Origin of the sequence: Pseudomonas sp. Sample_24 (assembly GCF_004307605.1) — a bacterium.
Taxonomy (GTDB): Bacteria; Pseudomonadota; Gammaproteobacteria; order Pseudomonadales; family Pseudomonadaceae; genus Aquipseudomonas.
This window is the reverse complement of record NZ_RCNW01000100.1, coordinates 1-55,868: the sequence shown is the minus strand read 5'-3', so window position 1 is coordinate 55,868 and position 55,868 is coordinate 1. Positions and strand designations below refer to the sequence as shown.

The 55,868-nt window shown below is 50.9% G+C and carries 44 protein-coding genes and 2 pseudogenes; 35 read left to right on the top strand and 11 right to left on the bottom strand.

Annotation, left to right across the window (positions count from 1 at the left end):
• The first annotated feature begins 398 nt into the window (after window positions 1–398).
• The 18 genes and pseudogenes from D8V06_RS04875 (at window position 399) to D8V06_RS04790 (ending at window position 18,344) form a co-directional block, all read left to right on the top strand.
• On the top strand, window positions 399–677 hold the full coding sequence (locus tag D8V06_RS04875) for a hypothetical protein (protein WP_056856453.1): 279 nt from the start codon (window positions 399–401) through the stop codon (window positions 675–677).
• A gap of 150 nt (window positions 678–827) precedes the next feature.
• Window positions 828–1,124, top strand: coding sequence for an integration host factor subunit beta (gene ihfB / locus D8V06_RS04870; RefSeq protein WP_007899751.1), 297 nt, complete (start codon window positions 828–830; stop codon window positions 1,122–1,124).
• 27 nt (window positions 1,125–1,151) lie between these two features.
• Window positions 1,152–1,391, top strand: a complete 240-nt coding sequence (locus D8V06_RS04865; RefSeq protein ID WP_130908549.1) for a LapA family protein — start codon at window positions 1,152–1,154, stop codon at window positions 1,389–1,391.
• 225 nt (window positions 1,392–1,616) lie between these two features.
• Window positions 1,617–2,693, top strand: a complete 1,077-nt coding sequence (gene rfbB, locus D8V06_RS04860) for a dTDP-glucose 4,6-dehydratase (RefSeq protein ID WP_177434370.1) — start codon at window positions 1,617–1,619, stop codon at window positions 2,691–2,693.
• Window positions 2,690–2,800, top strand: a pseudogene (locus tag D8V06_RS04855) (sugar nucleotide-binding protein); the annotation flags it as partial. The gene rfbB (D8V06_RS04860) and the pseudogene D8V06_RS04855, both read left to right, overlap by 4 nt.
• A 30-nt stretch (window positions 2,801–2,830) precedes the next feature.
• Window positions 2,831–3,050, top strand: a pseudogene (locus D8V06_RS30740) (sugar nucleotide-binding protein); the annotation flags it as partial.
• On the top strand, window positions 3,047–3,934 hold the full coding sequence (gene rfbA / locus D8V06_RS04845) for a glucose-1-phosphate thymidylyltransferase RfbA (protein ID WP_130904140.1): 888 nt from the start codon (window positions 3,047–3,049) through the stop codon (window positions 3,932–3,934). The pseudogene D8V06_RS30740 and the gene rfbA (D8V06_RS04845), both read left to right, overlap by 4 nt.
• Window positions 3,935–4,335: 401 nt before the next feature.
• Window positions 4,336–5,778 (top strand): mannose-1-phosphate guanylyltransferase/mannose-6-phosphate isomerase, encoded by a 1,443-nt coding sequence (locus D8V06_RS04840; RefSeq protein ID WP_130904139.1) that lies wholly within the window; start codon window positions 4,336–4,338, stop codon window positions 5,776–5,778.
• A gap of 140 nt (window positions 5,779–5,918) precedes the next feature.
• Window positions 5,919–7,292, top strand: a complete 1,374-nt coding sequence (locus D8V06_RS04835) for a phosphomannomutase (protein ID WP_130904138.1) — start codon at window positions 5,919–5,921, stop codon at window positions 7,290–7,292.
• Between the two features lie 103 nt (window positions 7,293–7,395).
• A complete protein-coding gene (gmd, locus tag D8V06_RS04830) occupies window positions 7,396–8,490 on the top strand; it encodes a GDP-mannose 4,6-dehydratase (protein WP_130904137.1) in 1,095 nt (364 codons plus the stop codon).
• 11 nt (window positions 8,491–8,501) lie between these two features.
• The gene (locus tag D8V06_RS04825) at window positions 8,502–9,587 is read left to right on the top strand and encodes a DegT/DnrJ/EryC1/StrS aminotransferase family protein (RefSeq protein ID WP_130908551.1); all 1,086 of its coding nucleotides are present in this window, start codon (window positions 8,502–8,504) and stop codon (window positions 9,585–9,587) included.
• A 102-nt stretch (window positions 9,588–9,689) separates the two neighbouring features.
• A complete protein-coding gene (locus D8V06_RS04820; protein WP_130904135.1) occupies window positions 9,690–10,472 on the top strand; it encodes an ABC transporter permease in 783 nt (260 codons plus the stop codon).
• The gene (locus D8V06_RS04815) at window positions 10,469–11,239 is read left to right on the top strand and encodes an ABC transporter ATP-binding protein (RefSeq protein WP_130904134.1); all 771 of its coding nucleotides are present in this window, start codon (window positions 10,469–10,471) and stop codon (window positions 11,237–11,239) included. The genes D8V06_RS04820 and D8V06_RS04815 overlap by 4 nt, the downstream gene beginning before the upstream one ends.
• Window positions 11,217–13,514 (top strand): glycosyltransferase, encoded by a 2,298-nt coding sequence (locus tag D8V06_RS04810; RefSeq protein ID WP_241667775.1) that lies wholly within the window; start codon window positions 11,217–11,219, stop codon window positions 13,512–13,514. Before D8V06_RS04815 ends, D8V06_RS04810 begins: the two co-directional genes overlap by 23 nt.
• Window positions 13,505–15,157: a glycosyltransferase gene (locus D8V06_RS04805; RefSeq protein WP_241667774.1), complete on the top strand. Its 1,653-nt coding sequence runs from the start codon at window positions 13,505–13,507 to the stop codon at window positions 15,155–15,157. Before D8V06_RS04810 ends, D8V06_RS04805 begins: the two co-directional genes overlap by 10 nt.
• Window positions 15,154–15,783, top strand: coding sequence for an acetyltransferase (locus D8V06_RS04800; RefSeq protein ID WP_130904133.1), 630 nt, complete (start codon window positions 15,154–15,156; stop codon window positions 15,781–15,783). Before D8V06_RS04805 ends, D8V06_RS04800 begins: the two co-directional genes overlap by 4 nt.
• The gene (locus D8V06_RS04795) at window positions 15,777–16,889 is read left to right on the top strand and encodes a glycosyltransferase family 4 protein (protein ID WP_277751288.1); all 1,113 of its coding nucleotides are present in this window, start codon (window positions 15,777–15,779) and stop codon (window positions 16,887–16,889) included. The genes D8V06_RS04800 and D8V06_RS04795 overlap by 7 nt, the downstream gene beginning before the upstream one ends.
• Before the next feature lie 102 nt (window positions 16,890–16,991).
• On the top strand, window positions 16,992–18,344 hold the full coding sequence (locus D8V06_RS04790) for a hypothetical protein (protein WP_130930533.1): 1,353 nt from the start codon (window positions 16,992–16,994) through the stop codon (window positions 18,342–18,344).
• Window positions 18,345–18,448: 104 nt separating this feature from the next.
• Here the strand turns inward: D8V06_RS04790 and D8V06_RS04785 are convergent, their stop codons facing one another.
• Window positions 18,449–20,458 (bottom strand): acyltransferase family protein, encoded by a 2,010-nt coding sequence (locus D8V06_RS04785; RefSeq protein ID WP_130930532.1) that lies wholly within the window; start codon window positions 20,456–20,458, stop codon window positions 18,449–18,451.
• A gap of 227 nt (window positions 20,459–20,685) precedes the next feature.
• Here D8V06_RS04785 and D8V06_RS04780 point away from each other — a divergent pair, with 227 nt between their 5' ends.
• The gene (locus D8V06_RS04780; protein WP_177434361.1) at window positions 20,686–21,879 is read left to right on the top strand and encodes an acyltransferase; all 1,194 of its coding nucleotides are present in this window, start codon (window positions 20,686–20,688) and stop codon (window positions 21,877–21,879) included.
• Window positions 21,880–22,093: 214 nt separating this feature from the next.
• Window positions 22,094–22,366 carry a hypothetical protein gene (locus D8V06_RS04775; RefSeq protein ID WP_130930531.1) on the top strand — a complete coding sequence of 91 codons (273 nt, stop codon included), beginning with the start codon at window positions 22,094–22,096 and terminating at the stop codon, window positions 22,364–22,366.
• Window positions 22,367–22,874: 508 nt separating this feature from the next.
• Here D8V06_RS04775 and D8V06_RS04770 read toward each other — a convergent pair.
• Genes D8V06_RS04770 through D8V06_RS04750 form a run of 5 tightly spaced genes read right to left on the bottom strand, consistent with a single transcriptional unit; the run spans window position 22,875 to window position 28,474 of the window.
• Window positions 22,875–25,067: a hypothetical protein gene (locus tag D8V06_RS04770; RefSeq protein ID WP_130930530.1), complete on the bottom strand. Its 2,193-nt coding sequence runs from the start codon at window positions 25,065–25,067 to the stop codon at window positions 22,875–22,877.
• 6 nt (window positions 25,068–25,073) lie between these two features.
• A complete protein-coding gene (locus tag D8V06_RS04765) occupies window positions 25,074–25,487 on the bottom strand; it encodes a GtrA family protein (RefSeq protein WP_241668703.1) in 414 nt (137 codons plus the stop codon).
• Complete coding sequence (locus D8V06_RS31000) at window positions 25,487–26,440, bottom strand: WxcM-like domain-containing protein (RefSeq protein WP_130930529.1); 954 nt, start codon at window positions 26,438–26,440, stop codon at window positions 25,487–25,489. Before D8V06_RS31000 ends, D8V06_RS04765 begins: the two co-directional genes overlap by 1 nt.
• Entirely contained in the window at window positions 26,433–27,380 is a 948-nt protein-coding gene (locus D8V06_RS04755) for a glycosyltransferase family 2 protein (RefSeq protein WP_130908558.1), read from the bottom strand. Before D8V06_RS04755 ends, D8V06_RS31000 begins: the two co-directional genes overlap by 8 nt.
• Window positions 27,377–28,474 (bottom strand): DegT/DnrJ/EryC1/StrS family aminotransferase, encoded by a 1,098-nt coding sequence (locus tag D8V06_RS04750; RefSeq protein ID WP_130930528.1) that lies wholly within the window; start codon window positions 28,472–28,474, stop codon window positions 27,377–27,379. The genes D8V06_RS04755 and D8V06_RS04750 overlap by 4 nt, the downstream gene beginning before the upstream one ends.
• A 326-nt stretch (window positions 28,475–28,800) precedes the next feature.
• Here D8V06_RS04750 and D8V06_RS04745 point away from each other — a divergent pair, with 326 nt between their 5' ends.
• The 14 genes from D8V06_RS04745 to fabF all read left to right on the top strand — a co-directional run bounded on the left by D8V06_RS04745 (window position 28,801) and on the right by fabF (window position 50,788).
• Window positions 28,801–29,766, top strand: a complete 966-nt coding sequence (locus tag D8V06_RS04745; RefSeq protein WP_177434366.1) for an SDR family oxidoreductase — start codon at window positions 28,801–28,803, stop codon at window positions 29,764–29,766.
• Window positions 29,766–30,794, top strand: a complete 1,029-nt coding sequence (locus D8V06_RS04740) for a glycosyltransferase family 4 protein (RefSeq protein WP_130904122.1) — start codon at window positions 29,766–29,768, stop codon at window positions 30,792–30,794. The genes D8V06_RS04745 and D8V06_RS04740 overlap by 1 nt, the downstream gene beginning before the upstream one ends.
• A gap of 107 nt (window positions 30,795–30,901) precedes the next feature.
• Window positions 30,902–32,896, top strand: a complete 1,995-nt coding sequence (locus tag D8V06_RS04735) for a nucleoside-diphosphate sugar epimerase/dehydratase (RefSeq protein WP_130930535.1) — start codon at window positions 30,902–30,904, stop codon at window positions 32,894–32,896.
• Window positions 32,897–33,619: 723 nt separating this feature from the next.
• Window positions 33,620–34,774: a UDP-N-acetylglucosamine 2-epimerase (non-hydrolyzing) gene (gene wecB / locus D8V06_RS04730; protein WP_130904121.1), complete on the top strand. Its 1,155-nt coding sequence runs from the start codon at window positions 33,620–33,622 to the stop codon at window positions 34,772–34,774.
• Complete coding sequence (gene wecC, locus D8V06_RS04725) at window positions 34,771–36,033, top strand: UDP-N-acetyl-D-mannosamine dehydrogenase (RefSeq protein WP_130904120.1); 1,263 nt, start codon at window positions 34,771–34,773, stop codon at window positions 36,031–36,033. The genes wecB and wecC overlap by 4 nt, the downstream gene beginning before the upstream one ends.
• Before the next feature lie 14 nt (window positions 36,034–36,047).
• Entirely contained in the window at window positions 36,048–41,207 is a 5,160-nt protein-coding gene (locus D8V06_RS04720) for a methyltransferase domain-containing protein (protein ID WP_130930526.1), read from the top strand.
• Window positions 41,204–43,318 carry a DUF6270 domain-containing protein gene (locus tag D8V06_RS04715; protein WP_130930525.1) on the top strand — a complete coding sequence of 705 codons (2,115 nt, stop codon included), beginning with the start codon at window positions 41,204–41,206 and terminating at the stop codon, window positions 43,316–43,318. Before D8V06_RS04720 ends, D8V06_RS04715 begins: the two co-directional genes overlap by 4 nt.
• Before the next feature lie 82 nt (window positions 43,319–43,400).
• On the top strand, window positions 43,401–43,784 hold the full coding sequence (locus D8V06_RS04710) for a hypothetical protein (RefSeq protein ID WP_130904117.1): 384 nt from the start codon (window positions 43,401–43,403) through the stop codon (window positions 43,782–43,784).
• A 76-nt stretch (window positions 43,785–43,860) separates the two neighbouring features.
• Window positions 43,861–45,591: a hypothetical protein gene (locus tag D8V06_RS04705; RefSeq protein WP_130930524.1), complete on the top strand. Its 1,731-nt coding sequence runs from the start codon at window positions 43,861–43,863 to the stop codon at window positions 45,589–45,591.
• A 13-nt stretch (window positions 45,592–45,604) separates the two neighbouring features.
• Window positions 45,605–46,837 carry a glycosyltransferase family 4 protein gene (locus D8V06_RS04700; RefSeq protein WP_130930523.1) on the top strand — a complete coding sequence of 411 codons (1,233 nt, stop codon included), beginning with the start codon at window positions 45,605–45,607 and terminating at the stop codon, window positions 46,835–46,837.
• Window positions 46,837–48,021, top strand: a complete 1,185-nt coding sequence (locus tag D8V06_RS04695; protein WP_130904114.1) for a glycosyltransferase family 4 protein — start codon at window positions 46,837–46,839, stop codon at window positions 48,019–48,021. The genes D8V06_RS04700 and D8V06_RS04695 overlap by 1 nt, the downstream gene beginning before the upstream one ends.
• Before the next feature lie 121 nt (window positions 48,022–48,142).
• Window positions 48,143–48,478, top strand: coding sequence for a helix-hairpin-helix domain-containing protein (locus tag D8V06_RS04690; protein WP_056856433.1), 336 nt, complete (start codon window positions 48,143–48,145; stop codon window positions 48,476–48,478).
• 208 nt (window positions 48,479–48,686) lie between these two features.
• Window positions 48,687–49,481, top strand: coding sequence for an SDR family oxidoreductase (locus D8V06_RS04685; RefSeq protein WP_056856432.1), 795 nt, complete (start codon window positions 48,687–48,689; stop codon window positions 49,479–49,481).
• A 32-nt stretch (window positions 49,482–49,513) separates the two neighbouring features.
• Window positions 49,514–50,788: a beta-ketoacyl-ACP synthase II gene (gene fabF / locus D8V06_RS04680; protein WP_056856431.1), complete on the top strand. Its 1,275-nt coding sequence runs from the start codon at window positions 49,514–49,516 to the stop codon at window positions 50,786–50,788.
• Here fabF and D8V06_RS04675 read toward each other — a convergent pair.
• Window positions 50,785–51,342, bottom strand: coding sequence for a TetR/AcrR family transcriptional regulator (locus D8V06_RS04675; protein WP_056856430.1), 558 nt, complete (start codon window positions 51,340–51,342; stop codon window positions 50,785–50,787). The two genes, fabF and D8V06_RS04675, sit on opposite strands and share 4 nt — an antisense overlap.
• A gap of 174 nt (window positions 51,343–51,516) precedes the next feature.
• Here D8V06_RS04675 and D8V06_RS04670 point away from each other — a divergent pair, with 174 nt between their 5' ends.
• A complete protein-coding gene (locus D8V06_RS04670; protein ID WP_130904109.1) occupies window positions 51,517–52,368 on the top strand; it encodes a DUF1989 domain-containing protein in 852 nt (283 codons plus the stop codon).
• A 126-nt stretch (window positions 52,369–52,494) separates the two neighbouring features.
• Here the strand turns inward: D8V06_RS04670 and D8V06_RS04665 are convergent, their stop codons facing one another.
• The 4 genes from D8V06_RS04665 to rfbB (D8V06_RS04650) form a co-directional block, all read right to left on the bottom strand.
• Window positions 52,495–52,662 (bottom strand): DUF2897 family protein, encoded by a 168-nt coding sequence (locus tag D8V06_RS04665; RefSeq protein WP_007931351.1) that lies wholly within the window; start codon window positions 52,660–52,662, stop codon window positions 52,495–52,497.
• Window positions 52,663–52,881: 219 nt separating this feature from the next.
• Complete coding sequence (rfbD, locus tag D8V06_RS04660) at window positions 52,882–53,751, bottom strand: dTDP-4-dehydrorhamnose reductase (protein ID WP_130904108.1); 870 nt, start codon at window positions 53,749–53,751, stop codon at window positions 52,882–52,884.
• A gap of 58 nt (window positions 53,752–53,809) precedes the next feature.
• A complete protein-coding gene (rfbA, locus tag D8V06_RS04655) occupies window positions 53,810–54,685 on the bottom strand; it encodes a glucose-1-phosphate thymidylyltransferase RfbA (protein WP_130930522.1) in 876 nt (291 codons plus the stop codon).
• Entirely contained in the window at window positions 54,682–55,764 is a 1,083-nt protein-coding gene (gene rfbB, locus D8V06_RS04650; protein WP_130930521.1) for a dTDP-glucose 4,6-dehydratase, read from the bottom strand. The genes rfbA (D8V06_RS04655) and rfbB (D8V06_RS04650) overlap by 4 nt, the downstream gene beginning before the upstream one ends.
• Between the last annotated feature and the right edge of the window lie 104 nt (window positions 55,765–55,868).

Below are 55,868 nucleotides of genomic sequence, written 5' to 3'. Positions count from 1 at the left end.
GCCGCGTAATCCAGCTCTCGATCAAGTCGAAAGACGATGCTGAAGAGAAAGAAGCAATCCAGAGCTTGAAAGACAAGCCTGCTGCTGACATCGCTGCTGGTCCTACCACTCTGGGCGACCTGTTGCGTGCACAAATGGAAAAACAGAACTAAGTTCTGACTTTCTGTAAAAAGGGCGACTTCGGTCGCCCTTTTTTTTCGCCTGCAATTTGTAGCTTCCCCCCGTAGGTGCTGCCGAAGGCTGCGAACTGTCCGGGTCGTCCACACGATCAGCAAACCCACGAAACCAACACCTCCGTTCAGCTGTCTCTTTCTTTAACAGGATCAACCGCTTATTTGCAGCTAGTCTTACGCTCAAGCGAACCAAGCCAGGGCAGCATGCCTGGCATAAGGAAGTGAATGAACAAGCTCATCGTCGCAATAGCTTTACTGACACTGGCGGGCTGTACCACTAATGCCAAGACCCATGCGGTACGAGGTGTCAGCGGCATTGAGGTTGATTGTTCGGGATTGGGCTCAGGCTGGGAGAAGTGCCAAAAGCGCGCAGCCAAGGAGTGCAAGGGCGCCGGCTATAAAGTCGTCACCCGGTCAGACGATGCAAAGGAAGAGGATGAATTCCCATTCGGCTTCAATCCGGCAGGCTACCTGACACGAACCATGCTGGTCATCTGCAGGTAACGTCGCCAATCAGGATCGGCGTAGTGACACTCAGAACCGCCACCTTCTTGTGCTGGAAGATATGTCAAAACTCGGGCTGTTCAAATTGATGCGGGCGTGCTAAAACCTCTGGAGCGATTTTCCTAGCTGCTTGAAAAAGAAGGGAAAAATATGACGAAGTCGGAGTTGATCGAACGAATTGTCACCCATCAAGGGCTGCTCTCATCCAAGGATGTCGAGCTGGCCATCAAGACCATGCTCGAACAAATGTCCCAATGCCTGGCCACCGGTGATCGGATCGAGATCCGCGGGTTCGGCAGCTTCTCCTTGCACTACCGCGCGCCGCGGGTAGGGCGCAATCCGAAGACTGGTCAGTCGGTTAGCCTGGATGGCAAGTTTGTTCCGCATTTCAAGCCGGGGAAGGAGCTGCGAGATCGCGTGAATGAGGAAGAGGAAGAAGGCCTTTGACAGTCTCTGTGATTCAAGGAGCTGCTGATGCGTAACCTCAAGCGTATATTGCTCGCGGTGTTCATTCTGCTGTTGGTGTTGGCGATCCTGGCGTTTGTCCTCGAGAATCAGCAATCGGTTTCCCTGCTATTCCTTGGCTGGGCGGGGCCGCAGTTACCCGTTTCGTTGGTCATAGTGTTGGCGCTGCTGATCGGCATGGTGATTGGGCCGGTCATTAGCTGGATTTTGGGTCGTGTCTCCAGAGCGTCGCGCAGACGGCTCGTTTGATTGCGGCACTGCAAGTGACAATTAAACGTCAATTACTGCTTGTCCATATCCAATAGTAAAACCGTCATTAAGCTGTAAAATGTTGCGCTTCTCCGATAGTGGCATATTCCCATAACAGTTAAGGCTTTTTCGTCAGAGGTCTCGGCTGGTTTGATGGGTATTGCATTCATGGATCAGGCAGTGCGCGACTTGACGGCTGTCTGCAACTCAAGGGTATGGTTTCGCGTGAAAATTCTTGTTACCGGTGGCGCCGGGTTTATTGGCTCGGCGGTCATTCGTCATATCATTTCCAGCACCAATGACTCTGTCGTTAACGTCGATAAGCTGACTTATGCTGGCAACCTTGAGTCACTGTCTCAAGTTGGTCAGAGCCCGCGTTACGCCTTTGAGCATGTCGACATCTGCGATCGGGATCAGATTAATCGAATCCTGCACGAGCATCAGCCGGACGCGATCATGCATCTGGCTGCTGAGTCGCATGTTGATCGCTCGATCTCTGGCCCATCTGAATTCATCCAGACCAATATTATCGGTACTTATACGTTGCTCGAAGCGGCGCGCCGTTATTGGACTGGGTTGGATGATGTACGCAAGGCCAACTTTCGCTTTCACCATATTTCGACAGATGAAGTCTATGGTGACCTTGATGGCCCAGAAGATCTCTTTACCGAAAACACCCCCTATCAGCCGAGTTCGCCATATTCAGCCAGCAAGGCTAGTTCCGACCATCTGGTTCGTGCCTGGAGCCGTACCTACGGCCTACCCGTACTGGTAACGAATTGCTCGAACAACTATGGCCCTTGCCACTTTCCCGAGAAACTGATCCCGTTGATCATTCTCAATGCGCTAGAGGGCAAACCATTGCCGGTCTACGGTAAGGGCAACCAGGTTCGCGACTGGCTCTACGTTGAAGATCACGCCCGCGCCCTTTACAAAGTGGTAACCGACGGCGTAGTGGGCGAGACATACAACATTGGCGGCCATAACGAAAAGCAAAACATAGAAGTGGTGCGTACTCTCTGTGCGCTGCTCGACGAGCTTCGTCCGGACTCGGCACATCGGCCACATGCCAACCTTATCACCTACGTTCAGGATCGCCCTGGGCACGACCAGCGCTACGCGATCGACGCCAGTAAAATCCAGCGTGAGCTTGGCTGGGTGCCGGAGGAAACCTTCGAGACCGGAATTCGCAAAACCGTCGAATGGTATTTAGAAAATGCTGAGTGGGTTGAGCATGTGAAAAGTGGTAGCTACCAACAATGGATCGATCAGAACTACGCAGGTCGCTCAAACAACGCATGAAAATCCTGCTACTTGGAAAGAACGGTCAGTTGGGGTGGGAGCTGCAACGCTCGCTGCCTCCGCTTGGTGAATTGATTGCCGTGGATCGGCGCGTCACCGATGGTCTTCCCTCGCTGTAAGTGGCAAGGTGTCTTTTGCATGGTTACGCCAGCTATGCGATCGGTTTCGCTCAGGCAAGCGGCGGCAGCTCGCCGTAAAAACGATTAGTCCAGTAGAATCGGCTACCTATCCTGCGCCCGCTCGTCGTCCTCTGAATTTGCGTTTGAATACTAGAAGCTGCGCGAGAATTTTTCTCTACACTTGCCGGATTGGCAAAATGGTGTAAATCGAATGCTTAGGGAAGTTCTTAATAAATGAGCACGATCAATCGTAAAGGCATCATCCTCGCTGGTGGTTCGGGCACGCGTTTGCACCCGCTGACTCTTGGTGTGTCTAAGCAAATGTTGCCTATCTACGACAAACCAATGATTTTCTATCCTCTGTCTGTGCTGATGCTCGCCGGCATCCGGGAAATCTTGATTATCTCCACGCCGGAAGACATACCGAATTTCCGCAAGTTGCTGGGCGATGGCAGCCTTTACGGTATCAAGCTCAGCTATGCCGAACAACCAAGCCCAGATGGCTTGGCGCAAGCTTTCATCATCGGTGAAGAATTCATTGGTGATGACCCGTGCTGCTTGATTCTAGGAGATAACATCTTCTACGGCCAAATTACCGAGCACCTTCGCTCGGCTGGTGATCAGGTACATGGGGCGACCATTTTTGGCTATCACGTCTCAGATCCGGAACGCTTTGGTGTCGTGGAGTTTGATGCAACAGGTCAAGTCTTGAGTATTGAAGAGAAGCCGCAGCACCCCAAGTCCAACTATGCAGTGACTGGCTTGTACTTCTATGACAATCAGGTTGTCGAGATCGCGAAGAACATCAAACCTTCGGCGCGAGGCGAGCTGGAAATTACTGATATCAATCGCGTCTACCTCGAGCAAAAGTCGCTCAAGGTCGAGATGCTCCGGCGCGGGTTTGCTTGGTTGGATACAGGAACCCACGATTCTTTGCTTGAGGCGAGCCACTTCGTACACACAATCGAGAAGCGCCAAGGACTGAAAGTCGCGTGTCTTGAAGAAATTGCCTACAACAAAGGATGGATTTCAGCCGCCGAGTTGCTGGCCCAGGCTGAGCGTCTTGGCAAGACTGGTTACGGTCAGTATCTGGAAAAGCTTCTGGAATCCCATCCGCGCTGATATTTCATCGGTGTTGAGGGTTGATGTTATTTTGATGGCAGATAACAACGCCATTTATTTGTTTTCAAATGATTTTTTCGTCTCCGGTCGGCCCGTGAGTTATTAATCGTCAGTACTAGCTGTAGAATGGTCGACAGAATTGTTAGGCCTGTTGGATACACAGCTGATTCTCAATTGAGTTGCTTGAAACGGTGTGAATATCCGAGAGCCGGTGCCAGGGAGGTTCGTGCAGGCGAAGTGCATCAGGAGGCCCGACAGGATTGTATCAACGTTGAGCAGCCCCAACTGCAATCGCTTCAAGCAATAGCTTGCATTGATTACGATGCAGGAATGACTGGAAACATAACTGAGCCCCGCTTGCTGGTCGCATCTGCCAGAGGAGGGGATTAAGGACCTAGAGCATGGAACTGATTCCCGTAATTTTGTCTGGTGGAGTGGGTAGCCGTTTGTGGCCTGTTTCTCGAGAGGCTCACCCCAAGCCGTTCATGGACTTGCCAGATGGCCAGAATCTCATTCAGAAAACTTTTCTGCGCGCATCGCGCCTGGAAAGCGTGGTAGAGATTCTCACGGTGACCAACCGGGAGCTCTTGTTCAAAACCGAAGACGAATACGGCGCAGTCAATAAAGCCAAGCTTGCGCAAGGTTTCATTCTGGAACCATTCGGCCGCAATACAGCAGCCGCCGTTGCTGCTGCCGCGCTACAACTGGAAGCCTCCCACGGCCCTGATGCCCAGATGCTGGTATTGGCTGCAGATCATCTGATCAAAGATGAAAAAGCTTTTGCTGCTGCCGTGACTAACGCCATGGCGCTCGCCGCCGAAGGATGGCTGGTCACATTCGGCATTCAGCCGACGTATCCCGAAACCGGATTCGGCTACATAGAGGCGCAGAAAGCTGCACCCTTGAAGGGCGGATTGAAGGTAGCCCGCTTCGTCGAAAAGCCTGATCTGGATACAGCCCAAGCCTATGTCAGCGCAGGTAATTATTACTGGAATTCCGGTATGTTCTGTTTTCGGGTCGGCACAGTTCTCGAAGAACTCCGCGAGCATGCACCGGACGTCGTGGCCGCTGTCATCAAGACCATCGAGCAATCGCGTCTTACGTCGTCTTCCAAGTATCGCTGCCTCGCGCTCAACGCTGAAGCATTCGCCGAAGTGCCGGATATTTCCATCGACTACGCGCTGATGGAGCGTTCGTCCAAGGTCGCGACCATTCCATGCGATATCGGTTGGAGTGACATAGGCTCGTGGAATGCCGTCAGTGAGTTGACTGAACCTGATGAGAATGGCAACCGTTTTGAGGGGGAAGTGCTGTCTCACGGGTCGCGCAACAACTATGTGAACAGTGAAGGCCGCCTGACGGCACTGGTGGGTGTTGAAGATCTGCTAGTGATTGATACACCTGACGCAGTGATGATTGCCCACAAAGATCACGCTCAAGACGTAAAACACATAGTCAATCAGCTCAAAGCTTGCAGTCATACGGTTCACCTGCTGCACCGCACCGTGCATCGCCCGTGGGGTACTTACACAACGCTTGAAAACGGCGATCGTTTCAAAATCAAGCGCATTGTGGTGAAGCCGAAGGCGTCGCTGTCCCTGCAAATGCATCATCACCGAAGCGAACACTGGATCGTCGTCAGTGGCATGGCTGTGGTCATCAACGACAAGCAGGAGCTGATGTTGAACACCAATGAGTCGACATTTATCCGTGCGGGCCACCAGCATCGATTGATGAACCCGGGGGTCATAGACCTGGTGCTGATTGAAGTGCAAAGTGGTGATTATCTCGGCGAGGACGATATCGTGCGCTTCGATGATAACTACGGTCGCGCCGACAAGTAACAGGGCCTTGCTCAAGCCAGGTCGGTGAGGTACTCGCCGACCGGGCTTTTTTGCTTTTTATCTAGGCTGATACTTCCGTCTGTCGCAGACGTGTGACTCGCGGTGCGGCATCACTTCATATACCTCAGTAAGAGAGCGGTATGAACACCCCTATCAAAACCCAATGTTTCAAAGCCTATGACATTCGTGGCCAGGTTCCGTCCGATCTCAATGAAGAAGTTGCCTACCGGATTGGTCGAGCCTTGGTTGCCGAATTGCAGGCCAGGAATGTTGTGCTGGGCCGGGATATGCGCCTCGAAAGCCCAATGCTGGCAGAGGCGATGACTCGTGGGTTGCTTGAGGCAGGCGCGAATGTCATCGATATAGGGTTGTGCGGCACCGAGGAAGTCTACTTTGCCACCAGTGCGTTTGGAGCTGACGGCGGCGTGATGATCACTGCAAGCCACAATCCCAAGGGCTACAACGGGATGAAGCTGGTAAAGGCGCAATCTCGGCCGATCAGTGGTGATACCGGTCTCCATGCCATACGCGACCGTGTGGAAGCAGGGGATCTGGGAGCGTTGGCGACAACTCCCGGCAAGATTCAATACGAATTGGATAAGTCTCGCTACATCGAGCATCTGCTTTCTTACGTCAATGTCGACAATCTGAAGCCATTGAAAATACTGGCCGACCCGGGCAATGGCGCAGCTGGGCCGGTATTGCAACAATTGGTTTCGAGGCTGCCTTTCGAATGGGTGATGATCAATGCTGAACCCGATGGCAATTTTCCGAACGGTGTACCTAACCCGTTGCTGCCGGAAAATCGTGACCTGACACGGCTATCCTTGCTGGAAAACGGCTGCGATCTGGGGTTGGCTTGGGATGGCGATTTCGACCGTTGCTTCTTTTTTGACCAGAATGGTCGATTCATCGAAGGTTATTACCTGGTAGGGCTGCTGGCAGAAATGCTGCTGAAAAAGAACCCGGGGTCGAAGATCATTCATGACCCGCGGCTGACATGGAACACCATCGATCAGGTTCGATTGGCGGGCGGTGTTTCAGTACAATGCAAAACTGGTCACGCCTTTATCAAGGAGCGCATGCGCCTGGAAAATGCAATCTATGGTGGTGAAATGAGTGCCCACCATTATTTCCGGGATTTTGCTTATTGTGACAGCGGCATGATTCCCTGGCTGCTGGTGACTGCGTTGATGTCTGCCTCGGGTAAAAATCTGGCCCAGCTTGTTGATGAGCGCATTGCCGCCTATCCATGCAGTGGCGAAATCAACTACCGAGTGAGCAACGTGGCAGCAGCACTGGAAGAGGTCTTGAAGCATTATTTGCCTCAGTCACCTCAACTGGACGAAACGGATGGAATTAGCCTGGATTTCTCTGATTGGCGTTTCAATCTGCGAGGTTCCAATACCGAACCCTTGTTGAGACTGAATGTGGAGAGCAGAAGGGATCCGGCGCTGGTAGCTACAAAAGTCAAAGAAATTGAGGGATTGCTGAACAGTAAATATATGGAATGAAAAAAACGGTTCTCACTTCCGAATGGAAGGTGAGAGGGCGGCAATGAGTTGGCTCTCTGATAGAGACTTACTGTTCGATTGATTAATTTAAATTGGTGAAAAAATGAGCGACAAGAAAGTAGCGTTGATTACGGGTATTACTGGTCAAGATGGGGCTTACCTCGCTGAGTTCCTGCTCAAAAAAGGTTATTCGGTACACGGCATCAAGCGCCGTGCCTCGCTGTTCAATACTCACCGTATTGACCACCTTTACCACGACCCGCATAAGAAAGGCTACGATCTGAATCTGCACTACGGTGACCTGACCGATTCGAGCAGCCTGATCCGCATCGTGCAGGAAGTCCAACCCGATGAAGTTTACAACCTCGGGGCGCAGAGCCACGTTGCTGTATCCTTCGAGTCGCCAGAATACACCGCTGACACGGATGCCATGGGTACACTGCGCATTCTGGAAGCAATCCGTATCGCCGGCCTTGAAAAGAAGACCAAGTTCTATCAGGCATCGACTTCTGAGCTTTACGGTCTGGTGCAGGAAATTCCTCAGAAAGAGACTACTCCTTTCTATCCACGCTCCCCATATGCCGTCGCCAAGATGTACGCCTACTGGATCACCGTGAACTATCGCGAGTCCTACGGTATGTATGCTTGCAACGGTATTCTCTTCAACCACGAATCGCCAATTCGCGGTGAAACATTCGTAACTCGCAAAATCACACGTGCTTTGGCACGAATCAAGGTCGGTCTGCAAGACTGCCTGTACCTCGGTAACATGGACGCCCTGCGTGACTGGGGTCATGCCCGTGATTACGTAGAAATGCAATGGCTCATGTTGCAACAGGAAACGCCAGACGACTTCGTGATCGCGACAGGTGAACAGCATTCTGTTCGCGAGTTTGTCGAGGTTGCTGCGAAAGAAATCGACATCAAGATTCGTTGGGAAGGTACGGGTGTAGACGAGAAAGGTTACGACGTCGCTACCAACCAATGCATCGTTGCCGTCGACCCGCGTTATTTCCGTCCTGCCGAAGTTGAGACGCTGCTGGGTGACCCAAGCAAAGCCAAGGCAAAATTGGGCTGGGAGCCAACTACCTCCTTCAATGAGTTGGTAGAAGAAATGATGCGTGAAGATCTGCGTGAAGCCAAACGCGACAAGCTGGTCGCTGAACACGGCTTTAAATATTTCCAAGGTCAGGAATAAAGGGGGCTGGGATGATTCCTGTATATCAGCCCTTCCTGGGCGGCCGCGAAAAGGAATACGTAAACCAGTGTCTCGATTCGACCTGGATTTCTTCTCGTGGAGAATTTATCTCCCGTTTTGAGAGCGAGTTCGCCCGTTACATTGGTGCAGAACACGCGACCACAGTGAGCAATGGCACCGTAGCTCTTCACCTGGCAATGGCAGCATTGGGGCTTGGGCCTGGCGATGAAGTGATTGTTCCGACACTGACCTATGTCGCGTCGGTCAACACCATCATGCAGACCGGGGCGAAAGTCGTGTACGCCGAATCGTTGGCGGATACCTGGAACGTCGACATTGCTGACATTCGCAGTCGTATCACGCCAAAAACCAAAGCGGTCATGGTCGTGCACTTGTACGGCTTGAGCTGTGACATGGACGAAGTCGTCGCGCTTTGCAAAGAGCACAATCTGCTGCTGATCGAAGACTGCGCAGAAGCTTTTGGCTCTCTGTACAAAGATCAGCATGTTGGCACCTTTGGCGATGTCGCTACCTTCAGTTTCTTCGGCAACAAAACCATTACCACCGGTGAAGGTGGAATGGTGGTTTGCAAGAACAAGGACATTCACGAAAGAGCCTGCCATCTCAAGAGTCAAGGCGTCTCCAAGACCCGGGAATACTGGCACGACGAGTTGGCTTACAACTATCGGATGACCAATATCTGCGCGGCCATTGGCCTCGCTCAATTGGAACGTGCTGACGAGATCATTGCACTCAAGCGGCAGGTCGCGGACTGGTACCGTGAAGCACTTGAAGGGCTTCCATTGCAGATGCACGCAGAGCAGCCAGGAACCCGTCACTCCTACTGGATGTGCTCGGTAGTGCTGGATGATGCGAGCAAGCGTCAGGCGCTGCGTGATCATTTGAAGAGCAAAGGTATCGAGACACGCCCATTGTTCGCTCCCGCTAACACCATGCCGCATTGCAAAACGGACGAGACTTTTCCGGTCGCGCAGGATCTTAGCTCGCGTGGGATGAACCTTCCGAGTTATCCGACTCTGACTCGTGAGCAGGTGCAGCAAGTAGTAGAAGAGATTCGATCTTACTTTGCCAGCTGATGATGCGCTTGAATTGAGGCTGGCAACAGCCTCAATTTTTATAAGAATTCAAAGAGGACGAATAATGTCCAGGCTTTCGAATTTAATTATTCAGGGGAAGTAATGTTTTCGTATTTTTCGCGCGTTTGGGCTGCTCGATACTTTTGGGTGCATCTTGCACTGGCTGATTTGCGTTCCCGCTGGCGCAGGTCGTTTTTTGGTGTGACATGGTCAATTATTCAACCATTGGGCATGACCGTACTCCTGACGCTTGTATTTAGCAAACTGTTCAATACGGATGTATTAACCTACGCCCCCTATGTTCTTTCTGGGATAGTCGTGTGGGAATTTATTTCGGCTAATACTATTGGCGGCTCTTTGTCATTCGTTCAAGCGGATGCCTACATAAAACAATGTAATCATCCTTTGGCAATTTATACCCTGCGTACGGTAATTGGTAGTTCAATCGTGCTCATGCTGGCCAGCGTTTCTCTCTATCTCTGGGTCGCAATCATGATGCCTCAGAATTTCGGTTGGAGTTGGTTGGCGACCCTAACGATATTCCCCATCGTTGCTTTGATAGCATGGCCCGTGTCAACTCTACTCTCCTATATCAGCACCCGTTTTCGCGACGTTCCCCATGCGCTCGGCCTGGTTATGCAGTCTTTGTGGTTTGTATCCCCGGTGTACTTTGAAGCAAAAATGTTTCAGAACGGCGGACTGCATGCCCTGATCGACTACAATCCGATCTATCACATTCTTCAGTTGTTTAGAGCGCCTCTATTACAAGGGGAATGGCCAACGTTGGCTAACTATTCCTACAGTTTAGGGACCGCTTTGTTTTTTGGCTTGATCGCGATGTGTGTTGGTTACAAAGCAGAGCGGAAGGTGATTTTTTACCTATGAGAATGAATAAGATCAATCAGATCAATGTAAAAAATGTGAATCTCCATTATGCAGCCGCTGCTTACAAGGAGCGTTCGTTAAAGTCGTTGTTGGCGAATATCTTCTCAAAAAAAGACGCTGATAATCATGTAGCTGATATTCATGCGCTGAAGAATATAAATGTTCAAATTGTCAGTGGCGAGCGTGTAGGGCTTCTTGGTCATAATGGCGCGGGTAAGAGTACATTCCTCAAGACTGTTGCCGGCTTGTATCCTATCTCCAGCGGCGAACTGAATGTGCAAGGCCAGGTTCGTTCCTTGTTCGACTTAAGCTTGGGTTTTGAACCTGATGCGACAGGGCGGGAAAATATCCTTTATCGAGGTTTGTTGCTTGGTCTGTCACCCAAATTTATGCGTGAGAAAATCGACGAAATCGTCGAGTTTGCTGATTTGGGCGAATTTATTGATTACCCTATTAAAACATATTCTGCCGGGATGCAAGTGCGACTTGCGTTCGCTATTTCCACCACGGTGGGCGGCGACATATTGTTGCTGGATGAAGTTATTGGTGCGGGCGATGCCAACTTTATGGCAAAGGCGAAAGTAAGAATAACCAGTCTGATCGAAAAAGCAGAAATTCTCGTTCTTGCCTCTCATGACTTTGGAGCCTTGCAATCCATCTGTACCCGAGGATTGGTATTTCATCATGGTGAGTTGCTGTTCGATGGTAAAATCACTGACGCAATTGCTGAATACAAGAAGATAAATGGACTTGCTGATGCAAACTAAACCGCTTCGTGTGATGTGGCTGCTGAATCATGGTGCGGCTCGTAAATTCGAGCTTGAAATGCTTAGGTCTCTGGGCGTCAATGAGTTTTTTTTGCCAAAGTCATTTCCACAGGAAATCGGTTTTCGTTCGGCTAGCATTGATTATTCTGAAGATGCGAATCTTACTATTCCAACTGAAGATCTGGAAGTATTGAACCAGCAGAATTGGTATGTGGCACCTTCCAAAGAAGCTTGGGATATTGCCAATAAATACTTTGATATCTGTTTTTTCATCTGCCATTCGAAAGGCTTCATGAATGAAGTATCGAGATCATTTACCGGTGCGGCTATCTGGCGTGCTTATGGCCTGGATAAAACACTAAGTTATTCAGAAGTGGTTAAGGTTTTATCTCTAGGTACACAGTCTGTCAAGAAGCTCGGTCGACGGCTTTGGTTGGGGATAGCCTACGACCATCTGGCTGACTCGGAGCCCATGTATCTACAAAAACGAAAGGCTTTTTTACCACTGGGCCTTAACAACTGTGCGATCAATGATGTCTGGAACGGAAAGCAGAAGCACATTTTTTTCGTGTGCCCGGACATTGGTTTCAGTAGCTACTATAAAAAAGTATACGAAGATTTCGTTTCGGACATGCAGGGGATGCCCTACAAAATCGGCGGTTCGCAGCCGATTGAAGTGGACGATCCAAATGTGCTGGGATTTGTCACCCACGAAGAACATGAACGCAATATGAGAGAGTCGCGAGTCATGTTTTATCATTCAAGCGAACCCAATCATATTCATTATCATCCTTTCGAAGCCATCCGCGTCGGCATGCCACTAGTCTTCATGAGTGGTGGCATTCTTGATCGAATGGGGGGAGCGACCCTTCCTGGTCGATGCGAGTCTGTCAAAGAAGCGAGAGAGAAAATTCGTCGCATCTTGAATGATGATTCGAAATTTATCGAGCAAGTGCGTAAAAGTCAGGCGCTACTGCTGGAGCCGATGCGGGCAGAGAACTGTGAAGCCGCTTGGATAAGCAGCTTCAAGGAGATTCTGCAAGAGCTGGAAGTCAGTCGCTTGGAACAAAGCCAGCGACCAGTCAAACGCAAGAAAATCGCAGTGGTAGTCCCTGTCGAATATCGAGGGGGAAGCCTTCGTGGGGCCCACCTGCTAGCGGAAGCATTGCATGAAGGAAGCAGGCAGTGGGGGGAAGATGTCGACGTTGTCCTCCTGCATTTGAAGTCTGCTGATGATGAGGCAGAAGTTCCTACCGATCAGGATGAGAGAATTCAGCTTCGCACCTTTCACTGGAAAACCCTCGACGCGCAAACCGCACGCAGAGCCATGCGATACGCAGGCCACGACGGCTGGGAACCTGACTCCGTGAGATATGTTGTTCCGGATGATGGCATTAAACAGCTTCTGGACTGCGACGCGTGGATCATAGTCTCTGATCGTGTTCAAGCTCCGTTAGTGCCTTTGCGGCCCTGCATTTTCATGGTCTATGACTACCTCCAGCGCTATGAAAAGGTACTGTCGAAAAGTGGAGATGAACACTTTATCAGCGCTGTGCGTCGGGCGCAGAAGCTTCTTGTAACGACTGAATTTACGAAACAGGACGCCATTCAGTACGCAGGCGTTGAAGTGAATCGAATCGCTAAGGTGCCTATGCTGGCTCCTGACTTTTCAAAAGTTGGACCTGGGATATTGTCGGCACCCGACCAGCCCTATTTCTTGTGGACAACTAATGCCGGCGCGCATAAAAATCATGTGAACGCACTGAAGGCGCTCAAATTTTATTACGAGGCGCTGGGAGGTCAATTCTTCTGTCATGTGACGGGTGTGAACACTGACAATATGCTAGAGAGTAGTGAACCGCACCTTAAGTCCCTTTCTGCATTGGTTAATGCAAGCGCCGCATTATGGGAGAAAGTTAAGTGGCTTGGTGAACTCCCTGACTTTGAATACCGTTGTACATTGGCGAATGCAACGTTTCTATGGCATGCCGGTAAAATTGACAACGGTTCATTCAGTGTTGTTGAGGCCGCTAGCTTAGGTGTGCCGGCATTAAGCAGTGACTATCCCGCCATGCGTGAGATGGACATTCAATTTTCACTGCAGTTGTCCTGGATGAATGCCTCCGACTATAAAGAGATGGCGCACCAGTTAAAAGATATGGAATTGACTTACTTGTCCAAGAAGGCCCTGCTTCCATCGCCTGAGGTATTGGCAGAACAAGGCGTTGAGAAGTTGGCGGCACAATATTGGGGAGTCATACGAGAGTGTCTATAAATAAATATGGTATTTACCTGGCCTACGCGCCAGGGTTGGATTTGCGCCATGAAGGATTGGGTAGATACCTCGCTGCCTTTCTGAAAGGTGCAAGCGACCGAGAAGACGTGGGCTTTGTCCTGGTGTGCCCGAGTTGGTCGAAAGAAGGCCTTGAAGATCTATTTCGCAGCGAAGGGGTCTCACAGGAGCGCTTTGAATTAGTTTCCCCCTCGAAAAAGCCGATGGTGTTACGCATTTACGAAGCTTACATAGCCCGAAAGAAACGTAAGCGCAAGCCTGGACTGTTCAAAAGGCTTTCCAATGGCGTCTCAGCGATTAAAAAAGCTGCCATTGATCACGTTGAGCAGCAGTTAGTTACGACAAACTCGTACTTGGGCTTGGCGGTGTTGCTGATAGAAGGGCTTGTTCTTGCAGGCCTTGCGCTTTTGATTAGCCCAATCATTATCCTGGGGTTGGTTGTTCTTTTTTTAATAAAATTTAAGTTTGTTTTCAAACGACTTTCCCGGCCTTTTCGGCGCCATTTATCACGGGCCCGAGGGGCAGTTGGACAGCCTAAGGACGACGCTTTTATTTTTCGACTGTATAAGCGGATGGAGAGAATCGAGTCAGAGCGGATGCTTCACTTGATTGATAGCCTGGCTGATGTGAAAGCTTGGTACAGTCCTACTGCTTTTTGGCCCGCCTTCAACAAAATAGATCGTCCACGTCTGATGTGTGTGCCGGATGTAGTGCTATCGGATTTCCCCGTCGGTTTCTCTAGTGTGGGAGGCGAACGCTTTTTGCAAACCTATGAGGATGTTCGCCGATCGATTCAGACTGGACAGCATTACGTCACTTACAGCAACGCGATCAAGTGGGACACGCTGGTCGAACAGTATTCGATACGCGCTTCTAATGTATCGGTGATTCACCATGCCCCGAACATGTTGAACCAATGGGTCACAACCCGAGGATTTGCGGATCTGGAAGCGACGTCGCTTCATTATTCACAAACGCTTCTTAGTAGTGCGATGCGCAAGTCCTCCAATAAGAACTATACGGTGGGTTTTGCAAATGCATCGTTCAAATTTATATTTTATGCAAGTCAGTTTAGGCCGAACAAAAACCTGCTGATGTTACTGCGGGCCTACGAGTTTCTTCTAAGAAAAAAATATATCAGTCACAAGCTGATTTTGACCGGTGATCCTGAGCGTTATCCGGCGGTCAAAAAGTTCATTGCCGAACACGGCTTGGAGAACGACATTTTATGCTTGCACGGTTTGACGGTGCAGGAGCTTGCTGCCTGTTATAAGTTGGCAGATCTGGCAGTCAACCCTAGCCTGAGTGAAGGGGGATGCCCATTCACCTTTACCGAGGCTCTGTCCGTAGATACGCCTGTGGTCATGGCTCGAATCGCGGTGACTGAGGAAATACTCAATCAGCCAGAACTTCAGGAAACGACATTTTTTGACCCGTTTGATTGGGAAGATATGTCACGTCGTATTGACTGGGCGCTTTCTCATCGAGAAGAGCTTCTGACACTGCAGAAAACTATCTATCAAAGCCTGATTCAGCGAACCTGGACGGATGTTGTGAACGAGCACATCACGGTCCTTGAATCGATTTCCGCGGGCGACGGTATCCCTTCGGAGGTCACTGCATGACTTCAACCACAGGGCTGTTGATTCTAGGGTTTGGCGGGCATGCCCGGAGCGTGGCTGATGTCGCACTTGCATCGGGTATCACGCAATTGTGCTTTATCGACGCCAACGCCAGACCAGGTGAGTCGTTTTGTTCGTTTCCCGTGAAAGCGTCCGTGGATTTTGAGCTGCCTGAGGATTGGTCAGTCATTCCCGCCGCGGGAGACAACAAAAAACGAATAGAACAATGCGGATGGGTCATTCAACAGGGATGGCCTTTAGCAACTCTCATCTCTCCCAGTGCCACGATAGGTGTTGGAGCCCAAATTGGTGAGGGGAGTTTTATTGCTCATCACGCTCATATCGGGCCAATGGCTTCCGTCGGACGTGGTTGTATTATCAACACTGGTGCAATTGTCGAGCATGAGTGCGTAGTGGGTGACTACAACCACATTTCCGTTGGCGCTGTGGTCGCCGGTCGGAGCCGTGTCGGCGATCGCTGCTTCCTGGGGGCGGGCTCAACGGTGATCGACGGACTGCAGGTGGCAGACGATGTCATGCTGGGCGCCGGTGCGTGCGCCCATCGCAATCTGGAAAAGGCCGGTACTTACGTGGGAGTTCCTGCGAAGTTTTTGGGGCACAAATCTTGAAAATCCTGCATTTTTTCAAGACTTACTACCCGGATACCATGGGCGGTATAGAGCAGGTTATCTTTCAGCTCGCTGAGGGGGGGATACAGCACGGTATGGCGTCTGAAGTCCTGTACCTTAGCCCCCGTGGCGCAATGCGCAACGAACGGCTCGGAAACCATATTACCCACCGGTCATATGAAAACCTTCAGATCGCTTCCACCGGCTTTTCAATCGGCGCGATCAAGGACTTCATCGAACTCGCAGAGCAAGCCGATGTTATCCATTACCATTTTCCATGGCCATTCATGGACATGGTCCACTTTCTTTCCAGAGTGAAGAAGCCGACCGTTGTTACTTATCATTCGGATATCGTGAAGCAGCAGACGTTGCTCCGACTCTATAATCCGCTCTTGCACGCATTTCTCCGAAATGTCGACGTTATCGTTGCCTCTTCACCCAACTATGTCGCCAGTAGCGAGACACTGGGTAAGTACGTGGATAAAGTCAGAGTAATCCCGATCGGCATCGATCGCAAAACATACCCTGTGGTGACTGACGCGTCGCTGGCTCATTGGCGTGAGACAGTAGGTGAGCGCTTCTTCCTGTTTGTTGGGGCACTCCGCTATTACAAAGGCCTCGACTTTCTTCTGGAAGCTGCTCAGCAAACAAAGCTGCCGATCGTGATCATGGGCAAAGGCCCCATGGAAATGGCACTGAAACAGAAAGCCAAAGAGGCGAACCTGGATAATGTCTTTTTTGTCGGTGGCCTTCCGGACGCTGACAAGGCCGCTCTGATGACCTTGTGTTTCGCTTTGGTTTTTCCTTCCCACCTCAGGTCTGAAGCCTTCGGGATCACCCTGCTCGAAGGGGCGATGTACGGGAAACCATTGATTTCCTGCGAGATAGGAACCGGTACCACGTACATTAACATCGAGGGTGAGACGGGCTATGTAGCGCTGCCGGGAGACAGTGCATCTCTGGCCAGTGCTATGACGAAGTTATGGAATGACCCATTGGGCGCGGCAAAAATGGGCGAGAATGCTCTAAAGCGATATGAAGAATATTTTAAGGCTGATGATATGGTTAAGTCTTATATTCAAACATATCACTCATTGTTGACGTGATGGGCGTGGGTGTCGGGTCTATAGCTCAGAACATAGCACTGATATTGCGTACTTAAAGTCACAATAATAATGCAGCGGTCAAAACTAGAAATAGAGAGTGTCATGGACTTATTGAGCTCACTTCAACACCGACAACGCTTTTTTTCATTTTTAGCAGTTTTTTTGCTGTCGTTAGTGCTTCATCGGATAATGGATATTTCTTTCTATCCTTTCGATTCGAGTCTGTATTGGTCGCTGAGTGCACCATCGGTGATGGTGAACTTCCCTGAGGTGGCACGGGGGTATTTTTATCCGCTAGTGCTTGTGCCGGTCCACGCATTTGCAGATTTGATAGGCGAGAACGGTAGAATTGTTTTTCAGGTTACCTCTTCTGTTGTGTATGCTTACTTGCTGACAGGCCCTATAGCTAATTTCTTCTTGAAGACGTTCGGCGGCACACTTTCCTTTGCTCGAAGGACGGCCTTCGCGTTACTCACAATTGCCGTGTTTCCGGGCTTGTTCCTGTTTCCATTGTCTGACTTGCCTGCATTGCTCGTCCTGGTCATTGCTGTTGCGCTGGCGGCCCGTGCAAATTCGCAGTATGGGTGGTGCTGGTTATTTCTGTCCGGTGCAGCTGTCAGCGCAGCCTATAATATTCGGACAATTTATCTTTTCGCCGCAATTGCACTTTTCTTTGTTGTTTTGTTCGTGTTTATGCGGGAAAGGCCTTGGCCTTCACGCGCATTGGGGATGCTCGCATTTGTATTAGGCGCTTTAATCATTGCCACCCCACAGATGATGATTAACAAACGAATACACGGTACTGCTACACCCATGGTCATTGCCATGGTGAAGGGCAAACCGCTAATGGCCCAGCAACTCTATTGGGGGGTGGTGGTTCAACGCTACGAGACGTATGCAGGTAAAGACAGTCCCGCGCCAAGTCTTTACTACCGAGATCCTGCGGGCATTGCGCTTAGGGATCTTGATAATTCGTCGTTCGCTGACCCTAACATGCATGGCTATTTATCGATGGTCCTAAAGCACCCAGTACAGTTTTTGGGTATTTATGGCCGGCACTTTATCAATGGCTTGGATGTTCGCGATGGCATCGTTTATGCCGAAAAATCCTCCACAAATAAAAGTGTTGTCTCGTTTCTGTGTTTCTCCATGCTGTTTTTCTGTGTGCTGATCTATGGGTTACGTAAGGAAAAACGATGGATTGAGGCGGCTTACCTTGCCCCCATTCTCTTGCCAGTGTTAGCTATCTTGCCGGGTGCGGTAGAGACTCGATTCTTCATACCGGTTTACTTGGTACTGTTCGGTGCTGTTGTTACCCGGTTCGAATGGATAACGTTTAAAGAAACAATTAGCCAACATTGGCTGTTACTTTCCCTAACCTTTGTTTTTCTGTCTTCGGTATCCCTGGCTATCACAAGTGCAGCGATGGCGTGTATTTCATATGAGCTCCCGTGACCTTCTTGTCTAGGGTTTCATAAGGGAGAGTTGAAGTGGCATGTGAGGCCGGGGAGGGGCTACCTCGGCGACACACGCATTCAGAGTCTAGTAATGCTCAATCGTCATGGTTGCATCTCGAGGTCTTTTAGAATGACTTCGGTAAGTGCGGTTTTGGCGACGTAGACCGATGCTATCGACGTCAGATGTGTGGCGTCGAATGTGACCAGCCCACTCTTGCGATCATTACCCAAATAAGTAATGCAGCCATCTTTATTGCAAAATAAATCAGTCATTGAGAAATATTCAAAGTCACCTTGACCGCTACCGTATTTCGCCTTTAGAGCGGCGTCAACTTCGAATACAGAGCTGTCCACATCGTCCATGATGCGTCTAGGCGTATACAGCCAATACTTCCGAGCAATGATTTGATAGAGGCTCGCTTGGTACTTTGGAACCGGTCCTGCAATGATAACGTGCGCCACACCATAGCTTCTTAACAGTTTTGTCATCGCTTTATAGTCGTTTACGGTGTCGTGCCCCGTTATTTGCGCTATGACTACAACCTCCGGTGATTCTTTTTTAATTACGTCGAGTGCCGTTTGATTAGAAACTCTGCAGTACTCAGCCTCAGTTGAGAACTTGTCGGGAAGGTTTGGGGAGCATCCCGAACTGGCTATCTGGAGAATTGAAACGTTGGCTGGTAGCGTATGCTGAAGGCCATAGTTCAACTGCTGAACATGTGAGTCACCCCATAAAAAAACTTTTTTATTCGACGTGGGTGTATAACAACTTGGGTCTATGCTACTTGCAGGAATATTGGTTGCTTTTCCTTTGAAGAAACTTTTTGTGTCATAAAAATCACAGTCCATGCGGAAACGGGCAGCCGTCTCGTTATTTGTAAAGTAGTTCCACTCTGGAGCTGTATTTGCGAATGACTGCGCGAATTGCTCACGATCCTTTTGTCTAAATGGAAATCCATCGTTCACGACGGTTAGTATCGCCACAGAAACAAAGGCGAATGCCGTTACTAAGAGACTGTAGAATACCAGTTTTGGGTTGGATTTCGCTCGGAACGGTTTCTCTACAAATCGATAGGTTGCCCATGCGAGCACTACGCTTGCCAGAACAAGCATTATTCTAATTTGAGGGTTTGGAGTTTCAGACTCGATGATTCGAGCAAATGTAAGTAGCGGCCAGTGCCATAGATACAGCGGATAGCTGATAAGTCCGATCCAGACGGCGAACCGGTGGGTGAGAATATATCTATTGATCACCGCCCCAGGACCGGCAGCGATGATTAGCATCGATCCAAATACAGGGGGGATTGCCCAATACCCAGGAAACTTTAAGTTTTCAGTGATAAATATTACGGACGCTATCAGAAGCGCAGATCCAAATACGGAGGCTGGATGAGATACTGTCGATGATAAGTGGTGAAGCTTCCTTGTCATTGCAATGTACGCAATTACGCTGCCACAAAGAAGTTCCCAGAATCGGTATTGCGGCAAGAAAAAAGCTGCAGAAGTATTGGTTGAAACTTCAACGATGTTGGCGTATAGAGATGCCAACAACATTAATGCAATAATTGTCAACGTGTTCAGGCGCCAGCGCCATATGAGCAGTGCGGTAATTGGAAAGAGCAGGTAAAACTGTTCCTCAACGCCGAGAGACCACAAATGTGTCAGCGGTTTTAACTCGGAGCTGACGTCAAAATAACCGGATTCCTGAAATAGAATAATATTCTGTATGAAGCCAAGCCCGGCGGCTATGTGCTTGTTTAGCTGTTGGAACTCAGTGGCGAGTAATGTTATCCAGCCAAACAAGAATGTTGCCGCCAATACCAGCAGTAACGCGGGGAATATTCGGCGTATACGGCGTCTATAAAATTCGTAGAAACTGAATGTGCCGTTTTGCAGGTTTTTGAAAATGATACTTGAGATCAAATAGCCGGAAATTACAAAAAAAACATCGACTCCAACAAATCCACCAGGTAGGAGCGCTGGAAAGGCGTGGAAGATAACTACGGCAAGGATCGCAAAGGCTCTCAAGCCATCGATATCGGCTCGGTAGACAGGATGATAACTCTGGTTGGTTGGTCTGCTCACTGTGGAGCTTTTATCGATGAGCAACATTTGAAAGGATAATCCTTTGGTGTCCATGCTTCATAGAGTTGGAGAACTACCTGCGCAAGCCATTCCGGGTTCTTTCACAAGTACAGGCGCAGCCAAGCCCGATCAGGCAGGCATCTTAAGGGGATGAACAGCCTTCGACAATTGATTTTTAGACTAAAGAAAACACAGATGCGGCCGAGGTGCATTGTTCGTGGTTTCTTTCAAATCGGAGCACGCGAAACCTGACAGTGACAACCAAGGCTTGTAGAATTCCTGCTGTCGCGATGGTTTCCCCTGTTTTCGGTCTCAATTCATTAATGCGCGGTCAAGAAATGGCTAACAGAATCATCGACAGAGTAGTTTTTCTCGATGTTATGCGGATATTTGCATTCATCAGTGTGCTGATTGCTCACAAAATGTATGACTCACTCGCTTTTGCCTCTACTAATGAGGCATTGCATATAACTTTTCGGTATCTCGCCCAAGCCGTCCTTCCGTTGTGCTATGGCGGAGGGGCAGGGGTCGTCGTTTTTTTTCTGACATCCGGATACATCATCACTCACGTGCTGCAGTCGGAGTCTACGCCGGAGTTTCTGCTAAAAAGATTCTTCAGGATTTATCCACTTTTTATCGTAGCCGTCGTGATGGAAGGTTTATTTGATCACTTTTTAAGAGGTGCGGCCTTTGCTCCTCCTTCAGTATGGATCCCTCGACTTCTTTTGATTGGCGATTTTTTTGGAACATCATTGGCCCTTGGAGGGGTTGAGTGGACTCTCAGACTGGAGATTGCTTTCTATATAGTAATGGCGATGCTCAAGGCTTCGGGCCTATTCAGGTGCCAAAAATATTTGCCTGTTGTATTTTTAATTATTGCTACGGGGGTTATTTTACTGCCTCCGTTTCCAGGCGCGGCGAATCTCCCATTGGCTTACCAGACGATTTACTCATCATTTCTATTTATGGGGGCATGTGTCTATCTCTGGGAAACTGGGAATGCCAAAAAAAATCTATGTATCGCTACATTTTTTATTCTATTTGGCTATTTTCTATTCATACTTGCAAAGTATCAGCCCCAGTGGAAAGAGTTTAACTATGGATTCTATGCTGTCGCCATTTTTCTCATGGGGTGGAGCATGCGATATCGGCTTGAAGATGGGCCGTTGATACGTCTGGTTTCCAATATGACCTTCTCTGTCTATTTATTTCATAATTGGCTATGGAGTTATATATCCTCTTTAGTGGATTATGTTGGTTTACTTTTCATTCCGGCAAAAGCCCAGATTTTGACTGTGTTGTTTTTAGTGTGCTTTGGATTGCATAAAAGTGTAGAACGCTATGGTCTTCGGGCAGGTAAGATCTTCCTAAATAAATACCGTGATTTTTCTGCCCGTAAAGCTTGTTTGAATACAACCGAACCGCAGCGTGAAAGTCGAATGAGTTAGTGGGAGTTTTGAACGGGATTGATTTTCTATTTGAAAATTGAGTTAAAAATTACGAATGTAGGAGTGATGATGTCAATTCCACTTGACCGTTCAGGCGCAATCCCCGCCCTGACGGGATTAAGATTTGCTGCCGCCTTAATGGTGTTTTTTTCGCACTATAACATCCCGGGTCTCGATGGATGGGCTTTACGAGCTCAAGGAATCCTCTGGTTTAATGCGTAACCAGCAATATATTCCTGCCGCATTTGCTGTTCTGGCGGCAGCTCTTTATTTTTCTCCGCCATTTCCATATTCTCCAGGATTAATGCTTGGGTATACTACGTTGTATGCTCCGTTTTTGTTTCTCGGGTCATGTGTTTATCTCTTGGAAACGGGCAGAGCGAACAAAAATATTTGTATTGCAGTTTTGATGTCTATCGTATTTGCTTTTTGGACCATGACAACCAAGGTCCAGCCAGTGTTCAATAATAACAACCATTCGATGTAAGCATTGATAGTTTTTTGCGGCTGGCTACTACGGGGGGAGAATACAAGACGGCCTTTTCATCAGACTCGCCTCAACCCTGACATATTCAGTTTATTTGTTCCATAACTGGGCTTGGCCTTACTTGACCAGTGTACTGAGTAGCTTGGGATTAACAGTGATTCCACTAAAAATGCAGGTCACCCTGGTTCTTTTGCTCGTATGTTATGGTTTGCATAAAACGGTGGAAGAGTATGGACTTCGCGCTGGGAGGTTTGTTATTAAGCACTATCGGATCTTCAAGTCAAGGGCGGCAAAATGGCAAAGCGAAGCCGCTCTTGTTTGATTCCTTTGACCGCCAGCCCCTACTGTTGAGTGGGCCACTGCTCAATTTTCTCAATAGGGTTAACCCCTTCATGCACGGTGGTGGGAGCGTACATGCCCGTGGTTTACAACTGAGGAATAAAGCGATGTTTCCTGCTCATCCTTATTGAATGGGCAGGAAACAGAGGGGGCTATCAGCTGACCAGTACTATTTTTTTATTTCAATCCAGTCAAGTCTTCCCGAAAACCCATAGTAATTCTCATCCGCATCGCTGAGGAAAGTGATTGTATTCATTCCGTCTCGAATTTGGCCTTTGAGAAGTTCCGCTTGAAAACTATTGTCGTCGCTCCATTGGAAGGGAATGTTGTTGCCGTTGACTTCGATTTTCATGCTCGCTTTTATTGCGGGGTTTACGATCAAATCGAACATCCCTTTCAGTAGATATTTGTCTGATACTGGTGAAAAATTAAAATCCAGAGAGGACTGCTTGTTCGTTTTCCAAGCTGAGGCGTTATGTTGGAATTTATTAACAGTCCATTCGGCCTCGCGCCAACCTGAACCCGCTATTGGCAATTCCATACTCCACCAGTTACCAAATCCCCAGAAATAGTGGTCACTGGATTCCTGATCAGTGAAACCAATCAGAAGATTATAATAGTCAGGTTTGTCAATAAATCCACGATAGATTGCGCCCGTGCGGCTTTGGTCGCCTCGTAGCATTTCTGTGCGATTTGGATTTTCCTTGGGCTTGTCATCGGGGGCTACTGTAATGGCAACGGTCTGAGACTTGAGGATCTTTTTATCCTCTAAGTGCTTGGTGGGTTCGAATCCAGGGCCACTTATAGACGTGGGGTAGTGAAAAATCCAGTCTTCAGCTGTTTCTTCGCAGGTACCTTTGCGTCCTACGCTATCGGTGTGCTGCCACTCATGGCCATCTTCGTGGCAAACTTCAATCGTGGTGAAGGTATGCCCGTAGACGTAATTCAGGGTAGCCTGTAAGTTTTCGTTTATAAACATCCATGTGCTGTTGAGTTGGTTGGTCTTATCAATTATTACCAGTGTTTTGTTGCTGTTTTCTCCATCAAAATTTTCGACAATGTTTTTTATAATATTACGCTGTCTGTCTGATATTTTGACGTAGTGGTGGAATTGATAAAGTTGTGTTGAAAACCCGATAAAAACTAGCAGAGTCGCGCAAAGGGTTGCCAGATTTTTGCTCGCTTTGGCAATTGCTATCAGCAGAGCGAGCGTAACAAATGCACCGCCGGGTGCTGCGAACAAGAACGTGCGTTGGCTTATCGCCTGATGGGATGTCGACAGTAGAAATGGTGCATACCCTAAAAGTACCAATATGACGCCAGTAATCAACAATCGAACGGGGATCGCTGTTGAAGTTGTATTTTCTGCTGATTTTGCTTTTCGATCGCCGGATAGCAGTAGGTAGAATGTCAACGTTATTACAAACATCACACTGATGGCGTACCAATAAGTACTGAATTCCACCGTGGTTATTCTTGTTGCATCATACCAACCTCCCAGCGTCGTTCTCAGCAAGCCTATCGAGAACAAATTGGGGAGTGAGTGCATGATTGTGCTGACAATGCTGGAACTGCCTGCAATGCCGCTTTGATAGCTGTTAATGAGAGGGGCTGTGTGAATGACATAGGCAACATAGGCAAAAGCACCCGTCAGCCAAATGAGATGTTTCCATATCTGCTGGCGCAGTTGAAAGACGGCTGATTTAAAATCCGACTTTACAAGGATTAATAGAATTGGCAGCACAGAAAGCAGCAGTGAGGCCTCATACATAGCGCAAGCGGCCATCAGCAGGATGGCTGATACGACACTCAGTAAATACGACATGATTGCCGATTTTGCCTGCAGTGCGGCTACGAATAGAGCGGTTCCAAGCAGCAATGAGCTAAGTGCCCAGTTTATATGCAGCGCTCTAAACGATAATTGCATCGTGTCGGCTGGAAAAACTACGATCAGCAAACCCGCGATCATTCCCCACTTGAGTGAGCCAGTAACATAGTTTGTTATGTAGCTTAGGCTCGAGCCCTTTACGCACAGTGAGAGTGCAAGCAGCACATTCCAGTATTTGAATGAATAGGGGTCTAAATAGTAAGCAATGGCTTGAGGGAGAATCGTCAGAGGCCTTAACGCATGAGCAGCCAAGGGACTAGTAGTGTCAGTTACGAAAAAAAGTCCGTGTGTAGTGAATGCCCCGAGCAATCCCCATTCTTCTATCAGGCCGATTAGTGAAAATCCGTAAGGTATCCACAATGCCAGCACTAATATAGCAACGGGTAAGGTATGGGCCATCCAGAATTTCGCGGCAACACAAGAATGGGAAGGGGAAAGCTTTTTTGATAGAAGTTGTTCCGTTATGTTGGTCATCTGGCTCTACTGATCCATGCCTGTCTTGGGCTGATGTGTGGCTTTAAGTATTGTTTTGCTCAGCAAGTAAGTCACAGGCAGAAGCAGGACAATGATCAAAAGCGGGGCTAATTCTTCAGGTATCCCTAATTTCTCCACCATAAGACTAAGCAATAGAGCGCCTAATGCATACTGGAGTAAATACACTAAGGGATAAGCCATTAACCCTTTCCATGATTTTTTCACATTGAAAACAACTTGTGCGTTAAACAAGTATGAGAAAACTATTCCGCTTACGTAGGCAATTACATAAGATTTTTGATAACTCAAGTACATGTTCAACAACAAATAGATTCCATAGGTCAGGAGGGTGTTCAGACACCCCCCTATCAGAAAGGAAACCCATCGGCGTAAGTTTTCTTTTGAGACGGTGATGCCCACTAGTTTTTCGAACCTGTAATTTTCAAAAACTCGGAGTAATCCCGAATGTAATCCGCCGCGTCATAGTAGTCAGACGTAAATACCAGCAGCACTGCATCCTCGGAGTACTTGTACTGAATGCCCCACGTCAAAGGCGGCAAGTAAATACCTTTATTCGGAGCATCAAGCATCACTTCAGCGCGGTTTTGACCGTCATCAACCACGACGGCACAGCTCCCTTTCACGCAGATGAGGAACTGATGGCAGTTGTGATGAGCATGTTCGCCGCGGGTTTTTTGACTGGGGACGTTGAATACCAGGAAATAGCGTTTTGGAATAAAAGGGATTTCCTTCTCGAATTCGCCCACCGACAAATCACCGCGCATGTCCCCAACGAATTTGAAGTTGTGTGTGGTGACGTCACCCACCCCAAGTCTTGTAATCCCTTTTTGCGACGCTGTGTCTTCAACGAGCTTCGGTTTTTCGCTGTTGTCACTTATCGCGGAGTTCTCGACATAGCCGGTAATCCGCGCAGGCGACCCGGTCACGATTGCATACGGGGGCACTGATTTTGTGACCACCGCACCTGCTCCAACCATCGCACCCATACCAATGGTGACGCCAGGAAGGATCACGGCACCGCCTCCGATCGAAGCCTTGTCGTGTATTACGGTTGGGAGAAACGTTTCCGGATAGACCTTGGAACGAGGAAACTTGTCATTGGTGAAGGTGACGTTCGGACCAATGAACACATCGTTGCCAATCCTGAGGCCATCCCAGACATAAACGCCTGACTTGATCGTCGTTCTGTCGCCGATGACGACATCGTTTTCAATCAGGCAATGAGAGCAGACGTTCACATCCGCACCGATCACAGCCTCAGGGAAAATGACAACATACTGCCAAACACGGGTGTTTTGGCCAATGTTGGAGCTCTTGACATCTGCGCTAGGATGAATCGTCGGGTTAGACATGGCTGATTTGCTCTCGGTTGTTCAACTGTATGCTCACGACTGCCAATGGTCGTTGTTTGGTGTTTTCATAAGCACGCCAGGCGTAGGTGCCCACAAGGCCCAGGCCCAGAAGATTCAAAGTGCCCAGCAGCAAGACCACGACCATGGTGGCCGCGTACCCCGGTACCGCGATGGTGCCGTGTATTCTTGCAATGATGACCATCAGGCCTATTGCGACTGACATTAATGAACCGATCGTGCCCATTTTAATCAGTAGACGAATAGGGTAGTCCGTGAAGGCGAAGATGCTGTCCATCATGTATTCCAGCTTCTTCTTGAACGTCCAGGCGGATTTGCCTTCCTGACGAACCTGGCGATCGTAATCGACGAACTTTCTTCGGAAACCGAGCCAGAAGATCAGTGCGATCAATGACGAGCGCGATTCTTCAAGCTTCAGCAGCTGCTCTTTGAACGTGTTATTGCAGCCAAAGATGTCGACGCCACCTTTAGGCATGTCATGAACGACCAGCTTTCGGTAAAGCCCCCAGAACATCGAAGACGCCATGCGGCTCAACAAGGGATCATTTCGGGCATTGCGCGTGCCGATGGCTACGTCGCACTCATCATTTGAAAGGGATTGAAAGAAGCTGATCAGCAGTTCCGGTGGCTCCTGCAGGTCAGCAGCCATCACGCCGAAGTACTCACCGGTGGCCGCCATCAAACCTGTTCGAATCGCCGGGAAGGAACCGAAGTTGCGCGAATGCGCCAGTAGCTGTGCTGCAAAAGGCAGGTTCGGCAGTTCTTTTTGAATCAATGCAAACGATGCATCCGGGCTGCCATCAACGACAAAAACCGCTTCTAATTGGTTGTTCAGGCTCTCATTGATTTCGCTGAGTACCTGAATCAAGCGCGGAATGGATTCTGCGTTTTTGTAAACCGGGATGATGATCGAGTACGTCATGCAGCCCATCCGTTGACGGCTTTGATCACTGCGCTGACTTCATGCTCTTCCATTTCTGGATAGCATGGCAGTGTCAGAATTTCTTTGGCCAGACGCTCGGTGTTGGCCAAGTGGAAGTCGGCATGGACATTCTTGAACACGGGTTGCTGGTAGTCAGGAATCGGGTAGTGAACTTCGGAAGCGATTTGCACGCCGCGTAGATGTTGCTGCAAGGCGTCACGTTTCACGCTCTTGATCACATACAGGTGAGCGACCCAGGCATCGCTGTCGCCTTGCGGGTGAACAATCTCGGGCTGCCTGATTTCAGTGCGATAACGTTTGGCAATCTCGTTGCGTCGCCCGTTGCCTTGATCAAGGTGCGGCAGAAACTCGGAGAGAATAGCGGCTTGCATTTCATCCAGGCGGCTGTTTCTGGCGCCGCCCAACTCCACGCAATATTTGGAGGACCAGCCGTATTGACGCAATTGAGCTACTTGCTGCGCGATCTCGGCAGAGTTGGTGACGACTGCACCACCATCGCCTAGGGCACCGAGGTTTTTTGTCGGGTAGAAACTGAAGCTCGAAGCGTCGCCGAATGTGCCTACACGTTTGCCATGCATGCTGGCGCCGTGAGCTTGTGCGCAGTCTTCCAGGAGTGGAATGCCATTGTCCGCACAGAACGTCGCAATTTCCTGGATTTGCGGGATGGCCAAGCCATAAAGGTGAGTGACGACGACGACTTTGGCGCCCGCTTCAACTGCACGTTTAACTTCACCGAGTGTGACGACTTGGGTATCGAAGTCGACATCCATGAAGGCCGGGACCGCGCCTATGGCCAGGACCGACGTGGTGGTATACATGCCCGCGTTGGCGACCGTAGCGACGATGTCACCTTTTTCGACACCCAATGCCTTGAGGGCCAATTCGATTGCATCGGTGCCATTGGCTACGGTTACGCAGTGGTTGGCGCCTAGATATTCGGCGAAGGATGATTCAAAACGATTGACCTCTGGCCCCAGGACTACCCATCCGCTGGAGACCACGCGCTGAATGGATGCATCGATCTGATCGCGATATTTTGCAATTTTCGCGCTGAGATTATTGATTTGCTGCATCGATATGCTCCCTTCGAGGCGTAGCCTGCTAAATTAGTATGTATTTTGAATGACTTACCGACGCCACTCATCTCTGCGAAGCGTCTGCGGCTCTATTCATCGAGCGTTTAGTCAAAATTGGGGGGGATTCTATCTCTACCGCGTGTTTGCTCCAACCTGTGTAATGGCGAATTGTGCTGAGACGCAGGGCTTTGTGTTTTTTTCAGCTGGCTGGCTTGTGCTCCATAAGGGGCAGGGTGAGGCGCTTCGCACAAATTGAGCGCTCAAAATGACGACTTTTCGTGATAGATTATTCCAATGCTATCTATTTTTTGAATTGGTTTGAAATGTCAAAAAAAATACTTGTGACCGGCGCGACAGGGTTTCTGGGAGGTGCCGTAGTCAGGCGTTTGTGCGCTCTGCCGGAAACATCGGTTGTAGCGCCTCTTAGAAATTTGAATAGCAAGTTACCCAATTCCGTAGAAAAAACTCATATACCAAACATTGATCAATCCACCGATTGGACGTCGTCACTAGCGGGTGTGAGTGTGGTTGTGCATTCAGCAGCACGAGTACACGTTATGCACGAGGACCCAGCGCAGTCGCTGGAGATGTTTCGTGCGACTAATGTTGAAGGCACGCTTAATCTTGCACGCCAGGCGATAAAGGCGGGCGTTAAGAGATTGGTCTTTATCAGTTCGATCAAGGTCAATGGAGAAACGACTTTGCCCGGAAGTGCTTTCTCGGCAGATGATATTCCGCACCCTTTGGATCCTTACGGTATTTCCAAGTACGAAGCCGAACAGCAACTTCTGCAACTTGCCAATACGGGAGCGATTGAAGTTGTCATCATTCGTCCGGTCCTTATTTATGGTGCCGGTGTGGGCGCGAATTTTCTGCAAATGATGCGCTGGCTGGTAAAGGGCGTCCCACTACCGTTCGGGGCCGTGAACAATTATCGAAGTCTTGTCTCACTGGACAATGTCGTTGATCTGGTCACGACGTGCATCGATCATCCCCAGGCCATGAATCAGGTATTTCTGGTAAGCGATGACGAAGACGTTTCAACGACCCAGCTCATGCAGCGCCTGATCACTTATCTGGGTGTCAAAACCTGGCTCGTACCCATTCCAGCAGCAGTGCTGGTGTTCCTGGCCGGCTTGTTGGGACGACGTGCAACCGCGCAGAGGCTTTTTGGCTCATTACAGGTCGATATCAAGAAAACTCAAAAACTACTGGGCTGGCATCCACCCGTAAGTCTGGATGATGGATTGAAATCGGCGGCACAGCATTTTCTGGAGGCTCACAAATAATGAGTTATGCGTGGTTTATTCCGGTGGCTGCCGGTCTTTCTTTTTTACTGACGGCGGCATTACGTAAGTACGCGATATCTCGAAGCCTGATGGACGTTCCGAATGCTCGTAGTTCCCATGTGGTCGCGACACCGCGGGGTGGCGGCGTCGCCATTGTCGTGGCTTTCATCATGTCGTTGGTTTTTCTGTACGGTGCAGGACTGACTTCTCCATCGATCTTTTTCGCGATCGCTGGGTCAGGGATTTTTATAGCGATTATCGGTTTTATGGACGACCATGGTCACATCGCCGCGCGTTGGCGTTTGCTCGGCCATTTTGCCGCGGCGACCTGGCTGCTCGTCTGGATGGGTGGATTGCCGGCCATTGATCTGTTCGGCATCCAGGTCGATCTGGGGTGGGCAGGTCATGTGCTGGCTGCTTTTTATCTGGTGTGGTTACTCAATCTCTATAACTTCATGGACGGCATCGATGGCATTGCCAGCGTCGAAGCTATTTCCGCTTGTCTGGGCGCGTGCCTCCTTTACTGGTTGGCGGGTCTCGACACGCTGATTTGGGGGCCGTTGTTGCTTGCGGTTTCCGTTGCAGGATTTCTTTGCTGGAATTTCCCGCCTGCAAAGATTTTCATGGGCGACGCCGGAAGCGGTTTTCTGGGCATTACACTAGGCGGGCTTTCTTTACAGGCGGCGTGGGTTTATACACCGATGCTGTGGGGGTGGTTGATTTTGCTTGGGGTGTTCATTGTTGATGCGACTTTCACGTTAATTCGACGTTTGTCAAGAGCTGAGAGGGTTTATGAAGCACATAGGAGCCATGCCTATCAATTCGCCTCACGTCGCTTTGGTAAACATTTGCCAGTCACCCTAGCGGTGGGCGCGATCAATATTTTCTGGCTGTTGCCGTTAGCCGTTTGCGTTACACACTTTGATATGGACGGGGTTTTCGGAGTCGTTTTGGCCTACGCACCGCTGATCGTTCTGGCTAATAAATTCCGTGCCGGAGATCCGGAAGAGTCTACTGTGAAGAACTAAGCAAGAAGTGATAGGTCGTTAGGTTTAGAGTGATCGCGCAGGACCCATGAGATCTCACCACAATGAAAAAGGGTGCTGATAGGAGGACAGAGGTGTTTGAAGGGTTTATGGATAAGATCAGAGCCTATCTAGTAGGTCTTCCCCGGCGCCGAAAAAGGTTGATTCAGGTTGCCACTGATATTGTTCTGGTCTGGGCTGCTTTGTGGTTGGCATTCATCGTCCGTTTGGGTATCGATGATATGTATAACCCATTCAGGGTACATTTTTGGCTTTTCGTCAGCGCCCCTCTCGTAGCCATCCCGTTGTTCATTCGTTTCGGAATGTATAGAGCTGTAATGCGTTATTTCGGCAATGATGCATTGATAGCCATCATTAAAGCCGTCAGCCTTTCGTCACTTATTCTGGCTGTTGTCGTCTATTGGTACAGCAACCACGAAGCCGTTGTACCGCGTTCTATTGTCTTCAACTACTGGTGGCTCAGCCTCGTCATCATTGGCGGACTTCGCCTGTGCATGCGGCATTATTTTATGGGGGACTGGTTCGCCGGTGCCCAGCACATACCCTTCACCAACCGCGACGACGGCCTCACCAAAGTCGCCATTTACGGCGCAGGAGTGGCCGGTAACCAGCTCGTTGCCGCGTTGCGCATGGGCCGGGTCATGCGTCCTGTTGCGTTTATCGATGATGATCCAAGCATCGCGGATCGTGTGATTGCCGGCCTTCAGGTCTACAAGCCCAAGCACATTCAGCAAATGATTGATGAGTCGGGCGCCAAGGAAATTCTTCTGGCACTGCCTTCCTCGACCCGTGCACGGCGTAGGGAAATCCTGACGTTCCTTGAGCGTTTTCCGCTGCACATTCGAAGCGTTCCCAATTTTACCGATCTGGCCAGTGGCCGGGTGAAGGTCGACGACATCCAGGAAGTTGATATTGCCGACTTGCTCGGGCGCGATTCGGTGCCGGCGCAGCCGGATTTGCTGGAGCGATGTATCAAAGGCAAGACGGTCATGGTGACTGGTGCTGGTGGGTCGATCGGTGCAGAACTGTGTAGACAGATTTTTAACCTGCGTCCCACAACTCTTTTGCTGTTTGATCACAGTGAATTCAACCTCTACAGCATCTTGTCGGAACTGGAGCAGCGCGGTTGTCGGGAGTCGGCGCCCGTTCAGCTATTGCCGATTCTCGGCTCTATCCGTCATCCCCATAAACTGCTGGATGTCATGAAGACCTGGGGCGTGGACACGGTCTATCATGCCGCGGCTTACAAGCATGTTCCGATGGTCGAGCACAACATCGCAGAAGGGGTGCTCAACAATGTGATGGGTACGCTCAACACTGCCCAAGCTGCTTTGCAGGCAGGCGTTTCCAACTTTGTATTGATCTCGACCGACAAGGCGGTTCGCCCGACGAATGTGATGGGCAGCACCAAGCGCCTGGCTGAGTTGACGCTCCAGGCCTTGAGTCGCGAAATTGCGCCGGTGTTGTTTGGTGACAAGGCTAATGTGTCGCGGGTCAACAAGACGCGCTTCACGATGGTTCGGTTCGGTAATGTGCTGGGATCTTCCGGTTCGGTGATTCCGTTGTTCCACAGTCAAATCAGGTCCGGCGGGCCGTTGACGGTGACTCACCCGAAAATAACCCGTTATTTCATGACCATTCCCGAAGCGGCGCAGTTGGTGATTCAGGCCGGATCCATGGGGCAGGGCGGTGATGTGTTTGTGCTCGACATGGGCGAGCCGGTGAAGATCGTTGAACTGGCGGAGAAGATGATTCACTTGTCCGGTTTGAGCGTGCGCTCCGAAAAGAACCTGCAAGGCGACATTTCGATCGAATTCACTGGCTTGCGTCCCGGCGAGAAGCTGTATGAGGAGCTATTGATTGGCGATAACGTGTCAGCAACTCAACACCCGATGATTATGAGCGCCAGTGAGGATCATCTTCCATGGGATCTTTTGAAAGTGCGTTTAGCGGAACTGTTGAATGCGGTCGAGCGGGATGATTACGTTCTGGTGCGCCAGTTGTTGCGTGCGACCGTCAGTGGCTACACCCCCGACGGCGATATCGTTGACTGGATCTATCAGCAGCGCCGTCTCGAGACATGACTGCTACATCTCCAGTGAAGGCGACACTTTAGCGCTACCAAGTTTAGGAGGCTGCTTCGGAAAGCTGCTTCCTCAAACGATGTCGCTCGAGTGACCCCGTCGCAAGCTCCGTTGAAGTGTGGATGTAGGCTGCGACACTCTTGCCGACACGCCAGCGTCATCCGTTCAGTCGCCCAGCCACACACGTTTCAGATTATTTTTTGAAGGTTTTTACATTTAGAAATAGAACTCCGGGCATGCGATCGAACAGTTTTTTCACTCCTTGATAGGCGTCAGCGTTGCAAAGCTGAAAGCGTTTGGAGAGACACTAGCGCCCGTGGGACGCCTCCTACATGACTTTCTGTTATGTCCCACAGTCAACCAGCTTTACTGGCTGGCCTAAAGTCATCAAAAAAATTCAGTTTTTTTTGAACCTTTTCAAGAAAACGCTGTTACAAAACCGCCAATTCAGGGTGTCAATCAGCCATCCTTATAGTATTCTGCGCGCCCTGCGATAGAAGATGAATGTTTTTTCATCTTCTCTGCACTAGCTTTGCACGGAATGTGGATAGTCGGCGATGGAATGCCATGCGTGAACCCCCCCGCCTCTACTCTTATATGACCCTTGTTCATTTCTGGCCACCTCTGTTGGCTCCGTGCATCGCCATTCCTTGGATTTGATGATTGCGCCACGTGAGCGACCCAAACTAGGTCAACGTCGTATTTGTAGAGGTAGTGGATTTTGTGACGATCAAGACTTTGTCGATTTTTGGAACCCGCCCCGAAGCTATCAAGATGGCGCCGCTATTGCTGCGGCTCTCTGAAGATAATCGGTTCGATTCGAGAGTCTGTGTGACTGCCCAGCATCGGGAGATGCTAGACCAGGTCCTCAATTTGTTCGAGCTGGTACCCGAATACGACTTAAACATCATGAAGCCTGGTCAGGACTTGACAGATGTGACGTCGGCCATTATCCAGGGGCTAAAGCCTGTTTTCGAGGACTTCAAACCGGATGTAATTCTGGTTCATGGAGATACCGCAACAACATTCGCCGCGACTCTTGCGGCGTATTACCAACAAATTCCGATCGCACACGTCGAAGCGGGTTTGCGCACCAATAATCTGTACTCACCATGGCCCGAAGAAGGCAACCGCCGACTTACGGGCAGTCTTGCTACGTTGCACTTCGCGCCTACGCCTACGTCGCGGCAGAACCTGATCAGTGAAGGCATTGCTTGCAAGGCTATTCATGTAACCGGGAATACCGTCGTGGATGCGCTGCTGGAAGTGGTGAAGAAACTGAACGCGCCTGAATCCATTCTGCTCTCCCAGTTCAAGGAAAAGTTTTCATTCCTGCCCGAGGGCAATCGAATGGTTCTTGTGACCGGGCACCGCCGGGAGAACTTCGGTGGAGGTTTCGAGCGCATATGCTATGCACTACTAGAGACAGCCGAGAGATTCCCACAGGTCGAGTTCGTCTATCCCGTTCACCTAAATCCCAACGTACGTGAGCCTGTCCAGCGCATGCTGTCTGGTGTGAGCAATGTGCACTTGATTGAACCGCAGGATTATCTTCCATTTGTTTATCTGATGACCCGCTCTCACATCATCCTCACCGATTCCGGGGGCATCCAGGAAGAGGCACCTGCGCTCGGTAAACCTGTGCTGGTGATGCGGGACACTACTGAGCGTCCGGAAGCTGTCGAGGCTGGCACAGTCAAACTGGTCGGTACTGAAGTCGAATCCATCGTTAATCATCTGAGTGAGCTGCTGACTGACGAGGACATATATAAAGCAATGAGTTATGCCCATAACCCTTACGGGGATGGAACAGCCTGCGCCAACATTAGTGAGGCATTGGTGAGCTGGAAGAATGCATCTATTGAGGCGGCAGCATGAGTTTTGAAACGGTTTCAGTTATTGGCCTCGGTTACATCGGATTACCTACCGCCGCCGTTTTCGCTTCCCGACGCAAAAAAGTAATTGGTGTCGACGTCAACCCAACAGCGGTGGATGCCATCAATCGGGGAGAGATTCACATCGTTGAGCCTGAGTTGGACATGGTTGTTCATGCAGCTGTGACCGAAGGCTACCTGCGTGCCTCGATGACGCCTGCTCCTGCTGATGCATTTCTGATTGCAGTACCTACTCCATTCAAAGAACAGCACGAACCGGATCTCACTTATATTGAGGCGGCGAGCAAATCCATTGCATCAGTGTTGAAAAAAAATGACTTGGTCATTCTAGAATCCACATCTCCGGTTGGCGCGACTGAACAGATGGAGGCCTGGTTAGCTGAGGCTCGCCCTGATCTCACATTTCCAAGCACCCATGGCGAAGACTCCGATATCCGAATCGCGCACTGCCCTGAACGAGTCCTACCTGGGCACGTCTTGCGAGAGTTGGTCGAGAACGATCGAATCATCGGTGGCATGACACCCAAGTGCTCGGCCGCGGCGGTGCGGCTATACAGCTGTTTTGTCGAGGGTGAATGCATCATCACCGATACCCGCACTGCCGAGATGTGCAAGCTGACCGAAAACAGTTTTCGCGACGTCAACATTGCGTTTGCAAATGAACTGTCGATGATCTGCGAAAAGCTTGATATCAACACTTGGGAGCTCATTCGCCTCGCCAATCACCATCCCCGAGTGAACATCCTGCAACCAGGTCCGGGCGTTGGTGGTCACTGCATCGCGGTAGATCCATGGTTCATTGTCAGCCGTACGCCTGACCTGGCACGCCTGATTCGGTCCGCACGTGAAGTCAACGATAGCAAGCCGCAGTGGGTCATCCAGCAAGTGAAGCTGGCGTTGGCTGATTTTTTGTTGAAGCACCCCGATCTCTCCGCTCGTCAAGTTCGGGTCGCCTGTTACGGTTTGGCCTTCAAACCCGATATCGACGATTTGCGTGAAAGCCCCTCATTGCATATCGCTCGCCAGTTGGGTGAGGAGTTGGGTGTCGAGTTGTTGTTGGTCGAGCCGAATATCGAGAAGCTGCCTTCCGATCTCGCCCAACACCAACTCGTTGATACCGAATACGCCACTGACAGCTCTCATATTCACGTCTTGCTGGTTAAGCATCGTGAATTCAAAAAGATCGCCATATTGCGTGATAGCGCCGTTGTAATTGATGCCGCCGGCGTATTCGCAGCCTGAAAAGAGAATTGATGATGAGTAACACTCAGCTGGTCGAACTGGCTCCGCAAACGGATGCTCCGGCGCCTCTGGCCGACATTCATGACCGGGTCATGGAGGCTTACTACGGAAAGCTGGGTGAGCATTTCATGCGAGAAACCCAGGCGCGTATCCATTGGATATGTGCCCAGGTATCAGGCAAGCAAGTTCTTGATGTCGGGTGTTCGCAGGGCATAGTCCCGCTTTTGCTGGCTCGCGAAGGTTGCTCGGTGACAGGTGTCGATACCAGCCCGCAGGCTATTGCGGAGGCGCAGGACTATCTGCAAGCCGAGCCGACTCACGTCCAGCAGAAGATCACTTACGTGAATGCTGACTTTCTGTCACTGGATATCACCGCCACCGAACCAGACACCATTGTGATCAGTGAAGTGCTGGAGCATCTGGTGCGCCCTGAAATGTTCGTTGAGAAAGCGGCGTCGCTTCTCAAACCCGGTGGCCGGCTGGTTATTACCGTTCCATTTGGCGTCAATGATTTCATCGATCACAAACACACATTCTATTTGCTCGCTCCATACCGGATGTTGAGCAAGCATTTGCGCGTCCTCGAAGTCAAAGTGCTGGGCAAATGGCTTGGGATGGTGGCGCAGAAAGGCGAAGAGGGGGGTGTTGTATCGGACTTGAATCTGAACATCGAACAGATCCAGGGGCTGGAGAAAGCGTTTGAATCGGTAGAGCGAAACTTGAACACCAGCCTGTCGGGTGCCAGACAGCGCCTGGAGGAGGCCAACAATAAGTACCGCGCCGCCACCGAACAAATTGCTTTGCTTAAACCCGAAGTGCAGAAAGTCGCCGAGCTGAAGAAAGCCTTGGTCGTGCATGAGAAAACTGTGGTGGAACTGGGTGACGCCAAGCAGCGCCTTGACGAGGCCAACACGAAATACCGGGCAGCAACAGAGCAGGTCCACACGTTGAAGTTGCAAATCAACGAGCTCAATGTTCTGAACGCTGGAATGCGCGAGAGTGAGCGGCAGGCCGAAGCGCTCAAGCATCAACATGAAATCATGCTCGCCAGCCTGGAACAGGAAAAGTGCGCGCTGTTGGCTCAACTTGAACAAGACCAACAGGCGAGGGCTGATCAATCTTTGATGGTCAGCGCTCAGCTTGATGAAGCGCGCGCTGCCAGGCAGGCGCTGGAAATCCAATTCAATGCAGCGCAGTCTCAGTTTGAACAAGAATGCGGGTTGTTGGCAGAACAACTGCTGCGGGAGAAAACAAGTCATCAGGCTACCGAACGGTTGTTGAGCACCGTCCAGGAGCAGTGCCAGGAAACTCTTGGGCAACTTGATAATGAGCGGGCTGCCCGTCAAACGTTGGAAGTTCAGGTCAACGATCTGCAGCAGCAGGCTGCGCAGGAACGCGAGTTACTGTCAGAACAACTGTTTCACGAGAAAGCGAGCCACCAGGCTGCCGAGCAGTTGCTGTGCACGACCCAGGCGCAGTGGCAGGACATTCGCGAGCAACTTGAGCGTGAATTGAGTGCCTCCAAAGGCTGGCTGGAAACGGCCAATCAGAAGTATCGAGAGGTCACGGGCAAGCAGATCCCGCATCTGAAACAAAACTTCAACGAATTGCTGGAAAAGACCGCTGCACAGCAAAGAAAAATCGACGAGCTCAACGAAAATCTTGAACGCGCGAACACTCAGCGCCACCTGGCTGAACAACGCTTGATCAAGACACGGTCCAGCATGACCTACCAGTTGGGCTATCAGATCAAATCCAACGCCAGTTCCTTGAGTGGCCTAGTGCGCCTGCCGACTGCGCTGTTCAATCTGTATCGCAAGGCTGCCAAGCAACGCAAACAAACTGCCCAGAAACGCATTGGCGTCGACAACGCATTGGCAGAGCCTGTCGCGCTGCTTCAGGTATCCGCGCAGCCCCATTCGCCACCTGCGGTCGTTGAGAAATCTGAACGAATCCGTAGCACATTGATTAATCAGGCCGACCCGTCCAGAAGCAACTTGAAAGTTGCCTGTGTCATGGACGAGTTCACTTATGGCTCGTACCGGTATGAATGCAACCTCCTGCAGCTCACGCCTGAGAACTGGCAATCCGAACTTGTCGAGTTCCAGCCCGACCTGTTGTTTATCGAGTCGGCCTGGCGTGGCAAGGATGATTTGTGGGGCAGCAAGATCGGTCATAACGCCCAAGAGCTGCAGAGCATCCTGGCATGGTGTGCGGAGCGTAACGTTCCTAGCGTTTTCTGGAACAAGGAAGACCCGGTCCACTTCGAAACATTCTTGACCACTGCAAAACAGTTCGATTTCGTATTCACCACCGACATCGATTGTATTCACCGCTACAAAGGCGCCTTGGGCCACGAGCGTGTTTACTTGCTGCCGTTCGCTTGCCAGCCGGCGGTGCATAACCCGATCGAGTTATACGAGCGCAAAGATGCGTTTTGCTTCGCAGGTGCTTACTACGCTCGCTACCCCGAGCGCACCCGTGACCTGGGTAACTTCGTTCAGGCGCTACCGAAATTCCGGCCGCTGGAAATATTCGACCGAAATTTTGGCAAGGACGATGCCAACTACCAGTTCCCTGCCGAATACCAACCCTACATCGTCGGCACTCTGAGCTTTGATCAGATCGATACCGCCTACAAAGGCTATCGCTACGCGATCAACCTCAATTCAATAAAACAATCGCAAACAATGTTTGCCCGTCGCGTATTTGAATTGCTCGGCTGTAACACCATTACCGTGAGCAACTTCTCTCGCGGTGTGCGCTTGTTGTTCGGTGACCTCGTTGTGACCACGGACGACGGGGTCGAGATGGTGCGCCGTCTCGAGACCTTGGCTGGCGATGAGATTAACAGCAGCAAACTACGATTGGCGGCCTTGCGGAAAGTCATGCAAGAGCACACCTATGCTCAGCGCCTGGCTTATGTGATGACCAAAGTGTTGAACAAGGCTCCGTCTGATGCATTGCCCGAAGTCTGCGTGGTCGCCATTGCTGCCAATAAGGCTGAGCTCACAGCATTGGTCGGACATTTACAGCGCCAAAGCCACGCCAATCTTCGGATGACTATTGTCGTGCGCGACTCGCTGGCTGACATCGGCGAAGTGAATGATTCGCGTCTGTCGCTGTTGACGTTGGAAGACGCTGGGAAAATGCGCCTGGAAGAGATCGTAGGCGATGCGCCGTTGCTGGCAGGTATGGTTTCCCAGGACTACTACGGTCCCAACTACCTGTTGGACCTTGTGCTTGCGACCCGTTATAGCCAAGCCAAAGTGATCGGCAAATGCACGTTTTATGAGAACGTAGCCGGCGCAATACAGCTTAAGAAAAATGATCAACAGTATCGTTTAGCGGCTGAAGCGGCGGCCCGAAGCTCCATTATCAGCACCTATTTGCAGGCTGATGAGTTGCTGAGTGAATGGGCTCTGTCCTTGTCCGAACGTCGATATTGTCACGAACAGACTCTTGTCATCGACCCTTTCAATTATTGCAGAAATGCGGCGGGCCTCTGTGATGCCAATCTTGCCGACGTCGTTGACGACCTCAAACTGGATACTGGTCTTAGCATCCAGGAACTGCAGGCGCGTGCCGAAGCTATCGAGCCGATAATCGAGGAGCATATCGCACCCGAAATCACTGGCCGCGGTCTCGCCGAAATGTTTGGGCCGGTTCGCAGCAAGTTATTGCAGGCGAACGTAGATTTTGACGCTTGGCATTTCGCTTCGGATCTTGCGGATGGCAAGCACGAATACGTTTATGCGCAGCAGGACCTGAGTATCGCTCAATTCGTGCAGGACCAGCAGCTCAAGCTCTACCTCGACGTTACACCCGGTCTGAACGTGCAATTGGTGGTGCTGTTTCTCGATGCGCAAAAGCAGCGCATCAGCCACGTCATGCAGCACGCGAATCGCAACCATACTTCCGATATTCCACCTGAAGCGGACTTTATCCGCCTGGGTGTGCGCGTTTACGCCAGTGGTCAGGCTGAAATCAAGGCGCTCGTACTGGGACACCGTGATCTTCAGCCTTCAGATATGTTGGCGAAAGCTGATCACTTGCTAGTCACTAATCACTATCCCTCATACGACGATCTGTATCGAAATGGTTTCGTTCACACCCGCGTCCGCGCTTACCAGCAGCACGGGCTCGACGTCGACGTGTTCCGTCTGCGCAAGAATGAATCGGTCAGCTACCACGAGTTTGAAAACGTCAACGTGGTGACAGGTTCACAGTCGACCTTGGCAAAGATGCTGGAAAAGGGCCAATACAAGTCCGTTCTGGTGCATTTCCTCGACGCTGAAATGTGGCATGTCCTGAGTCAGCACCTCCATACCACGAAGGTGGTCGTATGGGTTCACGGCGCTGAAATCCAGCCGTGGTGGCGTCGTGAATACAACTACAGCACCGAAGACCAATTGCAACTCGCCAAGCTCGAAAGCGAAAAACGCCTGGGCTTCTGGCGTAATCTGCTGCAACCGATGCCGCTCAACCTCAAGTTGGTATTCGTTTCTCATTACTTCGCTGAAGAGGTGATGGAAGATCTGGGATTCCGCCTGCCCGCAAACCAATACGAAATTATTCATAATCCAATCAACACCGAGCTCTTTTCTTATCAGGAAAAACCGTCAGAGCAGCGCAAGAAAATTTTGTCGATAAGGCCGTATGCCTCGCACACTTACGCAAATGACCTCAGCGTCAAAGCCATTCAATCTCTAGCCCTCAAGCCCTGGTTTAACGAACTGGAGTTCCTGATGGTAGGCGATGGACCGCTGTTTGAAGAAACCCTTGCTCCGCTCAAACAATATCGAAACGTAAGAATCGAACGCGGCTATCTAAAGCAATCCGATATTGCAAAGCTCCATAAGGATTACGGCTTTTTCCTATGCCCCAGCCGCATGGATACTCAGGGCGTTTCTCGAGACGAAGCCATGTCGTCGGGCCTGATCCCTGTGACCAACGCTATCGCAGCTATCCCGGAATTCATGGATGAAGATTGCGGCGTCCTGGCTCCGGGAGAGGACCATCTGGCGATGGCTGCCGGTATTGCGCAGATTGTCGAACAACCTCAACTATTTACAACGATGTCTAAAGCTGCTCGCGCCCGCGTTGAGAACCAGACGTCTATTCTTAAAACCGTTGGTCGCGAGTTGAGCGTTATCAATGAGTGTGACCAGTGATTGAAGGAACTTTCACCGGCGAGGAAGACGAGGTTGCAACAAAGGGCGTTGTGAGAATCGTCATTTTTGGGAGTTGCGTGAGTAGGGATATCCTCAACTACGACGTGAATCACGCATTTGATTTAGCGGCCTACTATGCTCGCAGCTCGTTTGCCAGCGCCTTTACTTTACCGCCTACTGTTGATGTATATAGCGCTAACCTGAGCTCGAAATTCCAAGCGGCGATCATCAAGGCGGATCTCGAAAAAACGCTGTTGGATAAGATCGATGAGTTAAGATTTGATATCTTCCTCATTGACCTGATTGATGAAAGATTTAATGTCTTCTCCGCTGGTAGCGGGGGCATTTTCACGGTTTCAAACGAGTTGCGAAGTGCAGGATTCGATGAGGAGAATGAACCTGGTAGATTGATACTTTCGGGGTCTGAAGAGTATTTTGCTCTTTGGGAAACGGGATGGGAACGATTTGTTAGCCTAATGAGTGCGGCTGGTAATCTCTCGAAGGTTGTTGTGAATCGTACTCTATGGAGCGCCAAAACAAAAAGCGGTAGGGATTTCGGTTCGGCTTTCAATCCCGCGTATATTCGCGAATCGAATATGTTCCTATTGCGCCTTTATGAGCGGATGGGGCGTGATTTGGCACCAAATCAATTTCTACAACCTCCAGTAGAATTGGTATATGGCAATGAAGAACATCGGTGGGGATTGAGTCCCTTTCACTATGTTGATGATTTTTATTTGTTTTTGTTGGATAAGTTGTCGAGTTATCTTCCGAATAAAGGTTCGATGCTTAGGTCAGGCTTGAAGGCCGCCGGTGCTATACATCCGGATCGGGAACTGGATACTGCAGTTTTGTTCAGCAATAGCGCCTCTTTCGTAGGCACGATTCCGTTTGACCAAAAACGATTCAAAGGTAATGCGTCATCAACTCGAATAGAAGATGGGATGAAATTTACCTTTTCAGGTCCGGAATCTAATTATCAAATTCGCTTTGCATTGCCTGAACCTTTATCTGCAAATGGTCTCAGCGTTAGAATGAAACTGTCAGGATGGGATTCACTTGGCTCCGTATCGCTAGGATATGGCGAAGGCCCAAAGTTTATTGGTGTCACAAGCTTTAACCCCAAAACCGAACGCTGGGTGTGTTTTACATTTGCACATTCTGATATGTTGTTTGAAATTTACAATAAGTCTGACAATTTGCAAAGTGGCTGCATATCTGAAATTAGAATCTACCTGAGAGGTGCACCTTCTCCAAACGGCGCAGCTCTTAAAGTAGAAAGTATTTCGGTTTGGAGTGAGAAGCCATTTTCAGCTTTAGAGTATTTGCAAAAGCAAGGCTGCGAACGCGAATACTCGCCTTTATTATCAACGCTGCCTGCGCTTGGTGAAAGATTGTACGAGTACTTATCTGCAAGGTTTCCACACGCTACGCTACAAACAAAAAGCTTCTTTGATAAGGGTACATGCCTTCTGGATGAAGGAGTTTCTTTACCCTGGTCACCCATGACGCGTTTGCCAGAAAACGTTGGTTCTCAGAAGCATCTTGTTTCCTGGCACTCGTTTCACCATGCAACCATATTGATGTTGCACGCAATAGATACCAATGATTTTTCGGCCGTTATGTCGGCACGAGAGTTTGTAAATGACTGGCTTAATCACAGCTTCAAACATCGGTCTGAAAAAGATCATATTATCTGGCAGAGCCAGGTCGCAGGTGAGCGGCTTCTATCCCTTTTAATGCTGTGGAATTGTGGAGTCAGTCACAAGTTTGATAGACGCTTCATGATAAGGCTGCATCACTGCATCTTCGAGCATGCTCGGTTTCTGAGCAGTGATATTACATACTTCTCAAAACATGAAGATACTTTCGCATGTTTACTGAGCCTGTTGACGCAAAGTGTTGCGTTGTACTTGGTTAGTTTTACGATGAAGCACTGGCAGTCTTCCGATTATTGGCGAAAGATTTCACTGGAACGGATCATCGAGCTTTCATCGGCTGAAAAATTTGATAGTTATTGTTTTGGCTCAGAGCAAAGCCAGAGTGCAAGTTATATAAGGCAACTCGTTGCGCTGGCTGACCAGCTTGGTGATATAGGCCTTAAGTCGTAAGGGGAACATAGCTGGTAAGATGTGACAACTGTGATATTAATTCGATAAAACTGTGTCTGTATTAACTTTCTGAGATAATAGTATGAAGCATAAAATTGTGGTTTTGGCGGCGGCCTTTATGCTCGCTGCATGTGATCAAGACGGCAAATCAGTTCAAGTGTTGCTGGATGATGGCGCAAAACTGAGCGTCAAAGGTGCGTTGGTTAAGGAATACAGCAAGTCCAGCAGTGAAGGAACGCTAAAAGTTAATAATGTCTTGGTCGATGATAGTCCGAAAGAAGCTGAGGAAGCGATTTCGAAGGAGTTCAAACGTCTTGGGTATCGTCGAAAAGTAATTGATAGCTCGGACGGAATGTATAAGGTTCACTACTATAAGCAGGATCGCCCGGTAGTAGGCAGTATTTATACTCAGCCCAAAGGATCAGTAACATCCGGAGCCCATGTTTCCATTTATTGGGAAATTTAGAGTTTCCAATAATTTCTTACCTGGCGAAATGTGGAAATATTATGCGGCGTGTTTCAACCCTGATAGGTTATAAGTGATGACTGGTCTACTGGATCTCATAAGAGTGACTATGGGGTGGTGCTTTTCGCTGGGTGGGAAATTCTTAAAGGTTGTTCCATTTACAAGTTTGACTCTTCAGGCGGCGCATTTTTTCTCGCAAGTATTACTGTTACTCACCTTTTTTTTGCCATTGAAGGTTCTGATACTTTTGGGCGCTGAAAAAGTGCCACATTACTTTCCCATGTACCTGCAGAGCTTGAAGAAGACGCATCTTATTATAGCGTTCAGCTTGCTCGCGGTTATATGTTACTGCCTTTATATTGTGTCGAATTTCATCATCGCCTATTTTTCCCGAAAAGGGGCGGATCAGCTTTTAAAAAACAGCGCTAAATTGAAGTTGTTCGACAACCAGCGAAAAATAGCGACACAAGTTTATTCCAAATATACGCGTGGGCTGGCCGCAGGCACGTTCGTATTCATTGCTGTATCAATCCTGGTTTTTATCTACCCTTTACTTATATCAGTCTTGTTGGTTTATTGCGTCGTCGTTGGCGCGACCACGGTAGCGCTATATGATCGTTTTCCAAAGATAAGACGGCTTATTCAACAGAGCCATGTTGAAGTATTGAATACCTTGTCGTCTGTTGGTTTTCTGGTGACTTTTTTTTGCATGGTGGCAGACTATCTTTTCTTTACACCGCCGAAAATTTTCCCAGCGCTCATTGCTCTATTGCTTGTACGTCAAGGCCTATCAAGATTGGCCACCATGATTCAGGATGTCACTTCGCTGCGGTTGCAATATCGGCAGATCAACGCAATGTTTTTTCACGACAAGCCGCTCGTGGTCACGGATTCAGCTTATACGGCCGAAATAAAGTCCCTTCTAAATGAAGATTTCAGGGAGGAATGGATGACTGCAGTGATGGAGGATCTATCGTCCCCGTACAAAAAGTATCTATCCAGTACGTGGAGTCAAATCGGTCAACCCAACATATATTCATTTGAATCGTGTTTTACGAGTGAAAATGGAAACCAGAAAACCTTTCTGTTTAAATTATACGACGCGCCTGCAGAGTTTCTCGCGATGCGTGAAAGTTTACTCTTGCAATCCGAGCCGCTGATTCCAGTTCCTCAATTTTTAGGCTCAAGGAATGTGCGTGGATATAGTTGCCATGTGTTCGAATTTGACAAAGTACGCAAGGTCACACTACGGGAACAGGGGCCCGGCCTGGTTTCTATAGCGCAAAAATTAATGTCCCTTGAACCCGTTGAGACATTAGTTCAACAGTTCGGGCGTTCGCATCTTTACCTTGAGCAACGCCTGACAAATGAATTGATTTCCAATTTATCGTTAGTCGTTTCAAGGGAGAATTCCGCAGTCCTGCAAGAGTTTCAGCATCGTTATACTGGAATAATTTCGCTTCTTGAAGGGCTCCCAAGGCAGTTGGTTTGTGCGGATGTCAGCCCCAACACGTTAATTTTGTCTGAAACCGCAGAGGCATTCGTAAGTCATTGGCCAAATTGGAAAATTGAGCCGGTTGGTGCGAACTGGCTTATTATTGACAGACCTAAATTTTTACTGGCCATTGAAAGCGCTCGAGCCTCTCGCGAAAGTTTAAAAGACGTTCAGAGTGCTGCAATTATGGTTTCAGCCTTGGCTTACGCGTTTGAGCGTCTGTGTTCACGCGGTAACTATGAAGACGCCTTCGCGCTTTTGCCTGATCTTCTTGAATATTATGAATCGCTTGAAACTACTGACGCCCTCTAAAAGGAATTCGCCCATGTCGCGCATTGCAATGATCGTCTGGAACGAATTTCGTAACGACGCCCGTGTGCTCAAAGAAGCGCAAACACTTCAGGGGGCTGGGTATGATGTCACGGTATTCGCCTTGCATACTCCCGGTGTAACGCTGGAGCACGAAATTCTGGAGGGTGGAATAAAGGTTTCGCGTGTTGCCCGTAGCCCGTTCTGGAAACTGCGCAAAGCCAAGACAAGTTCCGGGCAGGTGGGCGGTAACGCATCTATCGGCCGTTTAAGCCCCGCGAGGCAAGTGCTACGCATCGCCGCACGCATGTGGACTCACGGCGTACTGGCTGCCCGCATTGCCATGTACCGTGCTGATGTGGTCCACGCACATGATGTAAATACGTTACCCACTGCCTGGTTTGCGGCCAAGATCAGCGGTGCCAGGGTGATCTACGACGCTCACGAAATCAGCACCAGCCGTGAGGGATACGACAGCTTTCGGCGGTTGGTCGGTGTGGTAGAGAAGTTGCTGATGCCACGGGTTCAGGGGACGATCACGACGACCGACGCGCGAGCGAAGTTTTTTTCCCGTGCATATGGGATATCTCGCCCGGTGGTACTGCAGAATCGACCACGATTGACATTCACCCAGTCTTCACAACGTATTCGCGAACAACTGGGTCTGACCGAAACGTGGCCAATCATTCTTTATCAAGGAGGTTTGCAACAAGGTCGCGGATTGGAACGGCTGGTGAGGCTCGTTGCACGAGTGCCTGAAGCTTACTTTGTATTCATCGGCGGTGGGCGTCTGACGCAGCCCTTGATATCGCTGAGTCAGGAACTGGCGCTGACTGATCGGGTGCATTTCATCCCAACCGTTTCATTGGCAGATCTGCCCGACTACACGGCCTCGGCGGATATTGGTGTCCAGCCAATCGAAAATACCTGCCTGAATCATTTCACGACGGACTCCAACAAACTGTTCGAGTATCTGATCGCCGGATTACCCGTAGTCGCGACCGATTTTCCGGAGATCCGTCGAATTGTTCGTGCTCATGACGTTGGTTTGCTGGTTCGAGAAGGCGACGATCAAATGTTGGCGGATGCGTTGAAGGTGCTGGTGCGCGATTCAAATCTTCGCTTGAGGCTGGCGAATAACGCCAGGAGTGCTTCGATGAGTTTGAACTGGGAAGACCAGCAGGCATTGCTGATTGATCTTTATAATCGGGTTCTGCCCGCTGAATCGGCCAGGGTAGTTACTCGATAATGACCATTCGCGTGCTTATTCTGAGCTTCTATTATCCTCCGGATCTCGCCGCTGGCTCGTTTCGGGTTGAAGCATTGGTAAAGGCATTGCTGGCTGAGCCCTGCGCCAACGTACGGGTAGACGTCGTCACTACGCAGCCTAATCGTTATCACTCTTTCGGCGCAGCTGCAGCAGAGTTTCAAGAGTGTCCGCGTCTGACGATTCGGCGCATTGCTTTGCCTGTTCATAAAAGCGGGCTTCTGGACCAGGCCCGGGCTTTCGCGTCTTATGCGCGGGGCGTAAGCAAGGCAATAAAAGGAAAGGATTACGATTTGGTGGTGGCTTCGTCTTCGCGGCTGATGACAGCAACGTTGGCGGCTTGCGTCGGATTCCTTACCAAGACCCCGCTTTACTTGGATATACGCGATATTTTTGTGGACACCTTGCCGGAACTATTCCCTAGCCGGCTTGGAAAAATAGCAACCTGGATATTCTCTAGAATCGAACGTTTGACGATCGGCCAGGCTGCCCGGGTCAATCTCATATCGCCTGGTTTTCTGAGCTACTTCTCGGCTCATTACCCCAGGCATAGTTTTTCGATCCATACCAACGGCGTCGATGAACTGTTCTTCAAAAAACTGCCACGAAAACACGGCGATTCATACAGCGGAAAAATACTGAAGGTCGTATACGCCGGCAATATCGGCGCAGGGCAGGGGCTTCATCTCATCCTTCCGGCTTTGGCCAAACGGCTGGAGGGTGTGGCACATTTCAGCGTAATTGGTGCTGGTGGCTTATTGGAGCGCCTTCAATTAGCGCTGAAAAACAGCGACGTTACCAATGTCGAGGTTATCGCGCCTGTTCAGCGCAAAGACCTGCTCAAGTTTTATCAGGAGGCCGACGTTCTGTTTTTGCACCTGAACTCATTCAAGTCATTTCGCCGGGTCATTCCCTCAAAGCTTTTTGAGTATGCCGCGACGGGCAAGCCAATTCTTGCGGGATTGGCGGGATACTCTGCCAGGTTCACTCACACCAAGATATCCAATGCTTCAGTCTTTGAACCCTGCGATGTCGAAGGGGCGATAGAGGCATTATTTGAACTGAGTCTTGAACCAGTGATACGCGAAGCATTCATGAATGAATATTCGCGGGTATCAATCCAGAAGCGTATGGCGATGGATGTCTTGAGTACAGTCGATAGCTAATTCTCGTCATTGTTTCACATCCCGTAACGAACACATTTTTGACACGCTCCACACATCGCCTAAGTTTGGAAGGCAGCTTCGGAAAAGCTGCTTTCCCAATCGATGTCATGGAGCTTCATTTATGCGTACCGGCTATTTCTCTTCTCTGGTTTTTGCCCTTCTCACCAGCGCCTCTGTCGCCACTATTGCTGCGCCGGCCGTGGAGTCGCAAGCGAGTAGCGCTCCGTTGATGCAAGAGGTTTCCTCTTCGACGCAGTCAGCCAAGATCGACCTCAATGCCGCGGATGCCCCGACTTTGCAGCGTGAGTTGGCGGGTGTGGGAGAAGCCAAGGCCAAGGCGATTGTTGCGTATCGGGAAACGAATGGGCCTTTCGCGTCCATTGATGAGTTGCTCGAGGTGAAGGGGATCGGCAAAGCCATTCTGGATAAAAATCGCGAGAAGCTTGAGGTGAACTAAGCTTGTAAGTCAGCGCCAGGGGCCGGTCATTGATCGGCCCCTTTTCTTTCTGGCGCATGCTGCGAGGTTTTGCCTTTTGTCGGCGTCGTTTAAATTATGGCTATCATATGCCATTTAAATTATGCCTATAATTAATGCGATTTCTGTCGAAGCGTCCTGAGCCTCAGGCGCTTGGCTTTCCCTTCAAGCATTTCCCTGGAGCATAGTCATGACCTCTACTCAATCCCAAGGCACAGCCCTCGTCACTGGCGCTTCTTCCGGCATCGGCGCGGTCTACGCGCAGCGTCTGGCGGCGCGTGGTTTTGATTTGTTGTTGGTCGCTCGTGATCAGCAACGGCTGGATGAAGCGGCGAACGCGTTGCGTGCTGAATTTGGCGTGCAAGTGGAAGTGCTGAAAGCGGATCTGACGCAAAAGGATGACGTGCTCAAGCTTGAGCAGCGTCTGCGCAGCGACTCCAGCATCAGCTTGTTGCTGAACAATGCCGGCGTGGCAGCGGATGGGTTGTTGGCCAATGCCGACACCGATCAGTTGGAGCGAATGATTCAACTGAACGTTACAGCAGTCACTCGCTTGGCATCGGCGGCGGCGGCGAGTTTTGCCAAGGCCGGTCGCGGGACCATTATCAACATTGCATCGGTGGTGGCGCTGTTCCCTGAGCGTTTCAATGCGACCTACAGCGCCAGTAAGGCGTATGTTCTGAGTCTGACCCAATCCTTGAACGCCGAGCTTGATGGCACCGGGGTCAAGGTGCAGGCCGTGCTGCCGGGTGTGACGCGTACCGAAATCTGGGAACGCTCCGGCATTGACGCGACCCAGATTCCGGCAGAGATGGTCATGGAGGCGGGCGAGATGGTCGACGCGGCGTTGTCGGGCCTGGACCAGGGCGAGCTGGTGACTATTCCTTCGTTGCCGGATGCCGCCGAGTGGAATGCCTTTGTCGCTGCACGACTGGTCATGGCTCCGAACCTTTCCAAAAGCCAGGCTGCTGCACGTTACAAGTGAAGCACCATCAATCGGCATGAGGTATTTGCGGTATGAGTAATCGTCGAGTGGTTGTTACGGGGATGGGGCTGGTTTCTCCGTTGGGTAGCGGGGTTGAAGCGGTATGGTCTCGCCTGTTGGCCGGGCGTTCCGGGTTGCGCAACTTGCCGGAAGAAGTGGTTGCGGATCTGCCGGCGAAGGTCGGCGGCTCGGTGCCCACGGTGGCGGACGATGCCGAAGCGGGGTTCGACCCGGACCTGGCGACGCCACCCAAAGAACAGAAGAAGATGGACCGCTTTATCCTGTTTGCCATGGAAGCGGCGCGTCAGGCGTTGGAGCAGGCCGGTTGGCAGGCGCAGTCTGCTGGTGACCAGGAGCGTACCGCGACCATTATCGGTTCAGGCGTGGGTGGTTTCGGCGCGATTGCCGATGCGGTGCGCACCACTGACAGTCGTGGCCCGCGGCGTTTGTCGCCGTTCACCATTCCATCGTTTCTGGTCAATCTGGCGGCGGGGCATGTGTCGATTCAACACGGCTTCAAAGGTCCGCTGGGTGCACCGGTGACGGCGTGTGCGGCCGGGGTTCAGGCGATTGGTGATGCGGCGCGATTGATTCGTACCGGTGAGGCGGATATCGCCGTGTGTGGCGGCGCCGAGGCCGCGATCGACCGGGTCAGTCTTGCGGGGTTTGCAGCGGCTCGCGCTCTGTCCAGTGGTTACAACGACACCCCGGAGCGTGCTTCGCGGCCGTTCGACAGTGGGCGCGATGGCTTTGTCATGGGCGAAGGTTCGGGTTTGCTGGTGATTGAGTCGCTGGAACACGCCTTGGCCCGGGGCGCCAAGCCACTGGCTGAGTTGGTCGGGTACGGCACCAGTGCCGATGCCTATCACCTGACTGCAGGCCCCGAAGATGGCAGCGGAGCGCGTCGTGCGATGTCGTTGGCATTGGCTCAGGCCGGTATTTCGCCGGAGCAGGTTCAGCACCTGAATGCCCACGCGACCTCAACGCCAGTTGGCGACCTCGGAGAGTTGGCGGCGATCAAGTCGTTGTTTGGCGCGGATAACAAGATCGCGGTGACATCAACCAAATCGGCAACCGGGCATTTGCTCGGTGCGGCGGGTGGTATTGAAGCGATCTTCACATTGCTGGCGATCAGGGATCAGGTTGTACCGGCGACGCTGAATTTCGATAACCCGGACCCTGCTACCCAGGGCGTGGACATTGTTCACGGTCAAGCCCGGCCGATGACCATCGAGTACGCATTGTCTAATGGCTTTGGCTTTGGTGGCGTGAATGCCAGCGTGTTGTTCAAACGCTGGAACGGTTAGGTCTCGGACTGGTTCAAGTGGGTCCGCGTGACGTCGAGAATCTGCTGGGCCAGCTCGGGATTCTCGACACTGCGCGAAAGCAGCAGGGCACCAACCAGCGTCGACATGATGACGATGCTGCGCTCTACCGTGTTTTCACCGGCAAGCGTGTTCTGTATCTGCTCAAGTCGCGCATTGAGCACCACGTCGGAAGTGGGGCTCGGTTGCCCGCGCAGGCCGAGTTCCGACGACATGGTCAGCAGCGGGCAGCCTTCATGGGGTGACGTCTGATGCCATTCGGACAAATAGGTATTGATGAACACCTCCAGCGGGCGATCCTCGGCAAATATCTGGGCACATAACCCATCCACTTGCTTGCCCGCTTCTTGCAGCGCCTTTTCCACCAGTTCGTCCTTGGACTTGAAGTGCGAATAAAAGCCTCCGTGAGTCAGGCCCAGCGCCTTCATTAGCGGTTGCAGGCCAGTGGCGCCGATACCGTCGCGGCGAAAGCGCTCCGAAGCTTCTTTGATGATGCGTTGGTGGGTCTGGGCTTTATGGTCATGCGAGTAACGCATCTGATATCTCCACATCAAGGTCGCCATATTAACCAATGAAAATTACATGGTGACTGTACTTCTACTTCTAAAAAGCATGCAGATGCGTTGATCTTGGTTCGAACGCGTTGAAGAACTGGCACGAATAGTGATTACGCTGACTGCAGCGTAACGTCACTGATCGAGGGAAATGGCATGTACAAAGACTATCCGGCGGCCTATCAAGTCAGCAAAGGCTCGGCTTTGCAGGTGGACAAGGCGTTCTATGAACGGGTGCGCGATGCCAAGGATGCACGCACGCTGATCGAGTCCTTCGAAGTGCCGATTCGCACCGGCCGCGCCTGGAACGTTCCGGCCGGACACGTGTTCAGGGTCACGACGCCTGTTGGTCCGCAAGTCGGCGATTTCAACGTCTGGAACGCTCACGATCCCCGTGAACGTTTGTGGGCGTCACGTACCCGACAGCTGCAAGGCGCCCATGTCAGCACCCATGACCGGCTGTGGTCGAACCTGCCGTTTTTGCGGCCGCTGGTGACCATCACCGATGACAGCCTGGCCGGCTATGGAATCGATGAACACGGCGGTCGCCTGCATGATTTGCTCGGCACTCGATGTGATCCCTATGTGAACAAAATGCTCACCGGTGAAGACTTCCATCATCACTGTCACTCCAACCTGACCCGGGCGGTATTGCCCCACGGCCTGACCGAATTCGATGTGCATGATGTGCTGAATATTTTCCAGTGCACGGGCCTGAACCACGACGACATGTATTTCATGAAAGCCTGTCCGGCGCAGAAGGGGGATTATCTGGAGTTCTTTGCCGAAATCGATCTGCTGTGCGCACTCTCGACTTGCCCGGGCGGGGATTTGTCATTGGCGATGTGGGGGCCGGACGCGCAGGATCCATTGAGCGTCTGCCGACCGCTGGGTGTGGAAATTTACCGCCTGGAGGATTCATTGCTGGAGGGCTGGAGTCAGCCCGAGCGTGCCGCCTACAAAGGCTTGCATGGCTTGCACATCGCCAAGGCCGATTGGGAAAAATAGAATCGCTTTCGTGGCGAGGGAGCTTGCTCCCGCTCGACCGCGCAGCGGGCGCAAAAAAATGTGCGAGGGACCTCAAGGGCCGCTGCGCGACCCAGCGGGAGCAAGCTCCCTCGCCACAGTTGTTTGTTAGCGGTCCTGCGCATCCTTGGCGTCCGCTTCCGCGTTGCGTTCAGCTACGCGTTTACGTTGTTCATCGGTCAGCTCGACCTTGTTGGCGGTGTCACGCAACATCATCAAACCGCCAACGATAGAGCCGATGGCAACCACCAGAATCAACCAGGCATACCAGGGCATAGGAATCTCCTTGAAAGCAGGCTGGTTGGCGAGGTTTCGCCAACCGGGCGTGCATAACACTTTGAGCGATACATTTTCGCAGTGGTTCCATTCTATGCCTGATGTGGCGTAGGCATCGCACATCCTTGTCGGAGCAGCGTGCGGCGGCTCCTGAGATTATCCGTCGTCAGCATGAAGTAAGCGGATTGCGATGCTGGTCGGCGGGTTCGTGGTTCCTGCTCAGTTTTGTTCGGCGAGACACTCGCGCAGCGCGGTTTGCCAGTCGGGTTGGCTGACACCCCAGTCCCGTTGCAGGCGATTGCAATCCAGGCATGAGTTGATTGGGCGGGTGGCAGGGGTCGGATAGTCGCTGGAGGGGATAGGCAGTAGGTTCGCGCACGGCTTTCCCTGCTGCCGTAACGCCTCACCGATGGCCTCGGCGAAGCCAAACCAGGATGTTTTACCCTGAGCAGTCAGGTGATAGGTACCCCAGGGAGTGGGTTCGCCCGATTGCCAGCGTTCGATCAATGCCAGGGTGCTATTGGCGACTGTTCCCGCCCAGGTAGGCGCACCAATCTGATCCGCGACAACTGCCAATTCTGCTTTCTCTTGCAGCAGTCGTTGCATCGTCAGCAAAAAGTTGCGGCCATGGGTCGAGTAGACCCAACTGCTGCGCAGAATCAGGTGTTTGCATTGCACCTCGGTGATGGCCCGTTCGCCCGCCAGTTTGCTTTTGCCGTAGACCCCGAGCGGGTTGGGCGTGTCGTCTTCGTCATAAGGGCCGACTTTCGTACCGTCGAATACGTAATCGGTGGAGTAGTGAATCAGCGGGATACCGAGCGCCAGCGCTTGTTCGGCAAAGATACCGGGGGCGACCGCGTTGATGGCATAGGCTGTTTCCGGCTCGTTTTCAGCCAGATCCACCGAGGTATACGCCGCCGCATTGATGATCAGATCGGGCCGAACATCCTGCACCGTTTGGCGAATTTGATCGGGTTTGGTCAGATCGAGTTGATCGCGGCCTGGCACGATCAACTCGCCGAAAACCCCCAGTCGACGCTGTAACTCAAGCGAGATCTGACCCTGTTGGCCGCTTATTAGAAACTTCATGGCAACAGGTCAGCCTTTGCTGGGCTTGTACTGACGTTTACTCCACGATCAACCCCGTTCATTGTTCTTTCTCTGCCAACTTGGCGAGGTATTGGCCATAGCCGGTTTTGCCGAAGCAATCGGCACGCTCCAGCAATTGTTCACGGTTGATCCAGTGATTGTCGAAGGCGATCTCTTCAAGGCAGGCGATTTTCAGGCCCTGGCGATGTTCAATGGTCTGCACATATTGTGAAGCCTCAAGCAAGCTATCGTGGGTGCCGGTATCGAGCCACGCAAAGCCTCGTCCCAAGCGCTCGACGCGCAGATCGCCTCGCTTGAGATAGGCATTGTTGACGTCTGTGATTTCCAGTTCGCCGCGAGCCGAAGGTTTCACCGCCTTGGCAATCTCGATCACGTCATTGTCGTAGAAATACAGACCGGTGACCGCATAGCTGGATTTCGGTTGTTTGGGCTTTTCTTCGATCGACAGGGCATGGCCTTCGTCGTTGAAGTCGATTACGCCGTAACGCTCCGGGTCTTTGACCTGGTACCCGAACAAGGTGGCGCCAGAAGAGCGTTTTGCCGCTTTTTGCAACTGCTCGTAAAAATGCGAGCCATGGAAGATGTTGTCGCCGAGGATCAGACACACCGGATCTGCGCCGATGAACTGTTCGCCAATCAAAAATGCCTGGGCCAGGCCATCCGGTGACGCTTGCTCGGCATAGCTGAAGTTAACCCCCAATTGACTGCCATCACTTAGCAGATTGCGGTATTGGGGCAAGTCCCGGGGAGTAGAGATCACAAGAATGTCCCTGATGCCGGCCAGCATCAGCACTGAAATCGGATAATAGATCATCGGTTTGTCATAAACCGGCAACAGCTGCTTGGATATGCCTAGCGTAATCGGATGCAGGCGCGTGCCCGAGCCGCCCGCCAAAACGATGCCTTTCATCATGCGAGCAATTCCTGTGGATTGATGGCGCCCAGCCTTTCGCCTTGATAGCTGCCATCCTGAACACGACGGCACCACTGCAGATTAGCCAAATACCATTGGACGGTTTTGCGCAGGCCGGTTTCGAATGTCTCTTCGGGAACCCAGCCCAATTCGCGTTCGATTTTGCCGGCATCGATTGCGTAGCGCAGATCGTGGCCAGGACGATCCTGCACAAAGGTAATCAGGTCCGTGTAGTGCTCGACACCTTCAGGCTTCAGGGGAGCCAGTTCTTCAAGCAGCACGCAGATACCGCGTACCACGTCGATGTTTTTTTGCTCGTTGTGCCCGCCGATGTTGTAAGTCTCTCCGACCTTGCCTGCGGTCACCACTCTGAGCAGCGCCCTGGCATGATCTTCGACGAACAGCCAGTCACGAATTTGCTGGCCATTGCCGTACACCGGCAGCGGTTTGCCTGCCAAGGCATTGAGGATCACCAGTGGAATCAGTTTTTCGGGGAAATGAAAGGGGCCGTAATTGTTCGAGCAGTTGGACAGCAACACCGGCAGGCCATAGGTGCGATGCCAGGCGCGGACCAGATGGTCGGACGCCGCTTTGCTGGCTGAGTAGGGCGAGCTGGGTGCGTAGGGTGTCGTTTCCGTAAACAGATCATCGACGCCATGCAGGTCGCCATAGACCTCATCGGTGGAAATGTGATGGAAACGGAAGGCACTTCTTTGCGGCTCGGCGAGGCTTTGCCAATAAGCGCGGGCGGCTTCCAGCAGGCTGTAAGTGCCGACGATGTTCGTTTGTATGAACGCGGACGGTCCGTCGATAGAGCGATCAACATGGGACTCCGCTGCCAAGTGCATGATCGCGTGCGGCTGGAAACGTGCGAGCACAGCGCTTACGGTCGTTTGATCGTTGATATCGGCGTGGACGAATTCGTAGCGGGTGTCATTGGCAATGCTGGTCAGCGATTCAAGATTGCCGGCGTAGGTCAGCTTGTCCAGATTGAGTACTTCATGTTCGGTGTGTCGAATCAGCTGACGAACCAGGGCAGAACCAATGAAGCCAGCGCCGCCAGTGATGAGAATACGCATGTTGGCCAGGCCTTTTTTCGGTAAGTCGACAAGATACGATTGTAACCCCAGCATAAACCCACTCTTTACACTTTCTTTATGCCCTGCCATCCCCCTCGATCTCG

Excerpts from the sequence above, each read along its gene's own strand:
- D8V06_RS04875 (WP_056856453.1), top strand. The coding sequence starts at position 399 with ATGAACAAGCTCATCGTCGCAATAGCTTTACTGACACTGGCGGGCTGT.
- ihfB (WP_007899751.1), top strand. The coding sequence starts at position 828 with ATGACGAAGTCGGAGTTGATCGAACGAATTGTCACCCATCAAGGGCTG.
- D8V06_RS04865 (WP_130908549.1), top strand. The coding sequence starts at position 1,152 with ATGCGTAACCTCAAGCGTATATTGCTCGCGGTGTTCATTCTGCTGTTG.
- rfbA (WP_130904140.1), top strand. The coding sequence starts at position 3,047 with ATGAGCACGATCAATCGTAAAGGCATCATCCTCGCTGGTGGTTCGGGC.
- D8V06_RS04840 (WP_130904139.1), top strand. The coding sequence starts at position 4,336 with ATGGAACTGATTCCCGTAATTTTGTCTGGTGGAGTGGGTAGCCGTTTG.
- D8V06_RS04835 (WP_130904138.1), top strand. The coding sequence starts at position 5,919 with ATGAACACCCCTATCAAAACCCAATGTTTCAAAGCCTATGACATTCGT.
- gmd (WP_130904137.1), top strand. The coding sequence starts at position 7,396 with ATGAGCGACAAGAAAGTAGCGTTGATTACGGGTATTACTGGTCAAGAT.
- D8V06_RS04825 (WP_130908551.1), top strand. The coding sequence starts at position 8,502 with ATGATTCCTGTATATCAGCCCTTCCTGGGCGGCCGCGAAAAGGAATAC.
- D8V06_RS04820 (WP_130904135.1), top strand. The coding sequence starts at position 9,690 with ATGTTTTCGTATTTTTCGCGCGTTTGGGCTGCTCGATACTTTTGGGTG.
- D8V06_RS04815 (WP_130904134.1), top strand. The coding sequence starts at position 10,469 with ATGAGAATGAATAAGATCAATCAGATCAATGTAAAAAATGTGAATCTC.
- D8V06_RS04810 (WP_241667775.1), top strand. The coding sequence starts at position 11,217 with ATGGACTTGCTGATGCAAACTAAACCGCTTCGTGTGATGTGGCTGCTG.
- D8V06_RS04800 (WP_130904133.1), top strand. The coding sequence starts at position 15,154 with ATGACTTCAACCACAGGGCTGTTGATTCTAGGGTTTGGCGGGCATGCC.
- D8V06_RS04790 (WP_130930533.1), top strand. The coding sequence starts at position 16,992 with ATGGACTTATTGAGCTCACTTCAACACCGACAACGCTTTTTTTCATTT.
- D8V06_RS04785 (WP_130930532.1), bottom strand. The coding sequence starts at position 20,458 with ATGTTGCTCATCGATAAAAGCTCCACAGTGAGCAGACCAACCAACCAG.
- D8V06_RS04775 (WP_130930531.1), top strand. The coding sequence starts at position 22,094 with ATGCGTAACCAGCAATATATTCCTGCCGCATTTGCTGTTCTGGCGGCA.
- D8V06_RS04770 (WP_130930530.1), bottom strand. The coding sequence starts at position 25,067 with ATGACCAACATAACGGAACAACTTCTATCAAAAAAGCTTTCCCCTTCC.
- D8V06_RS31000 (WP_130930529.1), bottom strand. The coding sequence starts at position 26,440 with ATGTCTAACCCGACGATTCATCCTAGCGCAGATGTCAAGAGCTCCAAC.
- D8V06_RS04755 (WP_130908558.1), bottom strand. The coding sequence starts at position 27,380 with ATGACGTACTCGATCATCATCCCGGTTTACAAAAACGCAGAATCCATT.
- D8V06_RS04750 (WP_130930528.1), bottom strand. The coding sequence starts at position 28,474 with ATGCAGCAAATCAATAATCTCAGCGCGAAAATTGCAAAATATCGCGAT.
- D8V06_RS04745 (WP_177434366.1), top strand. The coding sequence starts at position 28,801 with ATGTCAAAAAAAATACTTGTGACCGGCGCGACAGGGTTTCTGGGAGGT.
- D8V06_RS04740 (WP_130904122.1), top strand. The coding sequence starts at position 29,766 with ATGAGTTATGCGTGGTTTATTCCGGTGGCTGCCGGTCTTTCTTTTTTA.
- D8V06_RS04735 (WP_130930535.1), top strand. The coding sequence starts at position 30,902 with ATGGATAAGATCAGAGCCTATCTAGTAGGTCTTCCCCGGCGCCGAAAA.
- wecC (WP_130904120.1), top strand. The coding sequence starts at position 34,771 with ATGAGTTTTGAAACGGTTTCAGTTATTGGCCTCGGTTACATCGGATTA.
- D8V06_RS04720 (WP_130930526.1), top strand. The coding sequence starts at position 36,048 with ATGAGTAACACTCAGCTGGTCGAACTGGCTCCGCAAACGGATGCTCCG.
- D8V06_RS04710 (WP_130904117.1), top strand. The coding sequence starts at position 43,401 with ATGAAGCATAAAATTGTGGTTTTGGCGGCGGCCTTTATGCTCGCTGCA.
- D8V06_RS04705 (WP_130930524.1), top strand. The coding sequence starts at position 43,861 with ATGACTGGTCTACTGGATCTCATAAGAGTGACTATGGGGTGGTGCTTT.
- D8V06_RS04700 (WP_130930523.1), top strand. The coding sequence starts at position 45,605 with ATGTCGCGCATTGCAATGATCGTCTGGAACGAATTTCGTAACGACGCC.
- D8V06_RS04695 (WP_130904114.1), top strand. The coding sequence starts at position 46,837 with ATGACCATTCGCGTGCTTATTCTGAGCTTCTATTATCCTCCGGATCTC.
- D8V06_RS04690 (WP_056856433.1), top strand. The coding sequence starts at position 48,143 with ATGCGTACCGGCTATTTCTCTTCTCTGGTTTTTGCCCTTCTCACCAGC.
- D8V06_RS04685 (WP_056856432.1), top strand. The coding sequence starts at position 48,687 with ATGACCTCTACTCAATCCCAAGGCACAGCCCTCGTCACTGGCGCTTCT.
- fabF (WP_056856431.1), top strand. The coding sequence starts at position 49,514 with ATGAGTAATCGTCGAGTGGTTGTTACGGGGATGGGGCTGGTTTCTCCG.
- D8V06_RS04675 (WP_056856430.1), bottom strand. The coding sequence starts at position 51,342 with ATGCGTTACTCGCATGACCATAAAGCCCAGACCCACCAACGCATCATC.
- D8V06_RS04670 (WP_130904109.1), top strand. The coding sequence starts at position 51,517 with ATGTACAAAGACTATCCGGCGGCCTATCAAGTCAGCAAAGGCTCGGCT.
- D8V06_RS04665 (WP_007931351.1), bottom strand. The coding sequence starts at position 52,662 with ATGCCCTGGTATGCCTGGTTGATTCTGGTGGTTGCCATCGGCTCTATC.
- rfbD (WP_130904108.1), bottom strand. The coding sequence starts at position 53,751 with ATGAAGTTTCTAATAAGCGGCCAACAGGGTCAGATCTCGCTTGAGTTA.
- rfbA (WP_130930522.1), bottom strand. The coding sequence starts at position 54,685 with ATGATGAAAGGCATCGTTTTGGCGGGCGGCTCGGGCACGCGCCTGCAT.
- rfbB (WP_130930521.1), bottom strand. The coding sequence starts at position 55,764 with ATGCGTATTCTCATCACTGGCGGCGCTGGCTTCATTGGTTCTGCCCTG.